Annotated in this window: 42 protein-coding genes, 1 tRNA gene and 1 pseudogene (1 of these 44 running past the window's edge); 22 read left to right on the forward strand and 22 right to left on the reverse strand. The window is 66.6% G+C overall.

Annotation, left to right across the window (positions count from 1 at the left end; all coding sequences use genetic code 11):
- From yidC to HB724_RS05090, 5 genes and pseudogenes are all read right to left on the reverse strand, one after another.
- On the reverse strand, nt 1-47 hold the 5' end (the start) of the coding sequence (yidC, locus tag HB724_RS05070) for a membrane protein insertase YidC (protein ID WP_346344668.1). The gene continues 1,675 nt to the left of window position 1, outside the view; only the first 47 of its 1,722 coding nucleotides appear in the window; it begins with the start codon at nt 45-47; the stop codon falls past the left edge of the window.
- 22 nt (nt 48-69) lie between these two features.
- Complete coding sequence (gene yidD, locus HB724_RS05075) at nt 70-282, reverse strand: membrane protein insertion efficiency factor YidD (RefSeq protein WP_213979824.1); 213 nt, start codon at nt 280-282, stop codon at nt 70-72.
- Nucleotides 283-310: 28 nt separating this feature from the next.
- A pseudogene (rnpA, locus tag HB724_RS05080) lies at nt 311-619 on the reverse strand (ribonuclease P protein component); the annotation flags it as partial.
- A 29-nt stretch (nt 620-648) separates the two neighbouring features.
- The gene (gene rpmH, locus HB724_RS05085) at nt 649-783 is read right to left on the reverse strand and encodes a 50S ribosomal protein L34 (RefSeq protein ID WP_213979878.1); all 135 of its coding nucleotides are present in this window, start codon (nt 781-783) and stop codon (nt 649-651) included.
- An 87-nt stretch (nt 784-870) separates the two neighbouring features.
- Nucleotides 871-1,200 carry a PGPGW domain-containing protein gene (locus HB724_RS05090; RefSeq protein WP_213979825.1) on the reverse strand — a complete coding sequence of 110 codons (330 nt, stop codon included), beginning with the start codon at nt 1,198-1,200 and terminating at the stop codon, nt 871-873.
- Nucleotides 1,201-1,334: 134 nt separating this feature from the next.
- On the opposite strand from HB724_RS05090, the gene HB724_RS05095 reads away from it, so the two are divergent.
- The 6 genes from HB724_RS05095 (at nt 1,335) to HB724_RS05120 (ending at nt 10,362) form a co-directional block, all read left to right on the forward strand.
- Nucleotides 1,335-2,843: a YifB family Mg chelatase-like AAA ATPase gene (locus HB724_RS05095; protein WP_213979826.1), complete on the forward strand. Its 1,509-nt coding sequence runs from the start codon at nt 1,335-1,337 to the stop codon at nt 2,841-2,843.
- 103 nt (nt 2,844-2,946) lie between these two features.
- Nucleotides 2,947-3,378 carry a DUF805 domain-containing protein gene (locus tag HB724_RS05100; protein ID WP_346344669.1) on the forward strand — a complete coding sequence of 144 codons (432 nt, stop codon included), beginning with the start codon at nt 2,947-2,949 and terminating at the stop codon, nt 3,376-3,378.
- Between the two features lie 52 nt (nt 3,379-3,430).
- Nucleotides 3,431-3,515 (forward strand) — tRNA-Leu (locus tag HB724_RS05105).
- A gap of 504 nt (nt 3,516-4,019) precedes the next feature.
- Nucleotides 4,020-6,767, forward strand: a complete 2,748-nt coding sequence (locus HB724_RS05110) for a TonB-dependent receptor (RefSeq protein WP_213979828.1) — start codon at nt 4,020-4,022, stop codon at nt 6,765-6,767.
- A gap of 18 nt (nt 6,768-6,785) precedes the next feature.
- Entirely contained in the window at nt 6,786-8,309 is a 1,524-nt protein-coding gene (locus HB724_RS05115) for a carboxylesterase family protein (RefSeq protein WP_213979829.1), read from the forward strand.
- 52 nt (nt 8,310-8,361) lie between these two features.
- Nucleotides 8,362-10,362, forward strand: coding sequence for a right-handed parallel beta-helix repeat-containing protein (locus HB724_RS05120; RefSeq protein ID WP_213979830.1), 2,001 nt, complete (start codon nt 8,362-8,364; stop codon nt 10,360-10,362).
- A gap of 31 nt (nt 10,363-10,393) precedes the next feature.
- Here the strand turns inward: HB724_RS05120 and HB724_RS05125 are convergent, their stop codons facing one another.
- On the reverse strand, nt 10,394-11,539 hold the full coding sequence (locus HB724_RS05125) for an enolase C-terminal domain-like protein (protein WP_213979831.1): 1,146 nt from the start codon (nt 11,537-11,539) through the stop codon (nt 10,394-10,396).
- A 90-nt stretch (nt 11,540-11,629) separates the two neighbouring features.
- On the opposite strand from HB724_RS05125, the gene HB724_RS05130 reads away from it, so the two are divergent.
- Nucleotides 11,630-13,270: a glycosyl hydrolase family 28-related protein gene (locus HB724_RS05130; RefSeq protein WP_256731333.1), complete on the forward strand. Its 1,641-nt coding sequence runs from the start codon at nt 11,630-11,632 to the stop codon at nt 13,268-13,270.
- A 43-nt stretch (nt 13,271-13,313) separates the two neighbouring features.
- On the opposite strand, the gene HB724_RS05135 is transcribed toward HB724_RS05130, so the two are convergent.
- On the reverse strand, nt 13,314-14,054 hold the full coding sequence (locus HB724_RS05135; RefSeq protein WP_213979832.1) for an FCD domain-containing protein: 741 nt from the start codon (nt 14,052-14,054) through the stop codon (nt 13,314-13,316).
- 184 nt (nt 14,055-14,238) lie between these two features.
- Between HB724_RS05135 and HB724_RS05140 the strand changes: the two genes are divergently transcribed.
- Genes HB724_RS05140 through uxaC form a run of 6 tightly spaced genes read left to right on the forward strand, consistent with a single transcriptional unit; the run spans nt 14,239 to nt 19,952 of the window.
- Nucleotides 14,239-15,582 (forward strand): MFS transporter, encoded by a 1,344-nt coding sequence (locus HB724_RS05140; protein ID WP_213979833.1) that lies wholly within the window; start codon nt 14,239-14,241, stop codon nt 15,580-15,582.
- A complete protein-coding gene (locus HB724_RS05145) occupies nt 15,579-16,232 on the forward strand; it encodes an RraA family protein (RefSeq protein WP_213979834.1) in 654 nt (217 codons plus the stop codon). Before HB724_RS05140 ends, HB724_RS05145 begins: the two co-directional genes overlap by 4 nt.
- On the forward strand, nt 16,232-16,552 hold the full coding sequence (locus HB724_RS05150) for a UxaA family hydrolase (protein WP_213979835.1): 321 nt from the start codon (nt 16,232-16,234) through the stop codon (nt 16,550-16,552). The genes HB724_RS05145 and HB724_RS05150 overlap by 1 nt, the downstream gene beginning before the upstream one ends.
- Entirely contained in the window at nt 16,545-17,765 is a 1,221-nt protein-coding gene (locus HB724_RS05155; protein WP_213979836.1) for a UxaA family hydrolase, read from the forward strand. Before HB724_RS05150 ends, HB724_RS05155 begins: the two co-directional genes overlap by 8 nt.
- A complete protein-coding gene (locus HB724_RS05160) occupies nt 17,755-18,525 on the forward strand; it encodes an SDR family oxidoreductase (RefSeq protein WP_213979837.1) in 771 nt (256 codons plus the stop codon). The genes HB724_RS05155 and HB724_RS05160 overlap by 11 nt, the downstream gene beginning before the upstream one ends.
- 2 nt (nt 18,526-18,527) lie before the next feature.
- Entirely contained in the window at nt 18,528-19,952 is a 1,425-nt protein-coding gene (gene uxaC / locus HB724_RS05165; protein ID WP_213979838.1) for a glucuronate isomerase, read from the forward strand.
- A 153-nt stretch (nt 19,953-20,105) separates the two neighbouring features.
- Here uxaC and HB724_RS05170 read toward each other — a convergent pair whose 3' ends face one another.
- Entirely contained in the window at nt 20,106-21,482 is a 1,377-nt protein-coding gene (locus HB724_RS05170; RefSeq protein ID WP_213979839.1) for a glycosyl hydrolase family 28 protein, read from the reverse strand.
- A 141-nt stretch (nt 21,483-21,623) separates the two neighbouring features.
- On the opposite strand from HB724_RS05170, the gene HB724_RS05175 reads away from it, so the two are divergent.
- On the forward strand, nt 21,624-24,542 hold the full coding sequence (locus HB724_RS05175) for a TonB-dependent receptor (protein WP_213979840.1): 2,919 nt from the start codon (nt 21,624-21,626) through the stop codon (nt 24,540-24,542).
- A 64-nt stretch (nt 24,543-24,606) separates the two neighbouring features.
- Here the strand turns inward: HB724_RS05175 and HB724_RS05180 are convergent, their stop codons facing one another.
- Genes HB724_RS05180 through HB724_RS05190 form a run of 3 tightly spaced genes read right to left on the reverse strand, consistent with a single transcriptional unit; the run spans nt 24,607 to nt 27,690 of the window.
- Nucleotides 24,607-25,491, reverse strand: coding sequence for a ThuA domain-containing protein (locus tag HB724_RS05180; protein ID WP_213979841.1), 885 nt, complete (start codon nt 25,489-25,491; stop codon nt 24,607-24,609).
- Nucleotides 25,492-25,503: 12 nt separating this feature from the next.
- Nucleotides 25,504-26,892: a hypothetical protein gene (locus HB724_RS05185; RefSeq protein WP_213979842.1), complete on the reverse strand. Its 1,389-nt coding sequence runs from the start codon at nt 26,890-26,892 to the stop codon at nt 25,504-25,506.
- A 30-nt stretch (nt 26,893-26,922) separates the two neighbouring features.
- Nucleotides 26,923-27,690 carry an SDR family NAD(P)-dependent oxidoreductase gene (locus tag HB724_RS05190; protein WP_213979843.1) on the reverse strand — a complete coding sequence of 256 codons (768 nt, stop codon included), beginning with the start codon at nt 27,688-27,690 and terminating at the stop codon, nt 26,923-26,925.
- A 102-nt stretch (nt 27,691-27,792) separates the two neighbouring features.
- Between HB724_RS05190 and HB724_RS05195 the strand changes: the two genes are divergently transcribed.
- Complete coding sequence (locus HB724_RS05195; RefSeq protein WP_213979844.1) at nt 27,793-28,650, forward strand: fumarylacetoacetate hydrolase family protein; 858 nt, start codon at nt 27,793-27,795, stop codon at nt 28,648-28,650.
- Between the two features lie 56 nt (nt 28,651-28,706).
- The gene (locus tag HB724_RS05200; protein ID WP_213979845.1) at nt 28,707-30,110 is read left to right on the forward strand and encodes an alpha-L-fucosidase; all 1,404 of its coding nucleotides are present in this window, start codon (nt 28,707-28,709) and stop codon (nt 30,108-30,110) included.
- 111 nt (nt 30,111-30,221) lie between these two features.
- On the opposite strand, the gene HB724_RS05205 is transcribed toward HB724_RS05200, so the two are convergent.
- The 6 genes from HB724_RS05205 to HB724_RS05230 all read right to left on the reverse strand — a co-directional run bounded on the left by HB724_RS05205 (nt 30,222) and on the right by HB724_RS05230 (nt 41,208).
- Nucleotides 30,222-32,858 carry a glycoside hydrolase N-terminal domain-containing protein gene (locus tag HB724_RS05205; RefSeq protein ID WP_213979846.1) on the reverse strand — a complete coding sequence of 879 codons (2,637 nt, stop codon included), beginning with the start codon at nt 32,856-32,858 and terminating at the stop codon, nt 30,222-30,224.
- A 117-nt stretch (nt 32,859-32,975) separates the two neighbouring features.
- Complete coding sequence (locus tag HB724_RS05210; RefSeq protein WP_213979847.1) at nt 32,976-35,312, reverse strand: hypothetical protein; 2,337 nt, start codon at nt 35,310-35,312, stop codon at nt 32,976-32,978.
- Nucleotides 35,313-35,460: 148 nt separating this feature from the next.
- Nucleotides 35,461-36,258, reverse strand: coding sequence for an IclR family transcriptional regulator (locus tag HB724_RS05215; RefSeq protein WP_213979848.1), 798 nt, complete (start codon nt 36,256-36,258; stop codon nt 35,461-35,463).
- A 68-nt stretch (nt 36,259-36,326) separates the two neighbouring features.
- Nucleotides 36,327-37,667 carry an L-fucose:H+ symporter permease gene (fucP, locus tag HB724_RS05220; protein WP_213979849.1) on the reverse strand — a complete coding sequence of 447 codons (1,341 nt, stop codon included), beginning with the start codon at nt 37,665-37,667 and terminating at the stop codon, nt 36,327-36,329.
- Nucleotides 37,668-37,737: 70 nt separating this feature from the next.
- Nucleotides 37,738-38,748 (reverse strand): zinc-binding alcohol dehydrogenase family protein, encoded by a 1,011-nt coding sequence (locus HB724_RS05225; RefSeq protein ID WP_213979850.1) that lies wholly within the window; start codon nt 38,746-38,748, stop codon nt 37,738-37,740.
- Nucleotides 38,749-38,844: 96 nt separating this feature from the next.
- Nucleotides 38,845-41,208 (reverse strand): glycoside hydrolase family 95 protein, encoded by a 2,364-nt coding sequence (locus HB724_RS05230; RefSeq protein ID WP_213979851.1) that lies wholly within the window; start codon nt 41,206-41,208, stop codon nt 38,845-38,847.
- A gap of 129 nt (nt 41,209-41,337) precedes the next feature.
- Here HB724_RS05230 and HB724_RS05235 point away from each other — a divergent pair, with 129 nt between their 5' ends.
- The 6 genes from HB724_RS05235 (at nt 41,338) to HB724_RS05260 (ending at nt 53,881) form a co-directional block, all read left to right on the forward strand.
- Nucleotides 41,338-42,099: a FadR/GntR family transcriptional regulator gene (locus tag HB724_RS05235; protein ID WP_213979852.1), complete on the forward strand. Its 762-nt coding sequence runs from the start codon at nt 41,338-41,340 to the stop codon at nt 42,097-42,099.
- 94 nt (nt 42,100-42,193) lie between these two features.
- Nucleotides 42,194-43,438 carry a D-mannonate dehydratase ManD gene (gene manD, locus HB724_RS05240; protein ID WP_213979853.1) on the forward strand — a complete coding sequence of 415 codons (1,245 nt, stop codon included), beginning with the start codon at nt 42,194-42,196 and terminating at the stop codon, nt 43,436-43,438.
- The gene (locus tag HB724_RS05245; RefSeq protein WP_213979854.1) at nt 43,435-46,962 is read left to right on the forward strand and encodes a malectin domain-containing carbohydrate-binding protein; all 3,528 of its coding nucleotides are present in this window, start codon (nt 43,435-43,437) and stop codon (nt 46,960-46,962) included. The genes manD and HB724_RS05245 overlap by 4 nt, the downstream gene beginning before the upstream one ends.
- Nucleotides 46,963-47,161: 199 nt before the next feature.
- Nucleotides 47,162-49,768, forward strand: a complete 2,607-nt coding sequence (locus HB724_RS05250) for a TonB-dependent receptor (protein ID WP_213979855.1) — start codon at nt 47,162-47,164, stop codon at nt 49,766-49,768.
- A gap of 56 nt (nt 49,769-49,824) precedes the next feature.
- A complete protein-coding gene (locus tag HB724_RS05255; RefSeq protein ID WP_213979856.1) occupies nt 49,825-51,087 on the forward strand; it encodes a hypothetical protein in 1,263 nt (420 codons plus the stop codon).
- 133 nt (nt 51,088-51,220) lie between these two features.
- A complete protein-coding gene (locus tag HB724_RS05260; protein ID WP_213979857.1) occupies nt 51,221-53,881 on the forward strand; it encodes a glycoside hydrolase family 2 TIM barrel-domain containing protein in 2,661 nt (886 codons plus the stop codon).
- 12 nt (nt 53,882-53,893) lie between these two features.
- On the opposite strand, the gene HB724_RS05265 is transcribed toward HB724_RS05260, so the two are convergent.
- From HB724_RS05265 to HB724_RS05285, 5 genes are read right to left on the reverse strand one after another with little or no spacing between them, the layout of a single operon-like run.
- Nucleotides 53,894-54,280, reverse strand: a complete 387-nt coding sequence (locus tag HB724_RS05265; RefSeq protein ID WP_213979858.1) for an L-rhamnose mutarotase — start codon at nt 54,278-54,280, stop codon at nt 53,894-53,896.
- Nucleotides 54,277-55,008 (reverse strand): SDR family oxidoreductase, encoded by a 732-nt coding sequence (locus tag HB724_RS05270; RefSeq protein WP_213979859.1) that lies wholly within the window; start codon nt 55,006-55,008, stop codon nt 54,277-54,279. The genes HB724_RS05265 and HB724_RS05270 overlap by 4 nt, the downstream gene beginning before the upstream one ends.
- Nucleotides 55,009-55,029: 21 nt before the next feature.
- Nucleotides 55,030-56,055, reverse strand: a complete 1,026-nt coding sequence (locus HB724_RS05275) for an aldo/keto reductase (RefSeq protein ID WP_213979860.1) — start codon at nt 56,053-56,055, stop codon at nt 55,030-55,032.
- Nucleotides 56,056-56,114: 59 nt separating this feature from the next.
- A complete protein-coding gene (locus HB724_RS05280; protein ID WP_213979861.1) occupies nt 56,115-56,948 on the reverse strand; it encodes an amidohydrolase family protein in 834 nt (277 codons plus the stop codon).
- Nucleotides 56,948-57,646, reverse strand: coding sequence for a GntR family transcriptional regulator (locus tag HB724_RS05285; RefSeq protein ID WP_213979862.1), 699 nt, complete (start codon nt 57,644-57,646; stop codon nt 56,948-56,950). The genes HB724_RS05280 and HB724_RS05285 overlap by 1 nt, the downstream gene beginning before the upstream one ends.
- Nucleotides 57,647-57,671: the final 25 nt, after the last annotated feature.

Consider the following 57,671-nt stretch of genomic DNA (forward strand, 5'->3'; position numbering starts at 1 on the left):
GCGGCAAACAGCGCGAAGATCACGAAATTCTTTTGGTCGTCTTTCACCGAATATTCCCCGGAAGATCCATCATGGCACGGGATCGTAGCCGTGCCCGCCCCATGGATGGCAGCGCGCGATTCGCTTGACGGCGAGCCAGCCGCCCTTGGCCGCCCCATAGCGGCGAAGCGCCTCGATTGCATAGGCCGAACAGCTCGGGCTGTAGCGGCAGCTTGGCGGCAGGATGACCGACGGGCCGAGTTGCCAGCCGCGCGCGATCAGGATGAGCAGGCGGGCGATCATTGCGTCACACCCTTGTCGGAGGTTCCGCTCATCGCTTCACCTTGGCCAGCGCCTTGGCGAGCTCTGCCTTCAGATCGGAAAAGTCGCGCTCGATCCCGCCGTTCCGGCCGATCAGCACATGGTCCGCGCCGGGCAGGCCGGCGGTGGGCAGCACTTCGCGCGCAAGGACACGGAAGCGGCGCTTCATGCGATTGCGGACGACGGCGTTGCCGACTTTCCTGGAAACGGTGATGCCGATTCGCATGGTCGCGTCGGCATCCTCGCGATCGCGAACGAGCAGGACGAAGCCGGGCATGGGTGCCCGCTTCCCCGCGTTCGCGGCGAGATAGTGCTTGCGCTCGGTAAGCCGAACGAGGCTGACGGGCTTTAGGCCGACAGCTTGTTGCGGCCGCGGGCGCGGCGGGCGCGGATCACCTTGCGGCCGCCCGGGGTCGCCATCCGCGTGCGGAAGCCGTGCCGGCGCGCACGCACCAGATTGCTCGGCTGAAAAGTCCGCTTCATCGCTCATCCTCGAGTATCTAGAACGTAAAATGGCCACCACTAGGGCGGCCGTGTGTGGGGTGCCCATACGGACGTCCGCCGCGGAAGTCAACGCGGGTCCAGCGGAAAACCGGGCGCGGCGGCCTCGGCCCTGGCGATTTCCGCCTCCTTGGCACGTTGCCGGCGCCGGCGGAAGCTGCGGCGGCGCAGCGCCATGTCCGCATAATGGCCGAATCGGGGGAAGCGGCGCTTCAGCCGCACGAAGCGTCCGCGCGCCCATTGCGAGTTCTGGAGCACCAGCACCAAGCCTGCGGCGAACACGAGGATGCCGCCCGGCCCCGGAAGGATGCCCACCACCGGCGACGCCGCCATCACCAGCAGTCCGGTCACGAGCAATATCGTGCGGACGAACGGGCTGCGGAGGCGGGCACGTGACATAGCTGGAATGTGGGTGGCGTGTGTTGGTCCTGCAAGACAGGGATGCGGGACAGGGCGGGTGCCTCCATTACGGCTGCGATCCATTCCACAATGGAGAAAAGCGGTTATGGTCGGGCCTTCAGGGGGAGGCGGATTTGGTCGCGAGCGTATCGACGGTTGCGTATCTGGGGCTCGAGGCGCGCGCGGTGGAGGTGCAGTGCAATCTCGTCGCCGGCCTGCCGAAATTCGTGGTGGTGGGTCTGCCCGACAAGGCGGTGGGAGAGAGCCGCGAGCGCGTCCGTGCAGCCATGTCGGCGATCGGCCTGGCGCTGCCGCCCAAGCATATCGTCCTCAACCTGTCGCCCGCCGACCTTCCCAAGGAAGGATCGCATTTCGACCTGCCGATCGCGCTGGCGCTGCTGGGGGCGATGGGCGTCGTCGATGCCGAGACGCTGGCGGGCTATGTGGTGGTGGGCGAACTGGCGCTCGACGGCCGGATCGCGCCGTCGCCGGGGGTGCTTCTGGCGGCGCTCCATGCGGGCGAGATCGGCAAGGGACTGGTCTGCCCCGTGGAGCAGGGGGCGGAGGCAGCCTGGGCAGGGCAGGCCGAGGTGGTCGCCGCGCCCGACCTGATTGCGCTGCTCAACCATTTCAAGGGCAACCAGTTGCTCGCCGCCCCGCCGCCGGGAGAAGCCGATGCGCCCGGCATCGGACCCGATCTCGCCCAGGTGAAGGGCCAGGAGACCGCCAAGCGCGCGTTGGAGATCGCCGCGGCGGGCGGGCACAACATGCTGATGGTCGGGCCGCCCGGCGCGGGCAAGTCGCTGCTCGCCTCGTGCCTGCCCGGCATATTGCCGCCGCTCGACGCCGCCGAGGCGCTGGAGGTCTCGATGGTCGCCTCGGTCGCGGGCACGCTGGCCGGCGGGCGCCTCACGCGGACGCGGCCCTTTCGCACGCCGCATCATTCCGCCTCGATGGCGGCGCTCACCGGCGGAGGGCTCAAGGTGAAGCCGGGTGAGGTGAGCCTGGCGCATCTGGGTGTGCTGTTCCTCGACGAGTTGCCCGAGTTCCAGCGCGCCGTGCTCGATTCGCTGCGCCAGCCGCTGGAGGCCGGCGTGGTCAGCGTCGCCCGCGCCAATGCCCATGTCACCTTCCCGGCGCGCGTCCAGCTCATCGCGGCGATGAACCCGTGCCGCTGCGGCCATCTCGGCGATCCCGCGCTCGCCTGCGCCCGTGCGCCGCGTTGCGCGGCGGACTATCAGGCCAAGGTATCGGGGCCGCTGCTCGATCGCATCGATCTGCATGTCGAGGTCCAGCCGGTCACCGCCGCCGATCTCGTCCTGCCGCCGCCCGCCGAGGGATCGGCCGAAGTCGCCGCGCGCGTGGCGATGGCGAGGGACGTGCAGACGGCGCGCTATCAGGGTGTGTCCGCGCGCACCAATGCCGAGGCCGAAGGCGACCTGCTCACCGCGCATTCGTCCCCGGACGAGCCCGGCCGCAAGCTCCTCGCCCAGGCGGCGGAGGCGATGCGCCTGTCCGCGCGGGGTTATACGCGGGTGCTTCGAGTCGCCCGCACGATCGCCGATCTCGCGGGCGTCGAAGGGGTGGGGCGCATTCATGTCGCCGAGGCGCTCAGCTATCGCCGCCAGCCGCCGAGAAATTGAAGCGCGGAGCGCATCGCGGAAAGACGATTGCGCGCGCTCCGCTTTCGTGTTGGTCTTCGTCCGGTAGACAAGCGAATGTGAAGGGGGATGCGAAATGGATTGGATGCTGTTGCCGCTCCGGCGCTACGCCGACTTCCAGGGGCGTTCGCGCCGCATGGAATATTGGATGTTCACCCTGCTTATTATCCTGGCGTCGATCGTCTGGGGGATCGTGTTCGCGATTCTGGGTGGGTTTTCCGGTTTTAGCGAATATGGCGGGTCGTCCCTTTTCTCGGGCATCGCCGGGCTATGGGCGGTGGTCGGCGGCCTTGCCTATCTGGCGATCCTGATCCCCGGCATCGCGGTGCAGGTGCGTCGCTTCCACGATCGCGACATGTCCGGCTGGTTCGTGCTGCTCAACTTCATTCCCTATGTCGGCGGCCTGATCGTAATCGTGTTCATGTTGCTGGAGGGCACGCGCGGACCGAACCGATTCGGCCCGGACCCCAAGGATCCGCTGGCCAATGCCGAGGCGCTGGCCAGGGATTTCTCCTGATCCGAGGGTGCTTGCGGGGGGCGGGCGCTTCGTATAGCCACGCCCCTTCGCTGCCCCTGTGGCGAAATTGGTAGACGCGACCGACTCAAAATCGGTTGCCGCAAGGCATGCTGGTTCGAGTCCGGCCAGGGGCACCATTTCCGATCGAAACCGGGTGCTTCGGGCGTGCCGTGGGTTGCCGGAAGCTCTTCGCCGCTTCAACGCTACGACCCGATACTGCAGAGGTCGGCCTCGCAAATATCTAGTTCGTTTCGATCTCAATCGGATAGCGATCAATGCCGTATGGCGTTTGCTATACGCTCTTCCTCAAAAGTCGGCCCTTTGGTTCTGGCTAGTTTCGTCTAGCCCGCCAAGCCACGCCCTCAACTTGTCGGTCAATTGTATCAACAATAGGCGCTTGTCGGTCTGACGCAGACAATTGGCTTCCGCCACGATCCTTCAGGCGGGGAGCGCCATATCTCCACATTATCAGCCCGTCCGCACATCGGGCGGAATTACCTCCATATATTCAGTCAATTATCCTGACATCTCGTCCTCAAGCTGTCTGATAGATCAATAACGTTGACTCGAAATTTCAAAATGCGTTACAGATATATCAGATTGAAGCCGGGAATAACCGGTTCAGCGAGAGGGAGTGGATCATGGGAAATTTCGGAAAACTGAGCACCAGCTGCGGCGTGATCGCTGTCGTGTTGATGGCAACTGCCGCGCATGCCCAAACCGACAGCGGCCGCGGCACGTCACCTGCGGATCCGGCGGGGCAGGAAACCACGCCCGGAGCCGAGGCTCCGGCCCAGGAGAGCGAGATCGTCGTTACCGGCATTCGCCGCAGCTTGCAGGATTCGATCGCCATCAAGCGCAATTCGGTGAACGTCGTCGATTCGATCGCGAGCGAGGATCTCGGCAAGCTGCCCGACCAGAATGTCGCAGAATCGCTGCAGCGTATTCCAGGCGTCGCGATCGATCGCAATCGCGGCGACGGCCAGTTCGTCTCCATCCGCGGCCTCGGGCCTGCCTTCAACACCGTGACGATCAACGGACGCACGATCGCGACCGAGAATGTCGGCCGCGAATTCAGCTTCGACGTCCTTCCGTCGGAACTGATCTCGGGCGCCGATGTCTACAAGAGCCCGACTGCGCAGATCAATGGCGCCAGCATCGGCGCCACGGTGAATATCCGCACGGTGCGTCCGCTTGACCTCAAGCCGTTCGTCATCGCCATGTCCGGCGGCGCCAATCGCGAGGTTCTCGCGGATAGCTGGGCGCCCAGTGCCTCGGGCCTGGTGAGCTGGCATAATGCTGCGGGCACGTTCGGCATCTCGCTGGTCGGATCCTATGACCGGCGCAAGATCCGCGTCGACGAGTTCGACGTCAGCGCCGGCTTCGTGAAGCGGGGCAATCTGCCGGGCGATTATTTCGCCGGCCGTTCCGGCCCGGACGTGGCGCCGTTCCATGATCTCGACCAGGCTTCGGGCTTCTTCCCGTCGTTCATCCTGTCCGACAAGGAGCGCATCGGCTTCGACGGAACGATCCAGTTCAAGCCGACCGAGAATCTGTCGATGTCGCTCGACACCTTCTATTCGAAGCTCAACCAGATGGACCAGACCATCGGTCTGTCGGTCAATTTCCCGGTCGGCACGCTGGTCGATCAGGTGGTCGAGAACAATACCGCCGTCTATCAGAAATACGTCAACAACACCGCCGACGAGATCATGACGCGCAGCCCCCGGCGCAGCGAGACGCTGCTCGTCGGCTACAACGCAGCGTGGAAGAGCGGCGATTTCGATCTCACCGGTGACGTCTCCTATTCACGCGCGACGCGCCGCGGCAAGGAGGACAACCAATATTCGACCATCCGCCGGACCGGGCTCGTGGTCGAATATGACCGGCGCACCGGCAGCCCGATCTTCGACTATAATTTCTACAGTCCCGATTATCCCAACGCCGCCACCGACGTCGATCATATCGGCGCACATTACGAGAATGACGGCGGCTCGGACTATACCGACCAGACCTTCGAGGCGAAGCTCGACGGGGTCTGGCATCCCGGCGGCGGAGTCACCGCCTATGTCGGCTTTGCCAAGGAGAACCGGAAGAAGACGGTCGACACCATCAAACAGTCGTCGGACTCGCAATGCGCCTTTTGCGGCGGAACGCTCTATTATCCGATGCCGTCCGACCTGTTCCATCCGACGGGGATGACCTTCTTCGAGAAGTATCAGGGCAACATCCTGCGCGACTGGATCCAATATGATCCGCGCCAACTGGTCGATGCGCTTCGCAACTATTCGGGGCCGACGCCGGCCGGCTTCGTCGGATATCAGGATCCCACCTTCAATCCCGCCGGCAGCTCGGTGGTGCGCGAGCATGTGAACCTCGGCTACCTCATGTTCAATATCGAGGGGATGCTGGGCAGCATGCCGGTGTCGGTGAATGCCGGCGTGCGGGTGGAGGATACGCATTTCACTTCGGACGGCGCCGCCCAGACGGTGATCAGCGCGCGGCCCAATGGGCTGGGGCAGAATACCATCGTGCTTTCGCCCGTGGTTCCGGTCGGTTTCGGCGGGCATTATACCGACATCCTGCCGTCGATGAACATCAAGCTCGACCTCACTTCGCATCTGGTGGGCCGCTTCGCCGCATCGCGGGTCGTGACGCGTCCGACGCTGTCCGATCTCTCGCCCGCACAGTCGATCTCCTCGAACCCGGGGCATGAGCAGATCATCCGCGGCAACCCGGATCTGCTGCCGTTCCGCGCCTCGCAGGTCGAGCTTGGGCTCGAATGGTATATCAACCGGCTCTCGATGCTTTCGGGCGCGGTGTTCTACAAGAACATCGACTCCTTCGTGTCGCCCGCGACGACGCCGCAGATCGTCGACCAGATCACCTTCCAGGTGACGCAGCCGACCAACGGCAAGGGCGCCACCGTCGAAGGCGTCGAACTCGGGTATCGCCAGGTCTTCGGCTTCCTGCCCGCGCCGCTGGACGGTCTCGGCTTCCAGGGCAGCTTTACCTATGTGAAGAGCAACGCGGACTACACCAACGCCGTGGCCGGCGTCAGCTACGGCCTCGTCGGGCTTTCGAAATTCTCGTACAGCGCGGTCGGCTTCTACGAGAAGGGGCCGATCCAGCTCCGGGCGGCCTATACCTGGCGCGACAAGTTCCTCCAGACCGCCACCGGCATGAACGGCGATCCGGTCTATTTCGCGTCCTATGGCCAGCTCGACGCGAGCGCCTCCTACGCCATCACCAAGGAGATCACGGTGGACCTGCAGGCGCTGAACCTCACCGACAGCAACGAGTTCACCTATTTCACCATTCCGAGCCGCACGTCATCGTACCGGACGGTAGGCCGGCGCTATCAGATCGGCGCACATGTCCGGTTCTGAGCAAGGGGGAGCGGGAATATGAAATGGTCTCTCGTCCCGGTACTGGCTCTTGCCCTCGGCGTGGGGGGAGCCTGGGCCGGTGCCCCGCGCGCTGCTTCCGAAGGTCCGGTGGTCGCTACCGCCGCCGGACCGGTGATCGGGATGACATTGGAGGATGGCAGCGTCGCCTTTCGCGGCATCCCCTATGCGAAGCCGCCGGTCGGCGAACTGCGCTGGCGTCCTCCGGTCGAGACCGATGCCTGGTCGGCGCCGCGCCCGGCGGTCGCCGAGCCGCCAGCCTGTCCGCAGTCCGTCTATGGCGGCTGGAACCGGCATGCGTCGGAGCATTCCTCGGAAGACTGCCTGTATCTCAGCGTCCGCACGCCGAACCTTCATCCGGCGCGCCGGCTGCCGGTGATGGTGTGGTTTCACGGCGGGGGCAACCGCGCGGGCAATGGTACCGAGGTGATTCTGGACAATAGCGGCTCGGGCGCGATCCGGCCCGCCGATCTGGTGGGCAAGGGCGTGGTGCTGGTGGGCTTCAACTATCGGCTCGCGGCACTGGGTTTCCTGTCGCATCCGGCGCTCACCCGCGAATCGCCGGATCACGCATCCGGCAATTACGCGCTGATGGACCAGCAGTCGGCGCTCGCCTGGGTAAAGAGGAACATCGCCCGCTTCGGCGGCGATCCCGGCAATGTGACGGTCTTCGGCCTTTCGGCCGGCGCCAAGGACATCAACCTGCTGCTGCTCTCGCCACGCTCGAAGGGGCTGTTCGCCAAGGCGATCGCGGAGAGCGGCCCGCCCGGCGGCGGCCTTGCGGAGCGGACGCTCGCCGAGAACGAGGCGGTGGGCAGGATCATCGCCGCCAAGGCGGGGGCCGCCCCGGATGCCGATGCGGCCGACCTGCGGCGGTTGCCGGTCTCGGCCCTGGTGGAGGCCGATCACGACATCGATGCGCCGGGGCTGAACGACGCCGACCATATCTGGGCCTCTACTGCCGACGGCGTGGTGCTGCCGGAGCGGCTTGAGGAACTGCTGCGGCGCGCCGCCAGTCCGGTGCCGCTCATCATCGGTACCAACGAGAACGAATATGTGACCGGCGACGTCAAGGCCGATCCGCAGGCCGTCATTGCCCGGCGCTTCGGCAAGGACGTGGCGAAGGCGCGTGCAGCCTATGGCGCGCTGCCGGCGGACAAGCTGCCGATTACGCTGGCGACTGACCTCTATTTCCGCTGCCCGTCGCTGACGGTTGCCAAGGCCCGCGCCGGGGCGGGGCGTCCCGTCTGGGTCTATAACTGGAACCACCCGAGCGCCGACGGCGCCACGGTGCGCCATACCTCGGAATCGGCCTATGTCTTCGATGCGAGCCTGCCCGGGAGCCCGCCGATCCAGGCCTATTGGCTGAACTTCGCGCGGACGGGGGATCCCAACGGCGCCGGCCTGCCGCGTTGGCCGCGCTACGATACCAAGGCGCGCGCCCATATCGAATTCGGAGTCGAGGGAACCAAGGCCCGTTCGAACCTCCATGGCGCGGCCTGCGACCTCGTGACCGCCTTCTGATCCGCCCGCCCGGCACCCGGGCAGACGGCGAATATCCATTCGGGAGACTGGCATGCTGAAAAGACTTTGGCCGTCGCTGTGGCCGGCATTGATGCTTCTGTCGCCGGCTGCGGCATATGCGCAGGAGGTTCGCCTTTATATATCCCCCGCCGGCGACGATCGCGCCAGCGGAGCGGCCGATGCGCCGTTCCGCAGCCTGGCGCAGGCCCAGGCCGCGGTGCGCCGCGCGAACGGCAAGGCGGACGTGACCGTGTTTCTGATGGACGGCGTCTATCGCCTGGACGCTCCACTGCGCTTCACCGCGCGCGACGGCGGGCAGAACGGGCATCGGGTGACATGGCGCGCGGCGCCCGGCGCCCATCCCGAGATTTCCGGCGGCGTTCCCGTCACCGGCTGGACGCTGTTCGACAAGCAGCGGAATATCTATGTCGCCGATGTCCCCAAGGGCCGGGATGCCCGCCAGCTCTGGGTCAACGGCGTGATGGCGGATCGCGCCGCAGTCGAGATCCCGATCCGCGACGTGGAATTCTCGGCAACCGGCTTCACCATAAAGGATCCGGACTTCGCCTGGCTGGGCAAGGTCAAGGATCCCGGCCGCCTGGAAATGGCGTTCACCAATCTGTTCACCGTCCGCTTTTCCCCGGTGGCGTCCGTCGACGGCCTCACCTTCACGATGCGGCAGCCGGCATGGGACAACAACACTTGGGGCTATGACACGCCGACCCGGCTGTCGCTGCCCGATCAGGCGCATATGTACATCGTCAACGGGCTCGAGCTGATGGGCCGGCGCCACGAATGGCACTTGAACCGCGACCAATGGTATATCGATCCGGCTGCCGGCAAACTCTATTACAAGCCCGATCCGGCGGACGACATCGCCAAGCTCGACATCGTCCTGCCGCGGGTCGAGGCGCTGGTCAGCATCTCCGGCACGGTCGACAAGCCGGTCGAGAATCTCAGCTTCTCCGGCCTCCGTTTCGCGCATACGAGCTGGATGGGCCCATCGGCCCCGACCGGCTATGCGGACCAGCAGAGCGGCGCCTATCTCAAGGAAGTGGCCGATAGCCGCCCGCCCGACGCCTATCGCACCTGCGGGCGCGGCTGTCCGGAGTTCGAGACGATGCGCATGCGCTGGAGCCAGATCCCGGCGGCGGTGCAGGTATCCGCCGCGCGCGGCATCGTGTTCGACCATGACGAGTTCACGCAGCTCGGGCAGATCGGCCTGGGCATCGGCACGGACGACAATGCCAATCTTTCCGGCACGGGTCTCGGCGCGCAGGACATCGTCGTCCGGCGCAATCGCTTCGCGGTGCTGGCGGGGGGAGCGATCCTGGCCGGCGGCGTGCGCGAGGCAGCGCACCATCCCAGGGATCCGCGCCTGGTCAACCGCAACATCCTGATCGAGAACAACATCGTGACGACGGTGAGCCAGGACTTCAAGGACAATGCCGCGATCCAGACGACCTTCATCGACGGGGCGCATATCCTGCACAACGAAGTCTCGGACGCGCCCTATGACGGCATCGCGGTCGGCTGGGGCTGGGGCTATTTCGACGCCGGGGGGAACCCCAATTATGCCAGGAACAATTACGGCTACCGCTCATGGCCGCGCTTCGAAACGCCCACGACGCTGCGCGATACGATCGTGGCCTATAATCGCATCCATGGGGTGAAGCAGCTCTTCTTCGACGGCGGCGCGATCTACAACCTGTCGGCCAATCCGGGCGCCGTGATCCACGACAATTACGTGTTCGACATCGGCGACCGCATGGGCCTCTATCTCGATGAGGGTTCCAAATTCGTCAGGGTGGAGAACAATGTCGTGGAGACCAACGGCAACTGGCTGTTCGCCAACACCTCGGGCGATAATTACGCGTTGGGGATGACCGCGCGCAACGTGGCGCGGGGCAATTGGCACAATTCGCTCAAGCATCGCGGCGCCTGGCTTCCGCAGCTCGGCAACCTGCTCCAGGACAATCACCACGTGCCCGACAAGGCCTGGCCCGAGCCTGCGCGTCAGGTCATCGCGCAGGCGGGGGTGCAGCCGGAATAGGGGGTATCGCAGGATCGGGCGCGCGGCATGTCTAGGATGCCGGCGCCTTCGACGTGGCGTTGAAAACGCGGTGCGACACGCAATTGTCGTCCACCACGTCCCAGTCGATGTCGATGCCCAGCCCCGGCCCTTCGGGGACATGGATATTGCCCTCGGCATCCATCAGGTCGCGCAGGCTCTGCTTCATCGGGAGCTGGAACGTGTCCTCGGGGACGAACAGCTCGAAATATTCCGAATTGCGCACCGCGCAGGCGACGTGGAGGTTGGCGACGTCCATCGGCCCCATGGTGGTGGTGTGCAGCTCGCAATTGATGCCGTGCGCCTCGGCCAGGTGGCAGACCTTCAGCGTGCCGGTGATGCCGCCCTTCCACGAGACGTCGGCGCGGACCATGTCGAGCGCGTCGGCCTTGATCGCCTGGGCGACGCCCCAGGGGCCGCCGCGCGTCGTCTCGGTGCCGACGATCGGGATGTCCACGGTGGCGGCGAGCTTGGCGTATTTGTCGAGCTCGTAATCGCGGAACGGCTCCTCGAACCAGTAATAGTTCAGCGCTTCGAGGTGACGGGCGACGCGGATCGCCTCGGGCAGCGTATATTCGGCGACCGGATCGGTCATCAGGATCATGTCGGGGCCCACCGCCTCGCGCACTGCGGCGTGGATCGCCATGTCCATGCTGCTCGGGCCGCAGGGATGAACCTTGTACGCCTTGAAGCCGAGCTCCTTGTAGTGCAGCGCCTCGCGGACGTAATCCTCGATCGCCGGGAGCCACAGACTGCTCGCATAGACCGGCTGGCTGGTGCGGTAGCTGCCGAGATAGCGGTGGAGCGGCAGGCCCGCGGTGCGCGCCGCCGCGTCCCACAGCGCCACGTCGATCGGGCCGGGCAGGAAGACCGGGAAGAAGGCGCCGTGCCGATCGATGTTCCAGAAATCGTGCCAGATCTTCTCGCGATCATGGATGCTGCGGCCCAGGATCACCGGCGCGATGACGTCGGACAGATAGGCGTCCGTGATCGCGCCCGAGCGTGCCGCCCAGAAAGTCGCGATGCCCTCGATCCCGTCCGAGGTGGTGATGCGGCCGACACCGTAGCTCCACGGCATCGGTGCCGCGCCTTCGCGGTCCTCGTCGAACAGCCCCTTGGGCCGGTTGCAGATCCAGGTCTCGAACTTCTCGACGCGCATGCGGCATCCTCGCTTCTTTGAACTTGTCTTACAGGATAGGGCGGCTACACCTTCCCGACAACATCAAACGACACGGGAAGGGGATAGACGATGACGGGCGCATCGCCATTGCTGCTGGCCAATGCGGAGTTCGGCCGCCGCGCATTCACGCTGGGAATGGGCGCGGCCTTCGCCATGGCGGCGATGCCGGTGCGGGCGGCAGGCGGGCTGCGGACCTTCCACGATGTGCGCGACTATGGCGCGAAGGGCGACGGCAGGGCGATCGACAGCGGCGCGATCAACAAGGCGATCGAGGCTGCGAGCAAGGCCGGCGGGGGGACGGTGGTGGTGCCGCCGGGCAATTACCTCTGCTTCTCGATCCGGCTGAAGGACGACATCACGCTGGTGCTCTCCTCGGGCTCGGTGCTGATCGCCGCCGATCCGGATACGCATGGCCTCCATTACGACCTGCCCGAGGGCGCGCAGGAAGAGCAGTTCAACGATTTCGGCGTGGTGCATCAGCATCCGGCGCTGATCTATGGCGACGGCGTCCGCAACGTCGCGATCATCGGCAAGGGGCTGATCCACGGGCTGGGGCTCGACCGCGAAGGGCCGGGACCGCGCTGGCACGGCGCGGCGGACTGGACGTCGCCCAAGTCGCAGGGATTGACGCCCGAACAGGCGCGGCTGCTCGACCCGAAGGAGCAGGCGCAGCAGGGGCGGGGGCACAAGTCGATTGGATTGAAGGGATGCCGCAACGTGCTGCTGCGCGACTTCTCGATCCTGCAGGGCGGGCATTTCTCGGTCTATGTACTGGGGTGCAGCAACGTCACGATCGATAATCTGACGGTCGACACCGATCGCGACGGCATCGACATCGATTGCTGCCGGAATGTCCGGGTGAGCAACTGCATCGTCAATGCGCCCAAGGACGACGCGATCGTGCTCAAGAGCAGCTGGGGCATGGATCGCCTGCTGTTCTGCGAGGACGTGACGGTGATCGGCTGCAAGACCAGCGGCTATCTGCTCGGCTCGGTGCTGGACGGCACCTATCAGAAGTCGCCCTATCTCTCGCCGGACAAGCTCGGCGTGCTTGGCCGGATCAAGCTCGGCACCGATTCGATCGGCGGCTTCCGCAACATCCTGGTCGCCGACTGCACCTGCGAGAACAGCCGGGGGCTCCAGCTCGGCGCGATCGACGGCGGCGTGCTGGAGGACGTGACCTTCGCCAACATCACGATGCGCAATCCGGTCAACCATCCGCTGTTCGTGCGCCTTTCCGCGCGGCAGCGCGCGCCGGAGGGGGCGCCGGTGGGGACGGTGCGGCGGGTGCGCTTCTCCGACATCAACGTGTCCGGCGCGGACGGGCGCTATCCGTGCGGCATCGTCGGCATCGCGGACAAGGCGATCGACGATGTGTCGCTGGAGGGCGTGCATGTCGCGTGCAGCGGCGGCGGGACCGCCGAGGACGCCGCGCGCGTGCCGCCCGAGCGGCGCAACTCCAGCCTGGAGCCGAGCTTCATGGGCACGCTGCCGGCGTTCGGCCTCTATGTCCGCCACGCGCGCAACATCGCGGCGAAGGACGTGACCTTCACCACCGAGAAGCCCGATGCGCGGCCGGCGATCCTGCTCGACGACGTTGCCGGCGCGCAGATCGATGGGTTGCGATCGAGCGCGGACAAGGCGGGCGCGGTGCGCGCGACGGCAAGCAGCGACGTGGCGATCGGGGCGGTGGCGAAGCTGGCGGGCTGAATCCTGTTTTCCCCTCCCTTGCAGGGAGGGGAAAACAGGACAGTTACGCCACGCCCGCGCCCATGATCGGCGCGAGGATCGCCGAGAGCGCGTCGTCGAAATGCTGCGCCATTGCTGCGGCCGCGCCGGCCGGGTTGCCAGCGACGACTTCGCGGACGATGTCCTCGTGCAGGTCCTGCACCCGCCTCAGCTCGGGCGTGGCCGACCAGCGCTCGATGCCGGCGAGCATCGAGGCCTCGATGAGCTGCCGGAATGCCTCGATCAGCAGCGGATAGAGCGGATTGGCGGTCGCCCGGGCGAGGGTCATGTGCAGCTTGAGATCGAGGCTCGCATAGCCCTCGGCATTGCCGAGATGGCCCGGCATCTCGGCGACGATCGCCTGCAGCTCGGCGATGTCCGCCTCGGTGCGGCGCTCGGCGGCGAGTGCGACCATCGCGATCTCGATGCCGCGGCGCATCTCGAGGATGTCGGGGGCCTCGGCCTGGCCGATCAGGACCGCGTTCTTGATCACGCGCGAGATCATCTCGCCATCGACCGACACGATCGTCGCGCGCTTGCCGACCGCCATCTCGACAAGCCCGGTCGCGGCGAGCGTCCGCATCGCCTCGCGCACGACCGGCCGGCTGACGCCCAGCGTCAGGCTGATCGTCGTCTCGCTGGGCAGCTTCGCGCCGGGGCGCAGCCGCTCGCTGGCGACATGATCCCGCAAATAGTCGATGACACGCTCGACCAGGCCGATCGCTTTCGTGCCCCCGGCTTCGGGTTCATTGCTCGTCGCCTGCACGATGTAATTCCCTCCTGAACCATAGTCTATCGGCAGATTTTGCCACAGGGGCAAGCAGCCGCGGCCGGACCTTCCCCAAAAAAGCTGCTTGCGTCATTTCGGTGCAAGCTGGTAGTGACCTGTCTTACAGGATGCGCCAAATAGATCCTGACAAGCAAGCGGATCCGTTGAGGAAGCTGAAGGCATGACCACCAATATCGGCGCGGACGCCGGAGCGGCCGCCGTCCCGGCGCCGGCTGGCCGGTATCGCTGGACGATCTGCGCGCTGCTCTTCGCCTCGACGACGATCTGCTACATGGACCGGCAGATATTCGGGCTGCTCAAGCCGGTCCTGGATCTCGAGCTCGGCTGGTCCGAGACCGTCTATGGCGACGTCATCGCCACCTTCTCGCTGATGTATGCGTGCGGCTATCTGTTCGGCGGGCGGCTGATGGACCGGATCGGCGTGCGGCGCGGGCTTTCGCTCGCGGTCGGCGCCTGGAGCATCAGCGCGGCGCTGCACGGGCTGATGACGACCGCGCTGGGCTTCAAGTTCGCGCGCGGCGCGCTGGGGCTGGCCGAGGGCGGCAATTTCCCCGCCTCAATCAAGGCGGTGCGCGAATGGTTCCCGCCGCGCGAGCGCGCCTTCGCGACGGGGCTGTTCAATGCCGGCAGCAATATCGGCGCGATCGTGACGCCGATCAGCCTGCCGTTCATCGTGGCGCTGGTCGGCTGGCGGGCGGCGTTCCTGATCGCGGGCGCGCTGGGGCTGATCTGGGTCGCGCTGTGGCTGCGCTTCTATGATACGCCCGAGCGGCAGCGGCGCCTGTCGGCCGAGGAACTGGCCTATATCAAGTCGGGCGACGTCGATGCGCCGGCGCCCGCGCGGGTGCCCTGGCTGTCGCTCTTCGCCTATCGCGGCACCTGGGCCTATGCGATCGGCATGCTGCTCACCAGCCCGGTCTGGTGGTTCTATCTCAACTGGGTTCCCGGCTTCCTGCACCAGCGCTTCGGCGTCGACATGATGGCATCGATCGCGCCGCTGGTGACGATCTACCTGATCGCCGATATCGGCAGCATCTTCGGCGGCTGGATCTCCTCGCGGCTCATCAAGAGCGGCATGCCGACGCTGCGCGCGCGGATGATCGCGATGCTGTGCATGGCGATGTGCCCGATCCCGGTGGCGCTCGTGTCGGGCGTGTCGGGCATGTGGCCCGCCGTGCTGCTGATCGCGCTGGCGGCGGCTGGGCACCAGGGACTTTCGGCCAATCTCTATACCGTCGTGTCGGACACGCTTCCCGCGGGCGCGGTAAGCTCGGTGATCGGCATCGGCGGCTTCGCGGCCGGAGTCACCGGCATGTTCGTGGCGATGGCGGTGGGGCGGATCCTCGACGCCACCGGCGGCAACTACATGGTCCTGTTCATCGGCGCCGCGGCGGCATATCCGCTGGCGGTGCTCATCATGGCGCTGATCTTGCGGAGGCCCCGGCCGCCCGCGGCATCGATCGCCCCGGATGGACTGCGGCCAGCCTTGATGGAGCAACAATGAACGACGCAGCGCTTTTCGACCTGTTCAAGGCAGAGCTCTACACGCCGGTGGTGGGCGATATCCTCGACACGCTGGGGCTGGTCCACCAGTTCCTGCCGCAGCCGATCCAGCCGATGGTCACGGACATGAAGCTGATCGGCCGCGCCATGCCGGTGCTGATGATCGACGTCTATGGCGAGCAGGCCCAACCCTTCGGCAAGCTCACCGAGGCGCTCGACCAGCTTGAGCCGGGCGATATCTACCTCGCCAGCGGCGGCGAGATGCGCTGCGCCTATTGGGGCGAGATCCTGACCGCCACCGCGCGGACCCGGGGCGCCAATGGCGCGGTGGTCAACGGCTATCACCGCGACACGCCGATGGTGCTGGAGCAGGACTGGCCGGTGTTCAGCCGGGGCCGCTTCGCGCAGGATTCGGGCGTACGGACCAAGGTGGTGGACTATCGCTGCCCGATCGAGGTGGGGCCGGTGACGGTGCAGCCAGGCGACCTGGTGTTCGGCGATCTCGACGGCGTGCTGGTGATCCCCGCGGCGCATGAGGCCGAAGTGGTCGAGCGCGCGCTGGAGAAGGCGCGCGGCGAGAAGCTGGTGCGCAAGGAGATCGAGGCGGGCATGTCGAGCACCGACGCCTTCGCCAAATACGGCATCCTCTGATGACGACCGCCTTCCGCATCCACGCCGCCGATAATGTCGCGACCCTGCTCGCCGATGGCGAGGGTGCGGTGGAAGTGCGCGGCGAGGGAGCGGGGGAAGTGACGCTGCTGGAACCCATCGCGCTCGGTCACAAGGTGGCGCTGGCGGATATCGCCAAGGGTGCGGCGGTGGTGAAGTTCGGCATCCCGATCGGCACCGCGAGCCGACCGATCCGCTTGGGGGAGTGGGTACACCTCCACAACCTCACCAGCAGCTTCGACGAGCGTTCGGGCGGGTTCGATCTGGAGACCGGGGCTTCCAAGGACATGGCCTATGACTGAGCCTTTCGACCGGCAATGGACCGGCTGGCTGCGGCCGGACGGGCGCAAGGGCGTCCGCAACCTCGTGCTGGTGATCTACACGGTCCAGTGCGCCGCGCATGTCGCCCACGCCATCGCGGCGGGCGAGGAGGATGTGCAGGTCATCGGCTTCCCCGGCTGCTACGACAATCAGTATGCGATCCGGCTGGTGCTGGCGCTCGCGCGGCATCCCAATGTCGGGGCGGTGCTCTCGGTCGGGCTGGGCTGCGAATATACCCAGCCGGCGCGGATCGCCGAGGCAGTGGAGAAGAGCGGGCGCCCGGCCGATGCCTTCTTCATCCAGGATATGGGCGGCACCCGCTCCTCGACCGAGAAGGGCAAGGACATCGTCCGGGCCCTGCGCGACCGCATCCGGCTGGAGACGCCGCGCGTGCCGATGGGCTTCGCCGACCTGACCCTGGGCGCCGAATGCGGCGGATCGGACGGGACGAGCGGGCTGGTCGGCAATCCGGCGGTCGGGCGGCTGTTCGACGCGGTGGTCGATGCGGGCGGCTCGGCGATCTGCGAGGAGATCGTCGAGATGATCGGCCTCAAGGACACGATCCTCGCCCGCGCCGCCGACGATCGCGCGCGCGGCGAGCTGGAGGCCGCCTATGCGAAGGCCGAGCGCTATTGCCGTGAGGTGCGGCAATATTCGATCTCGCCGGGCAATTTCGCGGGCGGGCTCACCACGATCGAGGAAAAGAGCATGGGCGCCTTCGCCAAGAGTGGATCGCGGCCCATCCAGGGCGTGATCCGCGTCGGCGAGCAGCCGCCCTGGCCGGGCATGTGGGTGATGGATTCGGTGCCCGACCCGCATTTCATGCAGTTCGGCTACACCAACCCGAACGACACCGAAGGCATCATGGACCTGATCTCCGGCGGCAGCCAGATCGTGCTGTTCATCACCGGGCGCGGCAGCGTGATCGGATCGCCGGTCGCGCCGCTGGTGAAGGTGACGGGCAACAGCCGCACCTATGCGCGGATGCAGGAAGACATGGATTTCGACGCGGGCCGCGTGCTGGCGGGCGAGCTGACGCTCGACCAGTGCGCCGCCGAATTGGGAGCGATGGTCGCCGATGTCGCGGCGGGCACGCCGAGCAAGCCCGAGGCGCTCGGGCACAGGGAGTATTTCGTGATGTACAAGCACCAGGACACGCCGGATCTGGACAGGGGGTGCCGCAGTGCCGCTTGACCACGCACGGGCGTTCAGCCTCGAAGGCGAAGTCGCGCTCATCACCGGCGGAGGCTCGGGCCTCGGCCTCGGCATGGCGCGGGCGATGCATGCGGCCGGCGCGAAGGTCGTGCTGGTCGGCCGCCGGCCCGACATGATCGAGAACGCCGCTGCCCAGCTTGGCGAGGGCGCGTTCTGGGAAGTCGCTGACGTCACCGCGTTCGACACCATGCCGGCGCTGGTCGAGCGGGTGCGCGAGAAGGTGGGCGACATCTCGATCCTCGCCAACAATGCCGGGCATAATTTCAAGAAGCTGGCGGTCGACACCAGCGTCGAGGAATTCTCCGGCATGCTCGACACGCATGTGCTCGCCGCGCACAATCTCACGCGTTTCGTGCTGCCGGGGATGCTGGCGAAACGCCACGGCTCCATCCTGTTCACCGCATCGATGACCTCGCTGATCGGCATGCCGGGCGTGATCGCCTATTCGGCGGCCAAGTCGGCCTATGTCGGCATGGTCCGCGCGCTCTCCACCGAAGTGGCGGGGCAGGGCGTGCGCGTGAACGCGATCGCGCCGGGCTGGATCGAATCCGCGATGCTGCGCAAGGCGCTCGACGGCGACGAGGCGCGCTCCTTGCGCATCCTCCAGCGCACCCCGATGCAGCGCTTCGGCGAGGCGGAGGATATCGGCCTGGCCGCTGTCTATCTCTGCTCGCCCGCCGCCAAGTTCGTAACCGGCGTCCTGCTGCCCGTGGACGGCGGCGCCTCCCAGGGATTCTGACCATGACCACCGAAACGCCGCTCGCGCCGCACCCCGATCGCCTGCTCCCCGCCGATCCCGAAACCCGCGCCATCGCGCGCGAGCTTTACCAGTCGGTGAAAGACCTGCCGATCATCAGCCCGCACGGCCACACCGATCCGTCCTGGTTCGCCGAGAACCAGCCCTTCCCGGACCCGGCGACCTTGTTCATCGTGCCCGACCACTACATCTTCCGCATGCTCTACAGCCAGGGCGTGCCGTTGGAGGAACTGGGCGTGCCGCGCATCGACGGCGGCTGGACGGAGACCGACACGCGGAAGATCTGGCGCCGCTTCGCCGAGAATTTCCACCTGCTGTGCGGCACGCCGAGCCGGATGTGGCTCGATTATGCGTTCCATGAGGTGCTGGGCATCACCGAGCGGCTCTCGCCGACCAATGCCGACCGGATCTACGACCAGATCGATGCGCAGCTGAAGCGGCCGGAGTTCCTGCCACGCGCGCTGTTCGAGCGGTTCCGGATCGAGGCGCTGGCGACGACCGAGAACCCGCTCGACGACCTGCGCCATCACAAGGCGATCAAGGCCAGCGGCTGGGGCGGCAAGGTCGTCACCGCCTTCCGTCCGGACAATGTCACCGATCCCGAGCATCCGCGCTTTGCCACCGACCTGCCCGAGCTGGGGCGGATCACCGGCGAGGATGTGGGGAGCTGGGAAGGCTATCTCGCGGCGCTCCGCAACCGGCGGCGCTATTTCATCGAGCATGGCGGCGCGACCTCGACCGACCATGGCCACCCGACCGCGCATACCGAGAACCTGCCCCAGGCGGATGCTGCTGCGCTCTATGCTCGCGTCGCCGCCGGACAGGCCGATGCGCGGGAGGCGGAGCGTTTTCGCGGCCAGATGCTCACCGAGATGGCGCGGATGAGCCTGGAGGACGGGCTGGTGATGCAGATTCATCCTGGCGCGCTGCGCAGCCAGAATCCGGCGGTCACCGACACGTTCGGCGAGGCCAAGGGCGACGACTGGCCCTCGCCGACCGAATATGTCCGCTCGCTCAAGCCGCTGCTCAACGCCTTCGGCAACGAGCGCGACCTGACGATCATCCTCTTCACGCTCGACGAGACCACCTATGCGCGGGAAATCGCCCCGTTGGCGGGCCATTATCCGGCGCTGCGCATCGGCCCGGCCTGGTGGTTCCACGACAGTCCCGAAGGGATGAAGCGCTTCCGCGAGCAGGTGACCGAGACCGGCGGCTTCTACAATACCGTCGGCTTCAACGACGATACGCGGGCCTTCTTCTCGGTGCCGGCGCGGCACGACCTGAGCCGGCGTATCGATTGTGGCTTCCTCGGCCGGCTGGTGGCGGAGCACCGGCTCGACCGCGACGAGGCGTTCGCGGTGGCCAAGGATCTGGCGTATAACTTGGTGAAGGCCGCGTACCGGCTTTGACGCTTCTCCCTCTCCCCTTTGGGGAGAGGGAAGGGGCCCGCCGCGAAGCGGTGGGAAGGGAGAGGGGCAGTCGTATCACGACACACTGCCCCTCTCCCTTCCGCCGACTTCGTTGGCTCCCTCCCTCTCCCCGATGGGGAGAGGGATATCGGGTCAGGCGTCCACCACGCCCGGCTCGCCGTTCACCCGGACATTCTCCAGCTTCACGCCCGGCACGCCCTTGGCGATCAGGTGCGTCCGCTTGGGGTCCAGCAGCGTCACGTCGATGTCGCGCAGCGTGAAGTTCGAGATCGCCGTCGTCGCGTTGGCCGAGATGTTGCCGAAGCCACGCGTCGTGCCGCGCACGTCCTCGATCACGATGTCGCGGATCACGCCGCCTGGCGGGGCGGCGGGAACCTTGGTGCCATGGGTGAGGCGGGCGTTGACGATCAGGCCCATCGCCGGATCGTCGGCGCCGAAGGTCTCGGGATGGCCCAGGCCGTAGAAGACCTCGCCGTTATGCCAATGCGACACGGGGTTCGACGCCGGGGCGAGGCGAATGCCGCGCACATGGAGCCGCTCATAGACCTGGCCCGGCGTGTCCGGCCGGATCTTGAAGCGGATCGTGGGCATGTCGCCGACATTGGTGATCCGCTCCACCTTGATGTCGCGCATGATCGTGCCGTTGCTGCCGAAGGTGACGCAGCCCAGTCCTTCGGTGAACAGGCAGTCATGGATGTGGATCCGCTCGGTGGGTGGCGCCTCGGCATAGGCAGCCGCGCCCGGCCCTTGCGTGCCCTTCAGCGCGATGCAGTCGTCATCGACCGAGAAGCGGCAGCGGCGGATCGTCACGTCCTGGCAGCTGTCGACGTCGATGCCGTCGCTGCTCGGCGCGCGGATATGGTGCGGCACCTCGAAGCTCGTATCCTCCACCACCGCGCGGCGGCAGCGATAGATATGGAGGTTCCAGAAAGCCGAATCCTTGAAGGTGACGCCGCTCACCAGCAGGTCTTCGCAATCCTGGAGGAAGGCGAGCTGCGGGAAATGATATTGGACGGGATGCCCTTCGACATTCTCCTTGGGCGCCTCGAAGAACATGCGCCAGAAGGGCTCGCCATTGCCGTCGAGCGTGCCGGGGCCGACGATGCGCAGCCCGCGATTGCCGGTGGCGTTGACCAGCGCCATGCGTAGCGGCTCGGGAAAGGCTTCCACGAAGCGGCGCATGACCAGCGGATAATCCTCGAGATTGGGCGAACCCTTGAGCACCGCGCCCTTGCTGAGCTCGAGCCCGACGCCCTGCTTGAGTATGATCGAGCCGCTGAGGAAAGTGCCGGCGGGCACCACCACCATGCCGCCGCCGGCCTTGGCGCAGGCGTCGATCGCTTTCTGGATCGCGTGCGTGTTGATCGTGCTGCCGTCCGCCACTGCGCCGTAGCGGGTGATGACGAAGCGTCGCGCGGGCCCCGCCGCCAGACTCGGAAAGGCCGGGAGCGTGCAGAGCAGCCCCGCCGCCGGCAGCCCGGCCAGCAATTCGCGTCGTGATTTCTGCATTTCAGACCCTCCCTCTTTCGTCTGGCCACATTTCCGAAACAATTTGTCCGGGCGTGCGGCTAAGATCTTGTCTTACAGGTTGTTCTGTCATACAGGTTTCGTCACCTCAAAGGCAAGAACCGACATAGAGGGAGGATACCGATGGCATATTTTTCGCGGCGCTTTGCCGCGCGTTTTGGCATGGTTTCGGTGCTGGCCCTGGCAGCGAGCGCAACGCCAGCCATGGCCCAGACCGCCAACCCCACCCCCGTCCCGGACCAGCAGCAGCCTGTTTCGGACCAGCAGCAAACGGATGCTCAGCAGACGCCTGAGGCGTCGTCCGACGGTGAAATCGTCGTCACGGGTTTTCGTGAATCGCTCAACAATTCGCTGGCGCTCAAGCGCCAGGAAACCGGCGTGGTCGATACGATCCTGGCCGAGGACGTCGGCAAGTTTCCCGATTCGAACCTTGCCGAGTCGATGCAGCGCCTTCCCGGCGTGGCGATCACCCGGGGCGACGGCGGCGAGGGCAAGACGATCTCGGTCCGCGGCCTCGGCGCCCAGTTCACGCGCGTCCGGCTGAACGGCATGGAGGGCGCCAGCTCGACCGGATCGTCCGATATCCGATCCGGCTATGTTTCCTCGCGCTCGTTCGATTTCAGCACCTTCGCATCGGAGCTCTTCAGCTCGCTGTCGGTCCGCAAGACCAGCTCGGCCGATGTGGAAGAGGGATCGCTCGGTGCGACGGTGGACCTCCAGACGCCGCGCCCGCTGGACGCGAAGGACGATTTCACCCTCGCGGCCAGCGCGCAGGGCACCTATGACGACCTGCGCGACCGCATCAGCCCGCGCGTCACGGGGCTGGTGTCCAAGAAGTTCCTCGACGGCACGTTCGGCGTCGCCGGCTCGATCGCCTATACCAAGCGCTACACGCGGGAAGAGGGCTGGTCGGCCATCGACATCCTGCAGGGGAGCCTGAACCGCTTCTGTTCGCCGGTCGGCTACCCGACGCAGAGCCCGGCGAACAGTGCGACGAACGGCACCACGGCGGCGAATTGCTCCACGGGCAATCCGCGCCTGCCCGACACGCCGACCAATGCGGCCAACTATGCGATGGTCGACAATGCCAACACGTTCGTCGCCCGCAGCCCGCGCCTGATCCGTTCGGACCAGGATTATTCCCGTCTCGGCGCCACGATCACCTTGCAGGCCCAGCCCTCGGACCACACGAAGTTCGCCCTCGACGGCCTCTATTCGCGGTACGACGTGACGCGCAGCGACCAGACGATCACTGCGATCTCCTTCTCGCGTAACGCTGCCCAGCACGGCAGCGCGGAGACTTCGGTGGTGGATGCCGCCCGCGCCGACGACGGCACCCTGACCTATGGCCTGTTCAACGGAGTGGACGTCACCGACGACCTGACGCTCACGAAATACACGACCACGTTCAGCCAGATCAATCTGAGCGGATCGCAGGATTTCGGCGCGCTGCAGCTCGATGGCTATGTCGGCATGTCGCGAACGATCGTCGACCGGCCGATGCGCACCCAGATCGGCATCTTCGCCAACAACGTGAACGGCTTCTCCTACGACTTCCGGAACGGCGAGCGGATTCCGGAGCTGAACTGGGGCTTCGACGTCACGAATCCTGCCAACTTCGCCTTCGCTCCCAACACGGCCGACAACACTGTTCGCGGAACGCTCGCGCTGACGCGCGGCCGCGACGAAACCAACAACACGACCGCGGAGATGAATGCCGCCTGGTCCATCGCCGAAGGGCTCAAGCTCCGCGTCGGCGGCCAGTATCGCGATTCGAAATACGAGACGCTCAGCCGCAGCCGGGTCACGCAGAACATCGCGCCCGATCTTCCCGCCGGCACGACGATGGCCCAGGTCACCTCGCCGCTCACCGGCTTCGGAAAGTCGCTTCCGGTCGATGTGACCACGGGCTGGGCGATGCCCGATTACGACAAGTTCGATTCGGTGCTGCACTTCTCGGACGAAACCGGTGCCTATGCGCTCACCACGACCACCGACGGCAACCTGAAGGAGACGGTGAAATCGGCTTACGGCATGGTCGAGTTCAATACCGACGCGCTGCCGGTGCGGATTCGCGGCAATGTCGGCGTGCGTTACGTCCATACCGATCAGGTGGGCCAGGGCTCGCTCGCCGGCACGCCGCTCACCCTGTCGCGCAGCTATGACGACTGGCTGCCCTCGGCGACGTTCACGGCGGATCTGAGCAGCAATCTGGTCCTGCGTCTTGCCGCGGCAAAGGTCATGGCGCGGGCGGAACTGTCGGACCTGCTTCCCGGCTCGGTTTCGATCGCGCTCAATACGCGCACGGTGTCGAGCGGCAACTTCCTGCTCGAACCGATCCGGGCGAAGACGGCGGACGCCTCGCTGGAATATTATATCGGCAGGAGCGGGATCATCTCGGTCGGCGCCTTCTACAAGGACATCGATACCTTCATCCAGACGCTCCAGCGCAACATCCCCTTTGGCGAGACCGGGCTGCCGCTCTCCCTGCTCAATGGCTCGAACAACGATGCCAACACCGAGTTCACGGTTTCCAACAAGACCAACACGCCGGGCGGGCCGCTGAAGGGCGTCGAAGTCAACTTCCAGATGGGGCTGGATTTCCTGCCGGGGTTCCTCTCGAACCTGGGCGTGCTCGCCAACTATACCTATGTCGATTCGAAGATCGTCTATTGCACGAACGCGACCTGCACCACGACTGTCCGGAACGATCTGGTGAACCTGTCGAAGAACACGCTGAACGGCACGCTCTATTATGAGGACAGCAAGTTCAGCATCCGCGCCAGCGGATCCTATCGCGACAAGTTCCTCCTCCGGGTTCCGTCGGGTCGCGCGGGAAGCGACGTCCAGGGGAACACGTCGTCCTTCTTCCTGGATGCCACCGCATCGTATCAGCTGACCCCCGCGGTGAAGCTTACGGTGGAAGCGCAGAATCTCACCAACCAGGAACTGGGCCTGTACATGGATTCGGTCCGCCAGGATCCGCTCTACAGCGCCTATAGCGGTCGCAAATTCAGTGCGGGCGTCGCGGTCAAGTTCTAAGGCACGCGCCCAGGCGCCAAAAGGGGGAGGCCCGGCCCTTTAGGGTCGGGCTTTCCCGTTTCCGCTAGCGCTGGATCGGAATCGTCACCTTGCCCGTCGCGGCCCATTCGGTGCCGCGCAGCAGCAGCGTGCGGAACCAGGGATTGGCGAGGTTGGGAGAGGGCTCGTCATGCCAAGTATGGCCGAGCATCGTGACATAGACGCGCCCTTTCCCCCAGCGGCGCACCCAGTCCATCGGCTCATTCTCCTTGACCGGCGCGCACCAGGCATAGGTGAGGAAGGTGAGCGCGCCGTCGCGTATCACCGCTTCCGGCCCGTGCTGGCCATAGGTGAGCTGCTCGGACTGGACCGCGAAGCTGACGGGCAGGCCGTGGGTGATCGGATGGCTCCGGTCGCGCACCGTGACGTCGAAATCATAGCGGCGCGGGTGATTGGGATTGAGCCCGGTGCCGGCGGGGAGGATCACCGGCTTGCCGGCGGTGTCGAAGGTCACGCCGGGGCCGAAGCCGTTGGGCCGCCACAGCAGCCCGACCATCTCCTCATAGGCGCGCCAGCCGGGAAAGGCATTGTTGGCGGCGTGATAGCTGACGAAGCCGCCGCCGTGCTTCACATAGGCTTCGAAATCGGCCTGCACCGCGGCGGGCCACTGGACCACGTCCTTGCCGTGGTCGCCGCCGTTGAAATTGCTGATGACGACGGCGTAGCGCGCGAATTTCGGCCGCCAGCCGGCCCAGTCGGCAGTGGGTGCGCCGCGCGGCGGGCTGGTGGAGATGTCGACGCTGAAGCGGCCGCTGTCCTCCAGGATCCGCTTCAGTACCGGCGTGGTGGCGAGCCAGTCATGGTTGTTGACGCCGTCGACGATCAGCACGCGCAGCCGGGCGGGGCGGGCATCCGCCGGCAGCGCGAGCCCGAGCAGGATCGCGAGCGACAGGAGCAGGCGGACGATCATCGCGGGCGGCTCCTAGAGGCTGTAGAGGATGGCGGAATGCGGCGGCACGGTCACCGTGCGGCCGGGCTTGACCGCGATCTCGCGCAGCGTGACGCCTTCCCTGGCGTCGCGCGCCGGGCCGGTCAGCAGCATGGCGCTGCGCTTTGCCGGGGCGGGCAGGGTGACGGTGGCGGGCGTCAGATCCTTGTTGAAGATCGCAACCTGCCGCTTGCCTTGCCGCTCCAGCGCATAGGCGGTGACGAAGCGGCCGGCGCCGGCCAGCGTCACGGGCACGAAGGTCGCGCCGGTGAGCAGCTGGGCGAACTGGATGCCGTAATATTCCGGGCGCCGCACCAGTCCGGCGGATGGCGTGCCGGCGATCGGGGTGTAGAAGCCGTTGCCGCCGCCGTGCCAGTTCACGCCGATCCAGCCATATTGGGCGAAGCGCAGCATCGTATCGGCGCACCACAGGGCCGCGCCCAGCGTGTCCGAAACGCCCGGCTTGCCGCCATCCCAGCAACTGTTGCCTTCGGAAAGGCGGAAGGGCAGCCCGGCGGTCTTCACCGCCGCCTGCACCACCGGCACGCGATCGGCGTGCATCGTCGTGGTTTTGGGATCGGGCTCCATGAGCTGTTCGAGCGTGGCGTCGGGCGATCCGGCCGGACCCATCGCGTAATAATGGCCGGTCAGCATGACGACGTCCGGATGCTTCGGCGTCTCGGCAGCGAAGGCGGTGAGATAGTCGAGCTTGTTGGAGATGTCCGGCCCGGCGAACTTCACCCCCGGCGCGGCGGCGGCGATCGCGTCGTGGAAGACGTTCCATTCGCGGATGAAGTCGGCGGGCGTCCATTCGGCCGGGCGATAGCGCGTGCGGAAGGAATCGGGTTCGTTGCCGATCTGGAGCAGGATCAGCCGCGCCCCGAGGATGCGCTGCACCGCTGCGGCCTCGGCAGCGGCGTTCTCCTTGGTGCCCTGGCCGAAATTGAGGCCCCAGATGCAGTTCCAGCCGGTCGCATCGAGGAAGCCGCGCAGGTTGCGCAGCGCCAGCGCGGTGGTGACGGTGCCGTGCTTGACGGTCTTCGACGTGTCGGGTCCGAACACTTCGAAGGGCGCGGGCCCCTGGGGATCCTGGTCCGAATAGCTCGTATATTCGCTCGATCCGCCGCCGATGCGCAGCACGCCCGAGGGCGACAGGCCCTGGAAGAGCGACACCAGCGGCTTGTTCGCCGGTGCGAAGAAGTCCGGGTTGGCGAACTGCGCGGCTTCGTAGGAAAGGCCGACATAGTCCGCGGGGATGGTGGGGCCGGTGGCTCCGGCGCCGAGCGACAGCGTGATCCCCGGTCCCTGGGCGAAGGCGAGACGGGGCAGGCTCGCCGCGGCAGTCGCGGCGGTGATGCGGTTGAGCAACTGGCGACGGTTCATGGAAACTCCGCTGGATCGGGGAAAGCGTGGCTATTGCAGGTTCACGAAGGCGCCGCCGTCGACCAGCAGCGCGGCGCCGGTGACGTATTGCGCCATGTCGGAGGCGAGGAAGACGACGGGGCCGACCATGTCCTCGGGCTGGCCGAGGCGACCAAGGGGGATGCGGCCTTCCATGTATCGGCGCTTCCCTTCGTCGGCGAGGTCGTCCTTGTTGATTTCGGTGAGGATGGTGCCGGGGAGGACGGAGTTGCAGCGGATGTTGTGCTTGCCGAGCGCGATGGCAGTGGACTGCATCAGCGAATGGAGCCCGGCCTTGGTGGGGGTGTAGTGGGTCTGGAACTCGCCGCCGACCAGGGCGGAGATCGAGGATACCGCGATGATCGCGCCGCCGCGGCCTTGGGCCACCATCTGGTTGGCGGCGGCCTGGACCATGAAGTATCCGCCGAGCAGGTTGACCTGCATGGTGCGCTGGACGGTCGCGACGGGCATGTCGAGGAAGCTGTGGAACGGGCAGATGCCGGCATTGGAGACCATCACGTCGACCTTGCCGAATGCGTCCACCGCTTCGCTGACGAAATTTCCAGCCGTGTCGGGGTCGGCGACGTCGCCCTTGACGGCAATGGCGCGGCGGCCCCGTTCCCGGATTTCCGCCACGCAGCTTTCGGCACCGGCATCGTCGCGGTGATAGTTGATCGCGACATTCGCGCCATGCTCCGCCGCGCCGATCGCGACGGCCCGGCCGATGCCCGCGGACGCACCCGTGACCAATATCGTCTTGCCTTCGAGCAGCCTCGCCATTTTCACCTTCAAACCACAGGGAGCGTTTGACGCTGGCTGAAACGCCAGTCTAATATCTCAGATAAGCACTATAACATTTCAGATATAGAGGAAACTGGGCTCATGAAGCTTTGTCGATATGGTCCAACGGGAGCCGAAAAGCCCGGCCTCATCGCTGCCGACGGATCGTTGCGCGATCTTTCGGACGTGATCGCGGACATCACCCCGGAAACTCTTTCGGACGAGGCCCTCGCCAGGCTGATGCTGCTGGACAGCGCGCTGCTGCCCCGCGTCGAGGGGAATCCGCGCTATGGTGCGCCGGTCGCCGGCACGCGCCAGTTCATCGCGGTCGGTCTCAACTATGCCGATCACGCGGCGGAATCGAACCTGCCGATCCCCGGCGAGCCGGTGGTGTTCAACAAATGGGTGACCTGCATCCAGGGGCCGAACGACCCCGTCGTCATCCCGCGCGGATCGGCGAAGACCGACTGGGAAGTCGAGCTCGGCGTCGTGATCGGCACGCGCGCCAGCTATGTCGAGGAGGCCGAGGCACTGCGCCATGTCGCGGGCTATTGCGTGATCAACGACGTCTCGGAGCGCGAATGGCAGGCCGAGCGCGGCGGCACCTGGGACAAGGGCAAGGGCTTCCCGACCTTCGGTCCGATCGGCCCGTGGCTGGTGACCGCGGACGAAGTGGGCGATCCGCAGAAGCTCGGCATGTGGCTCGAGGTCAACGGCAAGCGGATGCAGGATGGGAGCTCGAGCACGATGATCTTCGGCATCGCGAAGCTCGTTTCCTACATCAGCAGCTTCATGACGCTGGAGCCGGGGGACATCATCACCACCGGCACGCCCCCGGGCGTCGGCCTCGGGCAGAAGCCGGAGCCCTGGTATCTGAAGCCCGGTGACGTGGTGCGCCTCGGCATCGAGAAGCTGGGCGAGCAGCGCCAGGAATTCGTCGCCTGGTCGGCGGAAGGCTGATCCACAATCGCGGGCGACCGGCCGGGACAGGCTGGCGCCCCACAGGAGAGGTGCAGATGGAAGCATATTTCGGACGGCGCGCGTTCCTGGGCGGAGCGGCCGCCGGCGCGGGGGCGCTCGCAATCGGCATGGCGGAAGCGCAGGAGCATGAGGCGCCGCAAACCACCAGCGGCCCCGCGCTGTTCCCCTATCAGGAGCAGACCCGCGCGCGGCGCATGCGCTGGTGGCAGGATGCCCGATTCGGCATGTTCGTCCATTGGGGCCTCTACAGCGTGATCGGGCACCAGGAATGGGTGATGGAATCCGAAGGCATCCCGATCCCGCAATACGAATTGCTCGCGAAGCACTTCAAGCCGAAGCCCGGCGCGGCGCGCGAATGGGCACGGCTCGCCAAGCGCGCGGGGCAGAAATACATGGTGCTCACCACCAAGCATCATGAAGGCTTCTGCCTGTGGGATACCAAACTCACCGACTATAACGCCGTACAGCAGGGGCCGGGCCGTGATCTGGTGCGCGAGTTCGTCGAGGCGGCGCGGGCCGAGGGGCTGAAGGTCGGCCTCTATTATTCGCTGATGGACTGGCACCATCCGGACGGCGCGGCCTGCGCGACCGACCCGGCGGCGCGCGAGCGTTTCGTCGCCTATACCCACGGCCTGATCCGCGAGTTGCTGACCAACTACGGTAAGATCGACATCCTCTGGTACGACGTCACCTGGCCACTCACCCCTGAGCAATGGCGCGCCGAGGAGATGAACAGGATGGTGTTCGATCTTCAGCCCGACATCGTCGTCAACAATCGCAACGGACTGGCGGGCGATTTCTCGACACCCGAGCACAAGGTCGCGGCGGACCAGCGCGCCTGGGAGACATGCGAGACGATGAACCTCGGCTGGGGCTATCAGCGCACCGACAACGAGTGGAAGAACGCCAGGCGCATCATTAACGACCTGACGTTGTGCGTGCAGCAGGGCGGCAACTATCTGCTCAACATCGGGCCGGACGCTGCGGGTGACGTACCGCGGGAATCGGTCGAGGTACTCGATCAGGTCGGCGCATGGTTGAAGACCAACGGAGCATCGATCTACGGCGCCGAGGGCAAGGCCGCGGATGCGTTCGGCAACTACACCAACTTCACCAAGGCCGGGAACAAGCTGTACCTGCACGTCTATTTCTGGCCGTCGAAGACGCCCGCGGCGCAATGGCTCGACTTCTACCGGCCCGAGACGGTGATCGCGGTGGGCGGGGTGCGATCGAAGGTGGTCGCTGCGCGGCTGCTCAAGACCGGGCAGTCGGTGCAATTCACCCAGGACGGCGTCACGCTTCGCCTAACCGGACTGCCCGATGCGGCGCCGGATTCACCTACCACGGTGATCGAGCTGGAATGTAGCGGCCCTGCATTTGTGGACCATCACCTGATCCGGCCGGAATGGCGACGCTATCGGGTGGGCACCGTCGCCTGACGAAATGGCGGACGAAGCCGTCCACGTTCATATTGAACGCGGCGGTCGAGTTTCATGGCGTATCACAAAAAATGGGCGGGCCAACTGTGTCGAGCCCGCCCGGAGGGGGACTCAGTTGTCGGGCGCCTGCGCCCAACGGCGCGGGCTGGAGGAGGAAAGGCGCAAGCTGAGCGTAACCGTCTGATCCTGGGGCAGCACGATCTCGCAGCTATCCCCGCCGGCGCCCGGGCCGCGCTTCAGCGTGCCCCCGCTGATCGCGGCGGAGTCGATGCCGTGCCAGGCGACCAGCGTGATCGTCTGTGGGCGGAGCGAGGTGATCTGGATCTCCGCCGTGCGCGCATCCAGATCCCAGCGCAGGTGGTCGATCCGCGCGAAGGTGCGCGCGCGCATGCCGTTGATGCTCCCGCGCGTCAGGTCGGCGGGCAGCGCCGGCAGGATCTCGATCAGCCCCGGCCGCGAATAGGCGAGCATCTCCATCAGGATGGTGGGGAGGCCGCCCTGTGCGTCGGGCTGGGGGCCGCTATAGGGATTGTGCGAGCTGCGCAGCGTCTGGTTGAAATAGCCCTGGTTGAGGAGCTGCTTGATCTCCCAGTCGACCAGATGCCGGTCCTTGAGCCGTGCCGCTGCGAGCGCGCGGTGGCACAGGCCATGCGCCGAGGAATTGGCCGGTCCGCGCTTGCGATCGGCGATCAGCGCGGCGCGGGCGAGATCGGGCGACTGCGCCGGCTGGATCTCGTCCGACGGCCAGGCGCCGTAGAGATGCGAGACGTGGCGCTGGTCGTAATTCTCGTCGAGGCCCGGCCAGCCCCATTCCTTCAGCGTGCCGTCGTCGGTGGTGCGATAGGGCGGCATCTTGGCCAGGATCGCCTTCCATTTCGGGATCCGGTCGGCATCGCTGCCCAGGATCTCGCACGCTTCGATCAGATGGGTCAGCACTTCGCGGCACACCATCACGTCCATCGCCGAATTGATGACGAACGGCACAGGCGGCGCCATGTGGAAGGCGTCATAGGGCGTCAGTGGCCAGGCGTCGGTCGGCAGCGGCTGGGCGTTGAGCGGCCAGTTCTCCGGCGAGAAGCTCGGCACGAAGACGTAATTGCCGCGCTCGTCCTCGATCGAGAGGAAATCCTCGTAGAACAGCGCCAGTTCCTTGAGGCCCGGCACGACGCGGTCGCGCAGGAACCGGGTGTCGCCGGTGGTGAGGTAATAGTCCCAGAACGGGCTGTAGAGCCAGCCGCCCGCGGAGATCCAATAGGGGTGCGGCCAGATGCCGGCGCCCTCGGTCGTCGCATAGTGATAGCTGACGCCGAACTCCTTGTTGGGCATCAGCGGAAAGACCGCGCCGCGCGCGCCGAAGATGTTCTTCGCGTTGGCGCGACAATCGGGCAGGATGCCTTCGATCCAGTTGAAATAGGGCCGCATCACCTCGGGCAGGTCGGCCATCGCGCCGGGCGCCATCTGGAGGTTGATGTTGATGTTGACCTCGCCGCCGATCGGCTGGACCGGGAATTCGCCCGAAGAGAGCAGCATCCAGTAGCGGCCCATGTCGAAGATCCGTTCGAGCAAGGCGGGGGCGTAATCGGTGCGGGTGCGCTGGTCGTCGAGCAGTTCCTCGCCCGAAAAGCCGCGCTGGCTGGCGCCGCCGAGATCGAGCGTGACGCGGTTCATGATCTCCGACTGGATCGGGCGGTGGCGCGCGAGCATCGCGTCATAGTCGCCGTCCAGCCCGGCCATGCCGGCTACGAGCCTGTCGACCAGCTCCCGGGCGAAATCCTTGAACCATTGGATGCGCGTCAGCAGCACGATCGATTCGGCATTCTCGATGACCAGCCGGTCGCCGTCGAGCCGCGCGGTGCCGCCTTTGCGGACGATTCGGACCACGCCGGCATAGCCGTTGCCGTTGACCGAGGGATCGAAGCGGCCGGTGAGGATCAGGTGCTCCTCGTTCCCCTCCTGCCGGAAGGTGACCGGGCCGTCGTGCCGGCCGACCTGGGGCTGTTGCAGGCTGATCGTCGCGCTGACCGGCCTGCCGCCGGGCGCGCGGATTTCCTGCACCGCGACATTGTCGGGGCGCGATACGAAGGTGCGGCGTACCCAGTCGCCGCGATTGTCGTGCCACAGCACGCGGATCTCGCCGCTCTCGAAATCGACCGTCCGCAGATAGTCGGTGACGGCGGGCGTCTCCGGCATCTCGATCTTCATGCTGAAGGCCGGAATGGTCGGATGCGCCTTGGTGTTGACCGGGAGGCCCGCGGCGGAGAGCGCCTCGAAGGCGTGATTCACGCCCTCGCGATATTTGCCGGCCAGCAGCAGCTTGCGGATGCCGGGCAGCTCGGCGGCGACGTCGGGCGCCTCGAACGGGCGGCGCCACGGCAGCATCAGCCGCTCGTGGCGGAACTGGAGCTGCTCGGCATAGGGCGCGCCGGTCAGCTCCAGATACATCGGGCCGTTGCCGGAGAGCAATGTGTCGCGGAAGCCGGCGGCCGGCACGGTGCTGCACACGCCCCGGCGCGGCACGGCGTTGCGGCGCAGCCGCTCGCGGCGCGACATGGGGGTGACCTTGGGCCCGGAGCTCTTGGCCAGCAGGGGAAGCGGCGGCTTGGGCAGCAACTCGCGCTCGAGACCGGCGGCAAGCGGCCGGGTGGCGATCGCCTGTTGCTGTGGCTTCGGAGGAACCGGGACGGGCGCGGGAGCCGTCCCCGCCGCTTCGGCCCGGGCCAGCGGCGCCGCGCCCGCGAAGGCCGCCATCGCGGCTCCGGTCCTCAAAAGCTCACGACGCTTCACGACCCATCCCCTCATTTTGTTTTGGGGCAGCTTACTTATCAGAATAGCACGTCGTCAATATCAATATGTATAATAGATATATCAGTTCGAGCCATGCACGCCGAAGCTGTTGCTCGTGCCCGGCTGGGCAGGGAGGGGCGATACCGTGAGGCGTTCCACGAGCGTGGGGAGGTGCAGCGCGGCCTCCTCGCCGGCGTGCAGTGACAGCGCAATCCGGCGGTCGCCGAGCCGTCGCATCGTGCCGGCGCCCTTGAGGATGGGCGTCTCGCCGCCCCAGTCGCACTCGATCACGCAGGGCTCGCCCGCCAGGCTCTTGACCCGCACCCAGGCGGTGCGGCATGCGATCCGGCGCGCACTCACCAGGAAGGCACCCTCGGCGCGGAAATCGCTGAATATGAGATCTGGCCAGGCGGTGGGGATCGCGGGGAAGACGCGAATCGCGCCGCCCCAGCTTTGCAGCACCATGTCGTGGATCGACTGTGCGCCGGATAGCGGCGTCTCGATATTCTGGCCGCTCTCGGCATACATGGTGTTGGCGAAGCTCTTGCCGATGCCGCTCTTGCCGGCGACCAGCGCCTTGAGGCTGCCCAGCGCAGCGTCGCCCTTGCCGAACGCGGCGTGGAAGGAAGCGGCGGCCGACAGCGACCAGCCCGATCCCTGGCCGGCCGCCGCGGCGGTATCGAGCCAATAGGCCGTGGATTTCTCCAGCAGCGGCAGCTTGGCCGGCGTGTCGCGATTCTCCAGGTAGAGCGGGTAGATCATCATCAGATGCGAATAATGGCGGTGCGGCTGCACGGCCATGTCGGCGCCGACGCGATAGCCATGCTCATCGACCGGATAGGGCGTGAGCCGCGCGGCGATGTCGCGCCATCTGGCCAGCATCGGGTGGGTGGTGCCGAGCGTGCGGTGCCCCTCGATCAGCGCGCCGATGCCCCAGCGCAGCAGCGCGAGATCATAGTTGCAGTCGCGCGTGCTGCCGATTTCGGGCGAATAAGTGACGCCCAGATGGAGGCGCCCGTCCGCCTTTTCGGACAGGATCGGATAATAGAGCGCGACCGCCTCGGCGAGCAGCGGCAGCAGCCGCTCGCGCAGCATGCGGCGGTCCATCGTGTAGCGATATTGCAGCCAGTAGAGTTGGCAGACCCAGAGGAGGTTGCCCCATTCCTTCTCGTAGCGCCGATCGGCCTCCATCGGCGCTTCGAGATCCTGCTGGGTGACATGGCCGATCGCGGCGGCGCCGGGCGCGACGGTAGAGGCGGTGCGGCGCAGCGCGTCGCGATGCGTGTCGAGCGCGTGGAACAGCCCTTCGGCCAGCGCGAGGCGATTGCTCGGCTGGAGCGCGTAGGTGCTGATCTGGACGTTAAGGTTCCAGGTCAGATACGGCCAGTTGCTCGGCTGGAGCCAGGGGCCGTGCGTGTCGATCACGCCGCCGTCGGGGCGGGCGATGCAGCCATATTTGTAGATCTGGATCCAGTAGAAGCTCTCCAGGCGCGTATCGGGGAGCGACAGGAAGCTGGCGCGATGATGCGCGTCCCACCAGCGTCGGTGCGCGAGACCGGCCTTTGCCCGATCGGCGGCGAGCGCGGCACGAACGTTTCGCGCCGCCGTCTCCAGCGAACCGCTGTCGGGGAACGACATCGCGTTGCTGATGACCAGCGTGCGCCGGTTGGGGGCCTGTGCCTGTTCGGCCCAGGCAGTGGTATAGCCGCCGCCCGCCAGCAGCGGCTGGAACCAGCGGTTCACGCCGTCCGCGTCGCGGCGTTCGCCCGGTGGATTGTCGACCCAGATGCGCGCGGGCTGGCCGTAGTCATGTTCGTACTTGGCGGCATCGGCCGCGGTGCGGACCGGCGGGCGCGTGGAGACGGCAGGCGTAGGGTGCCACGTCCAGGCGCAGCCGGCTTCGTCGCCCGAAGTCTCGAGCTCGATCGCCATGTGCGGCTGCTCGGCATGGACGAAGGCGCGCAGCCGGATGGCGCCGCGATCGGTGACGACCTCGCCGGTCAGCTCGGCGCGATGGAGATCGAGCCGCAGCCTCGCGCCCGTGATCCGCCCGACCGGCTGGAGCAGGAAATCGCCGACATGATAACGCGCGCGCGAATAAGCGGGCCAGCCCCAGCTGAAATCGCGTCGGTCATAGACATCGACATTGTCGAGCGCGAAGGACAGCGCACCGCCTTCCTTGGTCTCGGTCATCGAAAGGGCGAGCCTGCCGTTGCCGAGAAAGGGTGCCTCGCCCCAACTGCGCGGCAGCCGATCCCAGATAAGGTCGTGGCGGGCGAGGATGGCGGGCCAATCGACAAGATCCTCTATCAGGGCAGGGGGCCGGGCGGGATTCGCCGCAGCGATCAGGGGAACCGCAGCGCCCGCCGCCAATATCGTGCGGCGATCCAGAGGCCGATCGAACCCGTCATCCTGCATATCCTCGCCCTTCGCTGCTTTTCCGGAAAGCTAGCTGATAGATTTTCGAAAAGCGATCTGCTTACTTGGAGTTTCTTGCAGATTAGGCCCGTTTTTGCGGCTTCCGGGGAAGTCGGGGTGGAAAGTATCTGATAACTTCCGGCCGTCCCTATCCCTCACTTGCCCCGTACCAGCCGAGCCCCGCCGATACTGCGTGCGCCGCCTCGGCCAGCAACGCCTGGCCGGCATCGATCGCCACCGGCTGCGAGCCGTCGATCCGTTCGAGGAACGGGATGGTCAGCGCGGCGGCCAGGTGCCCGTCGAAGCCGAACACCGGATAGCTGATGTCGATCACGCCATGGGTCATCGGGCTCGGGCGCCGCTCGAAGCCATGGGCGCGGATTGCGGCCAGCACCGGCTCGACTTCCGCCAGCGCCGCGGGCGCTTCCCCGCTCCGTGCGCCCAGCAGCGTGTAGAGCCGATCCGCATCGGTGAAGGCGAGCAGGACGTTGCCCGAGCAGCTCTGGAGCAGGTCGATCGGCGCACCGAGGCGGACGCTGAAGCCGGTGGGGCCGGGATTCTCCTGCCGCAGCACCACCAGTCCGCGGCTTTCCGCGGGCACGACCAGATGGCAGGACTGCAGCACGGCATGCGCCAGATCGTACATCACCGGCGCGGCGACATGAGTGAGATCCTGCACCGGCGTAGCGCGATAGGCGAGGTCGAGCACGTGATAGGTGACTCGGTAGCGATCGGTTTCGGGCACCTTGCGCAGATAGCCGCGCCGCTCCATCACCACGACCAGGCGGAACAGCTCGTTGATCGAGCGATCGAGGCCCGCGGCGATTTCGGTCATCGTCAGGCCGGCGGGATGGTCGGCGAGCAGTTCGAGGACGTCGAATCCCTTTTCGAGCGCCGGTGCCGAATAGGTGTTCTTGAGCGGCTTCTGCTCGCCTTCGACTGTCATCGCATTCCCGTCATGTGGAGCAAGAGATGCCCCAGCTATCGTGCGGGAGTGCCGCTGCCAAGGCGGGCTCAATGGAGCGGTGAGGCGGCCGGCTCCAGTCGCGCCGTGCGGATGCAGCGCAGGGCATAGACGGCGACCGCGGCGAAGCAGGCACAGGGCAGGGTGATCGCGAGCTGGATCGTGCCGGCCATCTGCGAGATCAGCCCCATCAGCGGCGGGAACACCGCGCCGCCGATGATCGCCATGATGATCAGCGGTGCCCCCAGCATTGCCTTGTCGCCCAGATCCTTGACGCCCAGCGAGAAGATCGTCGGGAACATGATCGACATGAAGAAGCTGGTGAGTGCGAGCGCGCCGACGGCCACCCACCCCGTGGTCAGCGCCGCGGTCGCGGTCAGGGCGATGTTGGCGAGCGCGAAGACCAGCAGCAGCCGGGTGGCCGGGATCTTCTGCATCAGCAGCGTGCCGATGAACCGGCCTGACATGAAGAGGACGAGGCTGAGCGAGAGCAGATAGGCGGCCGTCTTCTCGGGCGTGGCGGGAACCAGCTCCTTCACGAAATCGACAAAGAAGCTCCAGATGCCCACCTGCGCGCCGACATAAAAGAATTGCGCGATCACCGCGCCGGCAAGGCAGGGTGTGCGCAGCACCTGCCACAGCGATATGCGCTGCGCCGGTCCTTCCGTCGCGCTTTCGGTTGCCCGCACGTCGGGCAGCCGCACGATCGCCACCGCGATCGCGACGAGGATCGCGATGCCGGCAAGCGCAAGATAGGGGATCTGCACCATCCGCGCCTCGGCAAGGCGATAGGCTTCGAGCTGGGCGGGCGCCATCGCGGCGAGCTGGACCTTGCTGTGCTCGATGCCGGAGAAGATGAAATGGCCGCCGATGATCGGCGCCATGAAGCCGCCGAAGCCGTTGAACGCCTGGGCGAAGTTCAGCCGCTGCGAGGCCCGGCTCGGATCGCCGAACGCGACGATATAGGGATTGGCAGCGGTTTCGAGGAATGCGGCGCCGGAGGCGATGACGAACAGCGCGGTCAGGAACACCGCATAGTGGCGGATCTCGGCGGCGGGATAGAAGATCAGCGCGCCCACGGCATAGAGGCCCAGCCCCGCCAGGATGCCGGCGCGATAGCCGTAGCGGCGCATCAGCAGCCCCGCCGGCAGCGCCATGGTGAAATAGCCGAGATAGAAGACGAACTGTATGAAGCCGGCTTCCGCGCGGTTCAGGTCCAGCGCCTTCTGGAACTGGCGGATCAGGATGTCGTTGAAATTGTTCGCCAGCGCCCAGAGGAAGAACAGGCTTGCCACCAGCGCGAAGCCGGCGACGTAACCGGGCGTGATGAACGATCCGCGCGGGGGCGTGTCCGCGGCGCCGATGTCGGCGGGTAGGCTGGTGGCGGCCATCGTCTTCCTCTCCTCGCCCTGTCCGTCTTCGGATCTTCGGGCATGTCGCGCGGGGATTCCCGCGCCGATGTTACAGGGTCATGATCGCCTTCAGCACCGATCCCTGGTCGGAGATCAGGCCGGGAATCTGCTCCGGCGCTTCCGTGAGCGGAAACGCATGCGTCTTGATCGCATCGGTGGGGATGTGGCCCTGCTCAATCGCGGCGATCACGGCGCGGAAATCCGCATTGGTGGCGTTGCGGCTGCCGATCAGCCGCATCTCGCGCTTGTGGAACTCCGGATCGGAGAAGGTGATGTCCTGCTTGACCACGCTCACCAGCACGTAACTGCCGCCATGCGCGACATAGGCAAAGCCCTTTTCCATCGCGCGGCTGTTGCCGGTGGCGTCGAACACCCGCTCGAAGAACTCTCCGTCCGTCCGTGCCGCGAGCGCCGCATCGATATCCGGATCGACCGCGACGACGTCGGCGATGCCGATCGCGTCACGGGCATAGTCCAGCCGCTGGCGGCTGGTGTCGGCCAGGGTCACTGCCGCGCCGGCCAGCTTCGCAAACAGGGCGACGGCGACGCCGATCGGACCCGCGCCGACCACAAGCACGCGATTGCCCGGCTCGACTTCGCCCCGGCGCACGGCGTGCGCGCCCACGGAAAGGAACTCCACCATCGCCGCCTGGTCCGCGGTCAGCGAACCCGCCGCGATCACCGCGCGCTCTGGAACCGCCAGATATTCGCACATGCCGCCATCGGTGTGGACGCCGAGCACTTGGATCGAGACGCAGCAGTTCGGCTTGTCCGCACGGCAGGCGACGCAGGTGCCGCAGGCGAGATAGGGATTGATCGTGACGAGCGCGCCCATGGCGAACGCGCTGTCCGGATCGGCCTCGGCGACCTCGCCCGCCAGCTCATGGCCCATCACCCTGGGATAGCTGAGGAAGGGCTGGTTGCCGGCGAAGATATGATAATCGGTGCCGCACAGCCCGATGCGCCGGATGCGGACCAGCACTTCGCCTGCCTGCCGGACCGGAAGCGGCCGCTCGGTCACGCCCAGCTGGTGTGGCCGCTCGCAGACGACTGCCTTCATGGCGATGCTCTCCCCGGCGCCTCAGCGCCCTTTTACATATGAAAGTCTCTTTCAAATGACGGCAAGCCAAGCCATGTGCAAGGAAAACCTGTCAGATCAGTTCAGATCGGAGGCAGTCAGCGTAATGGGCTGACCCTGTCTGAGCACGATTTCCTTCGTCTTTCCGGCGCAGCGGACCACGCGCTTGCCACCGGCTTCCGGATGGAGCGTGACCGAATCGAGCGTGCCGTCCTTCCAGGCGAGATCGATCGCGCACGCCCCCCGCACGCGCACGCCGCGCAGCGCGCCCGTCGGCCAGGCCTTGGGCAAGGCGGGCAGCACATCGATCAGATCCCCCCGGCTCTGCACCAGCATCTCGGTCAGCGCGGCGGTGCCGCCGAAGATGCAGTCGATCTGGAACGGCGCATGGTGCCCCAGCATGCCCGGGGCACCGGGGTCGGCCTGGATCAGGCGGAGCATCATGTGGTGGGCCTGCTCGGGCTCGCGGAAATGCGCCCAGAGCGCGGTGCGCCAGGCAAGCGCCCAGCCGGTCGCCTCGGTCCCGCGCAGCTCGAGCGATCGCCGGGCGGCGCGCACCAGATCGGGCGTGTCGTCGAGGTTGATCTGCTGGCTGGGATAGACGGCATAGAGGTGCGAGGTGTGGCGATGCGTCGGCTCGACGGCGTCGGCGTCCCAATCGGCGAGCCATTCCTGGAGCTGGCCGTTCTTGCCGACCTGATGCGGCGCGAGCCTGGCGCGCATCGCCGCGAGCTGCGGGCGCAGGTCGGCGTCGAGGCCGAGCAGCTTCGCAGACGCGGCGGTGCGATCGAACAGGTCGCGCAGGATCTGCATGTCGAGCGCGGGCCCGGCGCAGAGCGTGCTGCCATGGCCATGGTCATTCTCGGGCGAGACCGAAGGACAGGTGACCATCCAGCCGCTCTTCGGATCCTTCACCAGCGCATCGAGGAAGAACAGCGAGGCGCCGCGGAGCAGTGGGTAGATGCGGCGCAGATAGGCCTTGTCGCGGTGGAAGTCGTAATGATCCCAGAGCTGGACGCTCAGCCAGGCGGCGCCCGTCGGCCATAGCCCGGTGCGGGCATGGTCGATCGGCCCCGAGGCGCGCCACAGATCGGTATTATGGTGCGCCACCCAGCCGCGCGCGCCGTACAGGTTCTTCGCCGTATAGGCGCCCGAGACCGCGAGCTCCTCGATCATCGCCACCAGCGGCTCGATGCATTCGGGCAGGTTCGCAGTATCGACCGGCCAGTAATTCATCTCGGTATTGATGTTGATCGTGTATTTCGAGCCCCAGGGCGGCCGGTTGCTCTCGTTCCAGATGCCCTGGAGGTTCGATGGCTCCGATCCGGCGCGCGACGAGCAGATCAGCAGATAGCGGCCGAACTGGAAGAACAGCGCGGCCAGCTCGGGATCGGCGCGGTCGAGCGCATGGCCGGCGCGCGCATCGGTCGCGAGCGTGGCGGCGCGGCTGGTGCCGAGGTCGATCGAGACGCGGCGGAACAGCCGGCGGTGCTCGGCGCTGTGGTCGTCGCGAAGCTGGGTCCAGGATTTGCGCGCGGCGGCGGCAAGCTGCGCGCGCACGATCGCCTGGGGATCGCCCGAGACGTCGACCGGCGACTTGAAGCTGCTCGCGGCGGCCAGCAGGATGGTGACCGAGCGTGCGCCGCGCACCTGTACCACCGCGCCATCATGGCCGACCGTGCCGCCGTCGGCGACGATCTGCGCGCGGGTCTCGAAGCGGAGCTTGCCGGGGATGCCCCGATCCGAATTGTTGACGCCGCTCAGCACCAGGGTCGATTCGCCCTCCACGGTGGCGGTCGCGCGCTGGCCGGTGCCGAACGAGCAGTTCAGCGCCATCGGGCCACCTTCGGCGCGGACCTGGATCGCGATCACCTGATCGACGGGGGAGCTCAGGACTTCGCGGATATAGGTGACGTTGCCCGAGACGAAGCGCGTGCGGCTGATCGCGGCGTCGAGATCCAGCTCGCGCCGGTATTCCTCGACCGGCGTCTCCTCGACATCGACCAGGTCGAGCCACAGGTCGCCAAGCGACTGATAGGACATCTCGCGCATCGGGATCGACTGGACGTGCTGCTCGGCATAGGCTTCGGCCTCGGCATATTTGCCGGCGAAGATCATCTCGCGCACCTTGGGCAGGGCTTCGCGCGCGTCCGGATTGAGGTGCTGATAGGGGCTGCCGGACCAGAAGCGCCCTTCGTTGAGCTGGAGCCGTTCGAGCTTGATGTTGCCGAACACCATCGCGCCCAGCCGGCCATTGCCGATCGGATGGGCTTCGGGCCAGGTGCCTGCCGGCTTGTTGTGCCACACCGTCCAGCGCTGCGGATTCGCATCCCCCGGCGCATCGCCGCCTGCGGCCGTGCCCTGCGCCGCCGCGCGCGCCGCCGTGGCGGTCAGCGTTGCGGCAAGGCCCGCTTCCAGCACTTCGCGCCGACTGATCTCCATTCCGCTCCCTCCTCATCGATATATCTGATAACTTGCGTGTGAGTAGCTTGATAGGATCGTCTCTGCAATCGGACCGGATGACAGTTTCCACGCCACCGGATAAGGAGGCCGGAGACAGGGAGGACCAGAATGGCGGGCAAGCCCGAACCGCAGAAGCTGTACCAGGCGATCATCGCCACGCTGCAGGGCGAGATCGCCGAGGGCCGCTATGCCACCGGCGAGCGGCTGCCGCCCGAGCGCGCGCTGGTCGAGCGCTTCCAGGTCAGCCGCCTGACGGTCCGCGAGGCGATGATCGGCATGGAGATCATGGGGCTGGTCGAGGCGCGGCGCGGCTCGGGAGTCTATGTCACCGAACGCGGCCGGGAAATGCTGTCCTCTGCCGAACTCGACATCGGTGCCTTCGAGCTCACCGAGGCGCGCCGGCTGGTAGAGGGGGAGTGCGCGGCCCTGGCGGCACTCACTGCCGACGAGGACGATGTCGCTGCGCTGCGCGACATTCTCGATCGCATGGAGGCGGAGAACCGGCAGGAAGGCCGCCAGGACGAAGTGGCCGATCGCGAATTCCACGTCCGCATCGCCCAGGCCACGCGCAACGAGGCGATGGTGCTGGTGATCGAGACGTTGTGGGATGTGCGCTATCGCTCGCCGTTGTGCATGGAGATGCTTCAGCGTTCGCGGGAGGCGGGCGTGAACCCGCGCATCGACGACCATCGGACGATCGTCGATGCGATCGCCGCCAGGGATCCCGCGCTGGCGCGGCGCGTGATGCGCGATCATCTGGGGCGCGTCATCGAGAACCTGCTCACCGCGACCGAGCTCGACGCGATCAAGCGGGTGCGGCGCGAGGCCGCCGAACTGCGCGACCGGACGCAGCGCTTTTCGGCTGTCTGACAGGGCGCCTTGCCACGCGGCGCCCGCCGTGCAAGATATCTGACCAATTAAACATGTGGTCAGATCATTGCGAGTCGGCCGCGCAGGAGGTGCAATGTCGTTCGATTCCGCTGCCGTTGGCGGCAGCCCGCTCAAGATCCGTGACGCGCGCGTCATCGTCACGTCGCCCGGCCGCAACTTCGTCACGCTCAAGATCGAGACGGACCAGGGTGTCCATGGCATCGGCGACGCGACGCTGAACGGACGCGAGCTTTCGGTCGTCTCGTACCTCCAGGATCATGTCGTCCCCAATCTGATCGGCCGCGACGCGCACCGGATCGAGGACATCTGGCAGTTCCTCTATCGCGGCGCCTATTGGCGGCGCGGCCCGGTGACGATGACCGCCATCGCCGCGGTCGACACCGCTTTGTGGGACATCAAGGCCAAGGCGGCGAACATGCCGCTCTATCAGCTTCTCGGCGGCCGCTCGCGTGACGGCGTGCTCGTCTATGGCCATGCCAATGGCGCGGACATCGAGGAAACGGTCGACCAGGTCGGGCGCTATATCGACATGGGCTATCGCGCGGTGCGCGCGCAGAGCGGCATCCCCGGCGTGAAGGGTGCATATGGCGTGGGCCGCGGCGACCTCTATTACGAGCCGGCCGACGGCACGCTGCCGACCGAGACGCTCTGGTCGACCAGCGCCTATCTCCAGCATGCGCCCAAGCTGTTCGAGGCGGTGCGCGCGGCGCATGGCCCGGCGGTCGAACTGCTCCACGACGTCCATCACCGCCTGACTCCGATCGAGGCAGCGCGGCTGGGCAAGGCGCTGGAGCCGTTCCGCCTGTTCTGGATGGAGGATTCGACGCCGGCCGAGAACCAGGAGGCGTTCAGGCTGATCCGCCAGCATACGGTGACGCCGCTCGCGGTGGGCGAGATCTTCAACACGATCCACGATTGCCGCGAGCTGATCCAGAACCAGCTCATCGACTATATCCGCACCACCGTCGTCCATGCCGGCGGCATCACCCATCTGCGCCGCATTGCCGATCTCGCCTCGCTCTATCAGGTGCGGACCGGCAGCCATGGCGCGACCGACCTGTCGCCGGTGTGCATGGGCGCCGCGCTGCACTTCGATACCTGGGTGCCCAATTTCGGCATCCAGGAATATATGCGCCACACGCCGGAGACCGACGAGGTCTTCCCGCACGATTACAGCTTCGACGACGGCTATCTGCGCGTCGGCGAGCGGCCCGGGCACGGCGTCGATATCGATGAGACGCTGGCGGCGCGCTATCCCTATGAGCCCAAGCAGCTCCCCGTGGCGCGGCTGACCGACGGCACGCTCTGGAATTGGTGAGCCTGGCCCGCCTGTTCCGCGCGGCAGCCCTGCTGCTGGCGCTGCTCGCCCTGCCGCCGGCGGCGCAGGCCCGCGACGTCCGCGAGGACCGGCTGGTCGAGGGCGGCTGGCGCTCGGCGGTGTTCGATGCCGATGCCGAGGGGCGCATGCCTGTTGCGGACGGCTTCGAGCATGCCGGGTTCGACGATCGCGCCTGGACGCCGGTCTCGGTCCCGCACAATTGGCAGGGCTATTCCTACGATCGCCAGGTGGTGAAGGGTGCGCGCCACGGCACCGCCTGGTATCGCACGCATCTGAAGATCGCCGCGCCCAGGGGCGACGAGCGCGTCTTCCTGATGCTCGAAGGCGCCGCCAGCTATGCGGCGGTGTGGCTCAACGGCAAGCCGGTCGGGCGGCACGGCGGCGGGCTGGTGAGCTTCACGCTCGACGTGACCGATGCGGTGAAGGCGGGCGACAATCTGCTCGCGGTGCGCACCGATAATCCCGCCGACATCCAGGATCTGCCCTGGACCTCGGGCGACGACGGCAATGACGGCGGCTGCTGCGAAGGCTCGCAGCCCTTCGGCATCTTCCGCCCGGTCCATGTGATCCGCACCAGCGCGCTGCGGGTGCGCCCGTTCGGCATCTATGCCTGGGGCGAGATCGGCAATATCGATGCGGCGCGCGCCGACCTGACCGCGCGCGCCGAGATCGAGAATCTCTCGGCACGGCCACGCGCCTTCGATCTCGTCACCCAGATGATCGATCCCGAGGGGCGCGTGGTTGCGGAGCAGCGCGCCGCGCATCGGCTCGCGCCCGGCGAGAGCGGCCAGTTCGATCATGCCTTGCCGCGGATCCCCGGCCCGCGCCTCTGGTCGCCGGCATCGCCGACACTCTATACCCTGCGCACGCGGCTGATGGAGAATGGCCGCGTCGTCGATGAGGCGAGCACGCCCTATGGCATCCGCACCGTCGAGATCCGCGTCCAGGCCGATGGCAGCCGCCGGCTCTATCTGAACGGCGCGCCCTTCGTGGTGCGCGGCATCGCCGAATATGAGCATCTGCTCGGCGGCTCGCACGCCTTCTCGCCCGAGCAGGTGGCGGCGCGCGTCGGGCAGGTCGAGGCGGCTGGGTTCAACGCCTTTCGCGACGGCCACTATCCGCATAATTTCCGGTATGGCGACAAGCTCGCGAAGGACGGCGTGCTGTGGTGGACCCAGTTCAGCGCGCATCTCTGGTTCGACAGCGCGGCGTTCCGCGCCAGTTTCAAGAGCCTGATGACCGATTGGGTGCGCGAGCGGCGCAACAATCCCGCGGTGTTCCTCTGGGGCCTCCAGAACGAAAGCCGCCTGCCGCCCGAATTCGCGCAGGAGATGGTCGCCGTCATCCGCCAACTCGATCCCACCGCCTCGAAGCAGCGCCTGGTCACCACCTGCAACGGCGGCGACGGCGCCGACTGGAACGTGCCGCAGAACTGGTCGGGCACCTATGGCGGCGATCCCGACAAATATGGCGACGAACTGATCAAGCAGGCGCTGGTCGGCGAATATGGCGCGTGGCGCTCGCTCGAGCTGCACGGCGAGCCGCCCTATGCCGATGGCGTGCTGTCCGAGACGCGCATGGCCGCGCTGATGCAGAAAAAGGCGCGGCTGGCCGAGAGCGTGGGCGATCGCAGCGTCGGCGAGTTCCACTGGCTGCTCGCCACGCACGAGAATCCGGGCCGGCCGATGCGCTCCGACGGCACCCAGATCTGGGACGGCGTGCGCGAGCTCGATCATATCGGCCCGGCGAACAATAAGGGGCTGATGACGCTCTGGGGCGAGCCGCTCGACGTCTATTACATGTTCCGCGCGCGCCAGGTGCCGGCGAGCGTTTCGCCGATGGTCTATATCGTCTCGCACACCTGGCCGGATCGCTGGAGCGGGCCGGGCGTCAAATCGGGGATCGAAGTCTATTCGAACTGCGACGAGGTCGAGCTGTTCAACGATCCCGCCGGCCGCATCAGCCTGGGCCGCAAGCGTCGCGACGGCGAGGAGCGGTTCCGCTGGGACGGTGTCGATGTACGCTATGATACGCTTGCCGCGACCTGCCTGGTCGATGGCGCGGTCAAGGCGCGCGACACGATCACGCTCGACAACCTGCCGCCGGCACCCGACAGCGCCGCTCCGGCCGCCGCGTCGATCACTGCGCGCGCGCCCGGCGCACACTATATATACCGCGTCAATGTCGGCGGGCCGGAGACGGTCGATGCCGCCGGCAATGTCTGGCTAGCCGATCGCCATCTCGTGCCCGGCGCGCGCTGGGGCTGGCAGAGCTGGGCGGATGCCTATCCGGACCTCGACCCGCAGCTCGGCAGCCGTCGCAAGACCTTCGACCGGATCGAGGGCACGGACGCCCCGGCGCTGTTCCAGAGCTTCCGCTATGGCCGCGACCGGCTGCGCTACAGCTTCGCGGTGCCCGACGGCAGCTATCGCATCGAGCTCTATTTCGTGGAGCCCTGGTACGGCCGGGCCGGCATCGACGCGCGCGGCTGGCGGCTGTTCGACGTGGCGGTCAACGGACGCACGCTGATCCGCGATCTCGACATCTTCAAGGAAGCCGGATTCGACCATGCGCTGAGGAAGGTCGTCACGGCCCGTGCCGAGGGCGGCAAGCTGGTGATCGATTTCCCGCGAGTCGCGGCGGGGCAGGCGATCCTGGCCGCCGTTGCGATCGCGTCGGACAAGACGCTGCCCGCGGTGCAGGGCGACGGCACCGATCTCATCGCACCCGTGGCACCCTCGGCCGGGGAAGCGCGCAGCTATCTCGACAATGGCGATTCCGTCTTCGCCAAGGGGGATGAACGCTGGAGCGGCCTGTCGCACGAGTTGCTCGACAGCGACTGGGTACGGCCGGTGGCGGGGCAGGCCGGCGGCGCCATGGTGACGGTGCGCGTGGAGGCGGATCTCTATCTTCCGATCGTCGCCGGTGCGGCAGTTCCGCCCGGCTGGCAGGATTCGCCGTTGGTCGGCGCGATCGGCGACAAGCCGCATCGCTTCGTGACGCGCCGCGCCAAGGCGGGCGAGAGCGTGCCGATCCCGGCCGGCGTGCCGGTGCTGGTCCGCCGCGATCTGGTTTCGCCCTATGCGCCCGGTGCGTTCAGCTTCTCGCGCGACAAGGGACTTACCGAGGCCGAGGCGGGCACGGTCGCCGCCACCAACGCGACGGTCCGCAGCGCGATCAAGGGCTATGGCGGGCAGGGCTATGTCCTGCTCGGCGAGGGTGCCGCGCGACTCGGCTGGAAGATCCAGACGGGCCTTGCCGGGCGCCACCGTTTCACGATCCGCTATGCGCTGCCGCAAGGCCGCTCGGTCGCGGCCACGCTGGTGCTGCGCGACGCGAGCGGCATCGTCGCGGCATCCGCGCCCGTCCGGTTCGAAGGGAGCGAGGGCTGGCAATCCGCGGCGGCCGAAACCGCCGCGATGATCAATGCGGGGGATTATTCCGCGTCGCTGGAAGTCGGCGACGGCGCCGGCCTCGCCATCGATTCGCTGCGCCTGGATTGATCGTTCTCGCCGTCTCGAAGGGGCCGAAGGGACGCCCGTTGCAAAGCTGCAACAACTCTTGGAAAGTGACTTTCGTGTATGAAAGCGCTTGACTGAAATACCAATTGGTCTGATTGATATTGATAATGAAGCCATAAGAAGGCGCGGAAAGCGCTTCCGTCGCTTGGGAGAGGTTCAGATGTCTGATAAGTTTTCGTTGTTGAGCTCTGTTGCGTTCATTGCGTTTGCAGTCGCCTCGCCGGCCCATGCGCAGGATGCGGCGGCTGCTGCCCCGGTGGCGCAGGATGCGCAGCCGACCGAGCAGGAAAGTGCCGCCGACGAGATCGTCGTCACCGGCCTGCGCAGCTCCCTGAGCAATGCCGCCAACCTGAAGCGCACGTCCAACCAGATCCAGGATTCGATCGTCGCCGAGGATATCGGCAAGCTGCCCGACACCAACATCGCCGAGCTGATGCAGCGCATCCCGGGCGTCCAGATCGCCCGCAACACGCGCGGCGAGGGCAATGGCTATGTCGTGCATGGCCTGAAGCAGGTGATGACCACGGTGAACGGGCGCCAGCTCTTCACCGTGACCAACCGCAGCGCGACGCTGCTCGATTTCTCGGCCGATATCCTGTCGGGCCTCGACGTCTACAAGACCGCGACGGCCGACCAGATCGAGGGCGGCCTGGGCGGCCTGATCAACATCCACACGGCGCGGCCGTTCGATTTCAAGGGCTTCCACCTCTCCGCCACCGGGTCGGGCGCCTATAGCGAGTTCCAGGACAAGATCTCGCCGCGCCTGTCGGGCGTGGTCAGCGATCGGTTCGAGACCGGCGCGGGCGAGATCGGCGTGCTGTTCGGCGGCCAGTATGAGCGCGTCTATTCGGGCGGCTACCAGGTTTCGACCAACGCCTATGCCAACACCACCAGCCTCTATGATCGCGACGGCGACGGCACGTTCAACGCGACTCCGGCCGATGCCGGCGACACGGTGCAGATCCCCAGCCAGATCCGTCCGCGTTACGAGACCGGCGACCGGGTGCGCTCCACCATCTATGGCGCGGTCCAATGGGCGCCGTCGCCGGATCTCACCTTCCATGCCGACGTGACCCGGAGCCATTCGGGCGGCCACAGCTTCACCCAGCAGATCTCGGTGCAGGCCGACGCCCAGACGCGCGGCGTGCCGTCCTCGTTCGTCTACAAGGATGCCCCGAACGGCGACGTCCCGGATTCCTACACGCTCACCAACGCGCTGGTCCGCTCGGTGACCGGCGCCAGCGACAATCCCTACAACACCACGTCGGTAGGCGTCGGCTTCGATTGGCACAGCGGCGCGCTGACGCTCTCGGGCGAGGGGGCCTATGTCGACAGCTCGGGGCCGTTCTATTCGCGCAGCATCGCGATCCAGACCCGCGCGCCGACCGCTACGGTCGATCTTTCGGGCAGGACGCCGACCGTCGACGTCACCGGCGTCGATCTGACCTCGGCGAGCAGCTATACCGGCGCGGTCACCTATTCGGACCTCGGCCAGCAGAGCAGCGGCCGCGAGCCGTCCTTCCGCCTCGACGCCAAATATGAAGTCAATGGCGGCCCGATCACCGGGCTGATGGCCGGCGTGCGCTATGCCCGTCACCGCGCGATCAACGACGTCTACAGCATCAGCCCGACGGTGACGCTCACCCAGCCGCTCGCCTCGGTGACCGAGCTGACGCCCAACGACCTGTTCACCAACCAGAACCAGCCGATCAGCCAGTGGCTCGCGATTTCCGATCGCTACATCAAGGATGCGACCGAGACGCGCGCGCTCGCCGGCGTGCCGCTGGTCGATCAGCCCTATCCGCTGACCAACCACTATAATTATCTCGAGAATGTCTGGGCGCTCTACGGCGAGGCGGAGTTCGCCTTCAACCTGGGCGTGCCCATCGACGGCAATCTCGGCCTGCGCTACGTCAGCACCAAGAACCAGCAGAGCGTGTACGACGCCACGCTGCGCCCGGTCGAAGGCGAGGCGAGCTACAATAACTGGCTGCCGAGCGTGAACGTCCGGGCGAAATTCACGCCCAACCTGTTCCTGCGCCTGGCCTATTCGAAGGCGATCACGCGCCCGGATTTCGGCAACCTCTCGCCGGCGCTGGTGCTCAACGCGCTCAGCGAGACGGGCAGCGGCGGCAATCCGGACCTGCAGCCGACCAAGGCCGACCAGTATGACCTCTCGCTCGAATATTATTTCGGCAAGTCGAACTACCTGGCCGGCGCGCTGTTCCAGAAGAACGTGACGGGCTTCGTCCAGAAATTCTCGGTGGACGAGGTGATCGACGGCACGACCTATTCGATCAGCCGTCCGCGCAACACCGGATCGGGCAAGATCAAGGGCTTCGAGATCACCTATCAGCAGTTCTTCGATTTCCTGCCCAGCTTCCTGAGCGGCCTCGGCTTCCAGGGCAACTACACCTATGTCGACAGCTCGCTGCCGGTGGTGGGGCAGTCGATCACGGTGCCGGCCGACCTGCTTTCGAAGAATTCCTACAATCTGACCGGCATCTACGAGAAGGGGCCGATCTCGCTCCACGTCTCGTACAACTGGCGCTCGAAGAGCGTGCAGACCAACTTCTCCGACAATTTCGGCCGGACCTTGTGGAATGCCCCGCAGGATTCGCTCGATTTCTCGGCGACCTACAGCATCAACCAGAATGTGCAGCTCAAGTTCGACGTGGTGAACCTGACGACCGCCTACCAGTTTCAATATTATGGGTCGCCGGACCTGCCCACCGTGGCGAACCAGCTCGATCGGAGCTATCAGATGGGCATCCACGTCAATTTCTGATCGGGACAACAGCTAAAGGGGAGGGCCGGAAGTGGAGACGCTTCCGGCCCTTTTTCATGATGCGCAAGACAGCTTCGCTTCTGCTCGCCCTCGCGGCGCTCCATGCCGTGCCGGCCCGGGCGCAGCTCGACGGCAATTTCGACGAAGCCAGGGTCGCGCCCTATCGATTGCCCGATCCGCTGGTGATGGCGGACGGGACTGCGGTGCGCACCGCGGCGCAATGGCGCGAACGGCGCCGCCCGGAGCTTGTCCGGCTGTTCGAGCGCAATATCTACGGGATCAGCCCGCCCGCGCCGCGCGGGATGCGGTTCGTGGTGACGGAGACGAGCGCGAACGCGCTCGGCGGCCTCGCGGTGCGCAAGCAGATCCGCATCCATCTGGACGGAACCGCCGGCGGGCCGCAGATGTCGGTGCTGATCTATCTGCCGGCCCATGCGCGCGGGCCGGTGCCGATGTTCGTCGGCCCCAACTTTCACGGCAACCAGTCGATATCCGCCGATCCGGCCATCGCCATCACGCCGAACTGGGTGACGCCGGCCGAGGGCATCGCCAAGAACCGCGCCACGCTCCATTCGCGCGGTACCGACGCTTCGGAATGGCCGATCGAGCGTATCCTGAAGGCGGGCTACGGCGTCGCGACCTATTTCACCGGCGATCTCTATCCCGATGGCGACAACCAGTTCGCCCAGAGCATCCAGCCCTGGTATCGCACCAGCCCCTCGGCACCCGATCATTGGGGCGCGATCGCGACCTGGGCCTGGGGGCTGAGCCGGGTCTACGACTATCTGGCGACCGACCGCGCCGTCGATGCGAAGCGCGTCATCGTCATCGGCCATTCGCGCTACGGCAAGGCGGCGCTATGGGCCGGCGCGCGCGACACGCGCTTCGCCGCGGTGATCTCGAACGATTCGGGCGAGGGCGGGGCGTCGCTCTACCGGCGCAATTTCGGCGAGACGATCCGGGTGATGAACAATTACTGGTTCGCGCCGACCTACAAGACCTTCTCCGAGCGCGAGGCCGAGCTGCCGGTCGACGCGCACGAGCTGATCGCGCTGGTGGCGCCGCGCCCGGTCTATATCGGCGCGGCGAGCGAGGATCTCTGGGCGGATCCGCTTGGGCAGTTCCTGGCGGCCAAGGCGGCCGGGCCGGTCTATCGCCTGCTCGGCGTCGAGGGGCTGGCGGCGGACGCGATGCCGGCGCCGGGCCAGGCGATCCAGTCGCGGATCGCCTTTCACCTGCGCGTCGGCCCCCATGCCATCACCGCGTGGGACTGGGACAATTACCTCCGCTTCGCCGACAAGTTCCTGCCGCCGCGCTAACGCCGGACGATCGCGCCGTTATTATCGGTCATGGGTTGAATCGACTCTTCAGATATTTCATAACGTCGTTCTGATATCGCAAGGCGGCAATCGGACAAGCCGCGGCCAATCGGCAGAATCGGGGGAGAGACGGATGGTTTTCGCGCGTTCCTGGCTGGCACGGATGCTGCTGGCCTGCCTGATGCTCGCGTTGCCGTCCGTCCCGGCATCGGCCGATCCGGGCCGGACCGAAGTGTCTCTCGCCCAGGGTTGGCGCTTCCATCTCGGCGCCGTGACAGGCGATGCCACTGCGCCGTCGTTCGACGATAGCGGCTGGGAACGCGTGGCGGTGCCGCACACCTGGAACAAGGTGGGCAATTACGGTGAGGCGCGCCGCCCGGACGCGAACGTCACGCGCGGGGTCGGCTGGTATCGCCTCAAGTTCCAGGCGCCCCAGGCGACCACCGACAAGCGCTTCTATCTCCAGTTCGATGCCGCGAGCATCGTCTCCGAAGTGTGGCTCAACGGCCGGAAGCTCGGCGGCCATGCCGGCGCGTTCAGCCGCTTCCGGCTCGACGCCACCGCCGCGATCCGCCGCGGCGGCGACAATGTGCTGACCGTCAGGGTCGACAATTCCAAGCCCGAGCCCGGCAGCGCCACCGAGTTCGTCGTGCCCATCTCGGGCGATTTCTTCATGTATGGCGGGCTCTATCGCCCCGTCGCGCTGATCGTGACCGGCGCGGCGCATGTCGACCTGCTCGATCATGGCGGCCCCGGCATCTACGGCCATGTGACCAGCCTGAGCGACGCGAGCGCCGGCGTCGCCGTGCTCACGCGCCTGCGCAACGAAGGCGCGTCCGCCACGAACCTCACCGTGCGGACCCTGGTGGCCGATGCGCAGGGCCGCGAAGTCGCGCGCACCGAGCGCCGCGTGCAGGTGCGGCCCGGCGCCTTGGCCGAAAGCCAGGCCGATCTCGCCATCGCGTCGCCGCATCGCTGGGACGGCACCGCCGATCCCTATCTGTATCGCGCCACCGTCGAGGTGATCGGCGCGAAGGGCGCCGTGCTCGATCGCGTGGCGCAGCCGCTCGGGCTGCGCACCGTCGCGGTCGATCCGAACCGCGGCTTCATCCTGAACGGCAAGCCGCTCAAGCTCCACGGCGTCACCCGCCACCAGGACCGGCAGGACAAGGGCTGGGCGCTCTCCAACGCCGATCATGCCGAGGACATGGGGCTGATCCGCGAGATGGGCGCGAACAGCGTGCGGCTGTCGCACTACAACCATGCCGAGCCCTTTTACGACCTGGCCGATCAGGACGGCATGATCCTGTGGGCCGAGCTGGGGCTGGTGAACCTCGCCTCGATCCCCGGCAAGGCCGATACGCCGCCCGAGATGAAGGCGAGCGCCGAGGCGCAGCTCGTCGAGCTGATCCGCCAGAATTACAACCATCCCTCCGTCGCCTTCTGGTCGATCGGCAACGAGATCACCAACTGGGCGTCGAAGGGGATCACCCCTTCCAACGCGCAGCCGCTGATGAACGCGCTCGACGCGCTGGCGCATCAGGAGGACAAGACCCGGCCGACGACGATCGCGGTATGCTGCGAGACGCTGCCCGGCGAGAAGGACGACGGGCGCGACCGCACTTCGGGCACCGCCGATACGGTCGGCTACAACCATTATTTCGGCTGGTACGGCGCGGGCGGAGTCGAGAGCGCCGCGCGGCTCGGCGAAGTCATGCTGGGGCTGCACAAGGAGCGTCCGAACCAGCCGGTCGGCGTCGGCGAATATGGCGCGGGCAGCGCCGTCACCCAGCATACCGACAATGTCCATGGCGGCCGCGTCGAGAGCATCGCCCGGCCTCAGCCCGAGGAATATGAGGCGGCGGTCCACGAAGTCGCGTGGAAGAGCATGGCGTCCTTCGATTTCCTCTGGGGCACCTATGTCTGGCAGATGTTCGACGCCACCAGCGACCTGCGCTTCGAAGGCGACAGCACCGACATCAACACCAAGGGGCTGGTGACCTTCGACCGCAAGACGCGGAAGGACGCCTTCTATTTCTACAAGGCGGCCTGGACGACCGCGCCGATGATCTACCTGACCAGCCGCCGCTATGTGGACCGTGCCTATCCGGTGGTCGACGTGCGGGCCTATAGCAACGCGGCGAAGGCCAGCCTGACGCTCAACGGCCGTGCGATCGGCAGCGTGGCCTGTGCCGACCATATCTGCACCTGGCCGGGCGTGCGGCTCGATCGCGGCGACAATGTGCTGGCGGCGAGCGTCGAGGGGGCGAGCGATCGCATCACCTGGCGCTATGCCGGCCCCGACCGCGCGCTGCATATCCGCGCGGGCACGCTGACCGGCGCGACGCTTGCCGACGGCACCCGCTACGGATCGGACGACTTCTTCGACGGCGGCACCGGCATCACGCTCAATCCCTATAAATATGCGCTCTACGTGATGCCCAAGCCCGAAAAGGGAACCCGGCAGGTGCTGGGAACGCAGACGCCCGATCTCTATGCGAGCTGGCGCAGCGGCGCGCGCTTCAGCTACGCGCTGCCGCTGCCGAACGGGCGCTACAAGGTGACGCTGCACCTGTTCGATCCGGTCGAGACGGTGGCCGGCAAGCGCGTCTTCACCGTGACGGCGGGCGGCGGCAAGCCGGTGACGATCGATCCGGTGGCGAAGGCCGGCGCGGGAATGACCGCGACGACGCTCGACCTGCCGGCGATGGTGACCGACGGCACGCTGCGGCTGGATTTCGCGGGGAAGGTGGGCGAGGCGCTGGTGTCGGCGATCGATGTGGTCGCCTATTGACCCGCTTTCCCCTCATTCGGCAGGCGGCGTATCCAGTCCCTTGTGGTCGGTGAGCCGGAAGATCCGGTCCATCGGGAACCAGGTGCCGTCCGGACCCGCCGCGGGGATCGGCTGCTGGAACTGCCGCATCCGCCTTTCCCACGATACGACCGCGGGATTGGCGGCATCCATCTTCGCCTTCTCCTCTTCCGAGAAGGAATCGCTCGCCTCGATGATCATGAACATGCGGTTCCCCGCACGATAGATCTCCATGTTCTCGATGCCGGCGTCGCGGATCGACTGGGTCACTTTGGGGAAGGTGTTCCCCACTTGGTGCCAGCGCTCATATTCGGCGATCAGCGCGGCATCGTCGACCAGGTCGAGCGCGAGGACGATGCGCCGAGTGTTGGAGCGGGTCATGCGTTGGTCCAGCCGCCGTCGATGATGTTCACCGTGCCGGTGGTATAGGCCGAAAGGTCGCTGCCGAGATAGAGCGCGAGCTCGGCGATCTCCGTGCCCTTGCCGACGCGGCCCATCGGCTGGCGGGCGACGAACTCGGCGCGGGCCTTGTCGGCATCGCCGGTGGCGGCCAGCCGCTCGTCGAGCGACGGCGACTGCACGGTGCCCGGGCAGATCGCGTTGCAGCGGACGCCCTGGGTCACGTAATCGAGCGCCACCGATTTGGTGAGGCCGATCACCGCCGCCTTGGACGCGCCATAGACGAAGCGGTTCGCCACCCCGATCACCGATCCGGCGACCGACGACATGTTGACGATCGATCCGCCGCCGCGCGCGATCATGCCGGGCAGGAAGGCGCGGATCATCCGATAGGCGGACTTGACGTTGAGATCGAACGAGAAGTCGAAATCGGGCTCCTCGGTGGTCAGGATCGTGCCGGCATGGACGAAGCCGGCGCAGTTGAACAGGATGTCGACCTGGCCGATCTTCTCGCCGAACGCGCGGATCGCGTCGCCGTCGAGCAGGTTGAGGACATGCGTCTCGCAGCCCGTGAGCGTGGCGAGGGTCTGTTCGTTGATGTCGGCGGCGATGACGCGGGCGCCCTCGCGCGCGAACAGCTCGGCGCTGGCGCGGCCGATGCCCTGGCCCGCGGCGGTGACTATGGCGATCTTGCCTTCGAGACGTCCCATCTGGATTGCTTTCCTGTTCGTTCAGAGAGTGGCGGGGGCCGGCTGCGGGACCGGTGCGTCCACGCGGATCAGGCCGCGTTCCTTGAGGTCGCTCCACAGCGCGGGCGGGATGGCGAGACCCATCAGCCGCACCGCCTCGGCCACCTGGCGCGGGCTGTTCATGCCGGGGATCACCGAGACGACCTGGGGATGCGCCAGCGGGAATTGCAGTGCGGCGGCGGCCATCGGCACGCCGTGCGCCGCGCAGGCATCCTCGATCGCGCCGACGCGGTCGATGATCGCCTGGGGCGCGGGTTCGTAATTATAATGGAGCTCGCCGCCGTGCCGCACGCCCTTGGCGAGGATGCCCGAATTATAGGGGCCGCCGAGCACGATCTTCACGTCGCGCTTCTCGCACAGCGGCAGGAAGGTCGCGAGCGAATCCTGTTCGAGCAGCGTGTAGCGGCCGGCCAGCAGGACGACGTCGAGATCGCCTTCGCCCAGCACTTCCTCGCATATCTCATACTCGTTGACGCCGAGCCCGATCGCACCGACCGCGCCGCCGTCGCGCAGCTCGCGCATCGCCCGATAGCCGCCGTCCATGAACTCGCGGAAGCGGGCGGGGTGATCGTCGCCATGGGTGAAGCGGCCGATGTCGTGCGCGTAGAGAATGTCGATGCGGTCGCGGCGCAGCCGGCGGCGGCTCGCCTCATAGGAGCGCATGATCGAATCATAGCTATAGTCGAACACGCTCTGGACCGGCTCGGGCGTGACGAAGCCCTGGCGGAGCGCGCCGAGATCGGTGCCGGCGGGGACGGGATCGAGCCGGCGGCCAACCTTGGTCGAGAGGACCGAGGTCTCGCCCGGATCGATCTCCGGCAGCGTCGCGCCCAGCCGCTTCTCGCTGAGGCCGAAGCCGTAATGCGGCGCGGTGTCGAAATAGCGCATGCCCGCGTCCCAGGCGGCGCGGACCGTCTCGGCGGCATTCTCCTCGCTCATCGCGCGATAGAGATTGCCGATCGCCCCGGCACCGAAGCCGAGGGTTCCGAGCGCGTTGAGATCCACCATGGAGACGATCCTGCTAAAGCCGACTGATATATCAGCTAAAGCAATTCATACGTCAGCCGTCAATCGGCGATGCCGTAAAAGGCGACCCCCACGCGCTCGAAAAGATTGGCTTTCGCCTCTTCGCCGGACGGCGCGGCGAGATCGAGCGCCACCTGCACCCAATCGGCGTAACTGTCCCCGGCATGGAGCAGCACCGGCCAATCGCTGCCCCACATCAGCCGGTCCGGGAAATGCTCGGCGAGATGGGCGACATAGGGGGCGAGGTCGGCCGCCGGCTGTCCGGGGGCCTGTTCGGTCCGGAGACCGGAGAGCTTGCAATAGAGGTTGGGCAGGGCCGCCAGCGCGGCGATGTCGTCGCGCCAGGGATCGAGCTCGCCGCGCGCCGCGAAGGGCTTGGCGCCATGGTCGATCACGATCGGCAGGTCGGGCCAGCGGGTGGCGAATTGACGGAGCGGCGCCAGGTGGCGCGGCTGGACCAGCGCATCGAAGCTGAGGCCGTTCGCGAGCATCGCCTCGATCGACGGCGCGATCTCCGAACGCAGGATCCAGTCGCTGTCGTCGATCGACTGGAGCATCGGCCGCAGTCCGCGCAGCTTCGGCCGCGCGGCAAGCTCGGCGATCCGCGCCGGCGCATCGGGCCGTTCGAAATCGACCCAGCCGACGATCGCCTTGACCAGCGGATCGGGGCCGGCCGCTTCGAACATCCAGTCGGTGTCGCGATCGTCGGGCTGGGACTGGACCAGCACGCTTCCCACCAGTTCCAGGCCCTGTGCCGCGTCGCGCAGGTCGTCCGGCAGGAAATCGCGATGGATCGCCGGCCATTCGGCATCGGGCCAGCTCTGTCCCGGACCGCCGATCTTCCAGAAATGCTGGTGCGCGTCGAGAACCCGCATCAGAACATGCCGAGGATGCGCTGGAGCGCCGCCTGGAAATGGTTCGAGACGGCGGCTTCGGCGGCGGCCGCGTCGCGCGCCCTGGCGGCTTCGAGGATCTCGAGATGCTCGCGCAGCGTGCGCAGCGCCAGCGGCTGGGTGACCAGCCGTTCGAGGCGGATCAGCGTCACGTAATTCTTGAGGCGCCGCGCGGTTGTCTCGATCAGCGGATTGCGCAGGCTCGTAATCATGCCGCCGTGGAGCCGCTCTTCGAGCTCGCCCAGCCGATCGAGCGCTTCGGCGTCGAATCCGCTCCGCTCGATATCCTCGATCAGCGCCTTGTGGTCGGCGATCAGCGCCGCCACGGTTTCGACGCCCGCGGTCTCGGCATAGGTGCGCGCCGCCGCGCGCTCGATGATCGTGCGGAACTGATAGGTGCTGCGCGCCAGCTCCAGGTCCGGCTTCAGGAACTGGATGCCCGAGCGCGGATGGATGGTGAGCACGCCTTCCGCCTCCAGCACCCGCAGCGCATCGCGCAGCGGCTGGACGGGAATGTCGAGCAGATTCACCAGGTCGTTCTGTGAAACGAACGCGCCCGCAGGCACCTTCCGGTCGAAAAGACCCTCCAGAACCTTGTCATAGGCGATGTCGCTCAGACGACGGGTATCAGGGGCTTCGCGGGTTCCCGCCGAATTAGCCAAAGATGCCGCTTGCGTCATTCTGTCCCCTGTCATATCTCAAACA

Source organism: Sphingomonas sp. dw_22 (genome assembly GCF_018449795.1).
Taxonomy (GTDB): domain Bacteria; phylum Pseudomonadota; class Alphaproteobacteria; order Sphingomonadales; family Sphingomonadaceae; genus Sphingomonas.

Coding starts and splice junctions, on each gene's coding strand:
- HB724_RS05235 (WP_213979852.1), top strand. CDS start 41,338: ATGGCGGGCAAGCCCGAACCGCAGAAGCTGTACCAGGCGATCATCGCC.
- HB724_RS05155 (WP_213979836.1), top strand. CDS start 16,545: ATGACTGAGCCTTTCGACCGGCAATGGACCGGCTGGCTGCGGCCGGAC.
- HB724_RS05130 (WP_256731333.1), top strand. CDS start 11,630: ATGACGGGCGCATCGCCATTGCTGCTGGCCAATGCGGAGTTCGGCCGC.
- HB724_RS05265 (WP_213979858.1), bottom strand. CDS start 54,280: ATGACCCGCTCCAACACTCGGCGCATCGTCCTCGCGCTCGACCTGGTC.
- HB724_RS05140 (WP_213979833.1), top strand. CDS start 14,239: ATGACCACCAATATCGGCGCGGACGCCGGAGCGGCCGCCGTCCCGGCG.
- rpmH (WP_213979878.1), bottom strand. CDS start 783: ATGAAGCGGACTTTTCAGCCGAGCAATCTGGTGCGTGCGCGCCGGCAC.
- HB724_RS05210 (WP_213979847.1), bottom strand. CDS start 35,312: ATGCAGGATGACGGGTTCGATCGGCCTCTGGATCGCCGCACGATATTG.
- HB724_RS05270 (WP_213979859.1), bottom strand. CDS start 55,008: ATGGGACGTCTCGAAGGCAAGATCGCCATAGTCACCGCCGCGGGCCAG.
- HB724_RS05120 (WP_213979830.1), top strand. CDS start 8,362: ATGCTGAAAAGACTTTGGCCGTCGCTGTGGCCGGCATTGATGCTTCTG.
- HB724_RS05115 (WP_213979829.1), top strand. CDS start 6,786: ATGAAATGGTCTCTCGTCCCGGTACTGGCTCTTGCCCTCGGCGTGGGG.
- HB724_RS05100 (WP_346344669.1), top strand. CDS start 2,947: ATGCTGTTGCCGCTCCGGCGCTACGCCGACTTCCAGGGGCGTTCGCGC.
- HB724_RS05125 (WP_213979831.1), bottom strand. CDS start 11,539: ATGCGCGTCGAGAAGTTCGAGACCTGGATCTGCAACCGGCCCAAGGGG.
- HB724_RS05285 (WP_213979862.1), bottom strand. CDS start 57,646: ATGACGCAAGCGGCATCTTTGGCTAATTCGGCGGGAACCCGCGAAGCC.
- HB724_RS05185 (WP_213979842.1), bottom strand. CDS start 26,892: ATGAACCGTCGCCAGTTGCTCAACCGCATCACCGCCGCGACTGCCGCG.
- manD (WP_213979853.1), top strand. CDS start 42,194: ATGTCGTTCGATTCCGCTGCCGTTGGCGGCAGCCCGCTCAAGATCCGT.
- HB724_RS05260 (WP_213979857.1), top strand. CDS start 51,221: ATGGTTTTCGCGCGTTCCTGGCTGGCACGGATGCTGCTGGCCTGCCTG.
- HB724_RS05205 (WP_213979846.1), bottom strand. CDS start 32,858: ATGGCGGCCTTCGCGGGCGCGGCGCCGCTGGCCCGGGCCGAAGCGGCG.
- uxaC (WP_213979838.1), top strand. CDS start 18,528: ATGACCACCGAAACGCCGCTCGCGCCGCACCCCGATCGCCTGCTCCCC.
- HB724_RS05110 (WP_213979828.1), top strand. CDS start 4,020: ATGGGAAATTTCGGAAAACTGAGCACCAGCTGCGGCGTGATCGCTGTC.
- HB724_RS05090 (WP_213979825.1), bottom strand. CDS start 1,200: ATGTCACGTGCCCGCCTCCGCAGCCCGTTCGTCCGCACGATATTGCTC.
- yidD (WP_213979824.1), bottom strand. CDS start 282: ATGATCGCCCGCCTGCTCATCCTGATCGCGCGCGGCTGGCAACTCGGC.
- HB724_RS05200 (WP_213979845.1), top strand. CDS start 28,707: ATGGAAGCATATTTCGGACGGCGCGCGTTCCTGGGCGGAGCGGCCGCC.
- HB724_RS05150 (WP_213979835.1), top strand. CDS start 16,232: ATGACGACCGCCTTCCGCATCCACGCCGCCGATAATGTCGCGACCCTG.
- HB724_RS05280 (WP_213979861.1), bottom strand. CDS start 56,948: ATGCGGGTTCTCGACGCGCACCAGCATTTCTGGAAGATCGGCGGTCCG.
- HB724_RS05230 (WP_213979851.1), bottom strand. CDS start 41,208: ATGGAGATCAGTCGGCGCGAAGTGCTGGAAGCGGGCCTTGCCGCAACG.
- fucP (WP_213979849.1), bottom strand. CDS start 37,667: ATGGCCGCCACCAGCCTACCCGCCGACATCGGCGCCGCGGACACGCCC.
- HB724_RS05275 (WP_213979860.1), bottom strand. CDS start 56,055: ATGGTGGATCTCAACGCGCTCGGAACCCTCGGCTTCGGTGCCGGGGCG.
- HB724_RS05145 (WP_213979834.1), top strand. CDS start 15,579: ATGAACGACGCAGCGCTTTTCGACCTGTTCAAGGCAGAGCTCTACACG.
- HB724_RS05255 (WP_213979856.1), top strand. CDS start 49,825: ATGATGCGCAAGACAGCTTCGCTTCTGCTCGCCCTCGCGGCGCTCCAT.
- HB724_RS05170 (WP_213979839.1), bottom strand. CDS start 21,482: ATGCAGAAATCACGACGCGAATTGCTGGCCGGGCTGCCGGCGGCGGGG.
- HB724_RS05225 (WP_213979850.1), bottom strand. CDS start 38,748: ATGAAGGCAGTCGTCTGCGAGCGGCCACACCAGCTGGGCGTGACCGAG.
- HB724_RS05180 (WP_213979841.1), bottom strand. CDS start 25,491: ATGATCGTCCGCCTGCTCCTGTCGCTCGCGATCCTGCTCGGGCTCGCG.
- HB724_RS05195 (WP_213979844.1), top strand. CDS start 27,793: ATGAAGCTTTGTCGATATGGTCCAACGGGAGCCGAAAAGCCCGGCCTC.
- HB724_RS05215 (WP_213979848.1), bottom strand. CDS start 36,258: ATGACAGTCGAAGGCGAGCAGAAGCCGCTCAAGAACACCTATTCGGCA.
- HB724_RS05175 (WP_213979840.1), top strand. CDS start 21,624: ATGGCATATTTTTCGCGGCGCTTTGCCGCGCGTTTTGGCATGGTTTCG.
- HB724_RS05190 (WP_213979843.1), bottom strand. CDS start 27,690: ATGGCGAGGCTGCTCGAAGGCAAGACGATATTGGTCACGGGTGCGTCC.